The organism is Bradyrhizobium sp. (assembly GCF_030654605.1).
Taxonomy (GTDB): domain Bacteria; phylum Pseudomonadota; class Alphaproteobacteria; order Rhizobiales; family Xanthobacteraceae; genus Bradyrhizobium.
The window spans coordinates 1-56449 of the sequence record NZ_JAURXB010000133.1 but is presented as its reverse complement, the minus strand read 5'-3'; the positions used below and the strand labels follow the sequence as shown (position 1 = coordinate 56449).

Genomic DNA, 56449 nt, shown 5'->3' with positions numbered 1-56449 from the left:
GCGGCCGGCCGTGAAATTGCCCGGACTGGGGCGTGTCGGTTTCAGCGTTTGACGGATTCGGGCTGGCCTTGAAACCCGGATGCCGTAAAATCGTAGCTCGTTGGTGCACAGGATCATCCGGATAGTCTCAATGATATTGACAGGCGTCGTGGCCGCGCTGGCGATCCTGGCGCTGATCACGCAGGCTGGCGTCTTCCTGCTGGAGCGCACCTATCCCGCGCAGGGCAAGATCGTCGAAGTGGCGGGCGGCGCTCTCCACGTCGTCGATATCGGGCCGCGCGATGCCACAGGCCCCGCGATCGTGATGATCCACGGCGCCAGCTCCAATCTCGAAAGCATGCGGCAGCCGCTCGGCGGCAGGCTTGCCGAAAAGCACCGGGTGATCCTGATCGATCGGCCCGGCCACGGCTGGAGCGCGCGCGCGCGCAACGAGGATTCGACGCCCGATACCCAGGGGCGAATGATCGAGGAGGCGCTGGAGAAGCTCGGCATCGTCAGCGCCGTTTTCGTGGTCCACTCCTGGGCCGGCGCGCTCGGCGCGCGGATGGCGCTGGATTATCCGCAGCGCGTCGCCGGTCTGGTGATGCTGGCGCCGGTGGCCTATCCGTGGCCGGGCGGCGTCGGGCAATATAACAGGATCATCTCTACGCCGGTGATCGGTTGGCTGCTCGCCCACACGATCACGCTGCCGCTCGGCACCTTGCTGGCCGAGGCCGGCGCCCGCGGCGTTTTCCTGCCGCAAATGATGCCGGACGGATTTATCCAGCGATCGGCGACGCCATTGCTGCTGCGGCCGCACGAATTCATCGCCAATGCGCATGATCTGGTCGACCTGAAGGAAGCGGTCAGGGAGCAGGCGCCGCGCTACGCCGGGATCAGCGCGCCGGTCGTGGTGATCTCGGGAGACGGCGCGGACAAGACCGTATCGACCAGCATCCATTCCCGGCCGTTCGCCGCCATTGTGCCGAATGCGAAATTGATCGTGCTGCCGGATGTCGGACACATGGTGCAGCACGCCGCGCCCGAACTGGTGATCTCCGAGATCGAGGCGATGCTCGGCAGGATCGCGCCCGGCAGGGCCGCTGCGGCCGAACGATAACCGTCGCAAAAAAAAAGCAGCGCGGCGGTTACCCGTCGCGCTGCTCGTGGTTCCGATGCCGGCAGATGCCGGGCCGAGACAAAGCTCAGCTGTAGATTTCGAACAGGCCCGCGCCGCCCTGGCCGCCGCCGATGCACATGGTCACGACGCCCCACTTGGCCTTGCGTCGGCGTCCCTCCTGCAGCAGGTGGCCGGTACACCGCGCGCCGGTCATGCCGAACGGATGACCGATCGCGATCGAGCCGCCGTTTACGTTGTACTTCTCGGGATCGATGCCGAGCTTGTCGCGGGAATACAGGCACTGGCTGGCGAAGGCCTCGTTGAGCTCCCAGATGTCGATGTCCTCGATCTTGAGCCCGTGGCGCTTCAGCAGCCTCGGCACCGCGAACACGGGGCCGATGCCCATCTCGTCCGGCTCGCAGCCTGCCGCCGTCCAGGCGACGAAGCGGCCGAGCGGATTGAGGCCGCGCTTTTCCGCGTCCTTTGCTTCCATCAGCACGACGGCAGCGGCGCCGTCCGACAGCTGGCTGGCGTTGCCGGCGGTGATGTATTTGCCGGGACCCCTCACGGGCTCGAGCTTGGCGAGGCCTTCCATCGTGGTCTCGGGCCGGTTGCACTCGTCGCGGTCGACCGTGTAATCGACGATGCTTTCGGCCTTGGTCGCCTTGTCGACCACCTTCATTTTGGTCTTCATCGGGACGATTTCGTCCTTGAACTTGTTGGCCTGCTGCGCTGCCGCCATGCGGCGCTGCGATTCCAGCGAGTACTCATCCTGGTATTCGCGGCTCAGCTTGTAACGCTCCGCGACGATATCGGCGGTGTCGATCATCGCCATGAAGATGGCGGGCGCCACTTTGAGCAGGTCCGGATCGACCGCTTCCTTCGGCAACGGGCCGCCGGGGATCGAGATGCTTTCGACGCCGCCGGCCACGATGCAATCGGAGCCGTCCGAGCGGATCGAGTTGGCGGCCATCGCGATGGTCTGCAGTCCCGACGAGCAGAAACGGTTGACCGAGACGCCGGCGGTCGACTTCGGCAGGCCCGCGAGCAATGCGGCCTGGCGGCCGATATTGGGCGCGCCATGGGCGCAATTGCCGATATAGCTGTCCTCGACGTAATCCTTGTCGACGCCGGCGCGCTCCACGGCGTGCTTGATGGCGTGGGCCGCCATCGACATCGGCGGAGTGATGTTGAACCCGCCGCGGCCGGACTTCGCCAGCCCGGTTCGCGCATAAGAAACAATAACCGCTTCACGCATTTTCTTGATCTCCCTTTGAAGCGGCCATTATGCCCCGCAATAGATTGCAAGCGTAGGGAAATTTCGCTGGCGACAGTAAAATATCACCTGTCGCGGCCCTCGGATTCCCCGCACGTTCCGCTGTGCGGAAAGACTTCCGGATCAGCGCTCCCGGTCGATGGATTTCGCGCCGGGGAAGGGCTAGCTATCCGGCGTCAGGTTTAGGATGAAGTGACGCTTACCCATGGCGATGACCGCTGCCGAGATCCTGGCTCACCCCATGCTGGAGCCATGCGTTCGCGGCCAGGCGCAATCGCTGCTGCAGATCCAGGAAGCGAGCCCGCGGATCGCTTCGCTGTTTGCGACCCAGCAGCGCTGGTTGATGTCGCACGCCGCGCTGGCGCGCTTTTTCCGCAACGAAGCGAAGGACGCCGGCTCCGGGGTGCTGGCGGAGCGATTCCTGGAGCTTGTCACGCGGCACGGGCTTGCGAGCCGCAACACCGCGTCGGCGTTTCTCAAGGAATTGCTGAAATACGAGATGGTCCGGTTCGTCGCGGGCAGCGAGGGCAGGCGGCACCGCCCGATCGAGCCGGCGCCGGCGGTGCTGATGTCCCTGTTCCACTGGCTCGCGCTGCATCTGGCCACCCTCGATGGGTTCGATGGCGGCGCCCGGGCCGCGGGCCTCCACGCCCGGCCGGCCTTGCTAGGTGCGATCCAGCCTTTGATCGCGGATGGCCTGATCGGCTCGGGCGACGTTCGCAAACCCGAGCGGACGTTCTCGCTGTTCACCTGGGTCGACGAAGGCGGCATCGTGATGGACCGCCTGATCGTCGGATGCCAGCCAGGCGCCGACGGGCTTGCCCGCATTTCGACCGACGTGACCTCGATTTCCGGGCTGGCGCAGCGGCTCAATCTGTCGCGGACCCAGCTCGGCCGCAAATTTGCCGAGGCCGCGGCCATGGGAAGCCTGGGCTGGTCCGGGCCGCCGGGGAAATCTCCGCTGTGGGTGTCGGCGGATTTCCGGCGCGAATATCATGCCGCGCAGGCCGTGAAGCTCGCGATCATCGATGCGGCGTTCGAGGCGAGCGCCGTGCCGGGATAGGTCGCACTGCCGGGCACTTGATGATCTATCCAAAGTCTTCCAGACGTGCTTGATTCCCAATGATAATTCAATGAGCAGCAAATCGCCGGCACGGGAGACGTAACCGATGACCATCATGATGCCCGCTCCCGATCAGGCGGTGCTGGCGCGCCGCGACGAGATCGTGACGGCGCTGCGCGCGATCGTGCCGGGCGAGGGCGTGATCGACAGCGCGGCCGAGATGGTGCCTTACGAGTCCGACGGGCTGATGGCCTATCGTCAGCCGCCGATGGTGGTGGTGCTGCCTGACACCACCGAGCAGGTCTCGAACGTCCTGAAATACTGCTTCGAACAGGGCATCAAGGTGGTGCCGCGCGGTTCCGGCACCTCGCTGTCCGGCGGCGCGCTGCCGCTGGCCGATGGTGTCTTGCTGGGCCTTGGCAAGTTCAAGCGGATCCGCGAGATCGATTTCGACAACCGCGCCGTGGTGACCGAGCCGGGGGTCACAAACCTGGCCATCAGCCAGGCGGTCGCGCATGCCGGATTTTATTATGCGCCCGATCCGTCGTCGCAGATCGCCTGCTCGATCGGCGGCAATGTCGCGGAAAATTCCGGCGGCGTGCATTGCCTGAAATACGGCATGACCACCAACAATGTGCTGGGCTGCGAAATCGTGCTGATCACGGGCGAAATCCTGAAGGTAGGCGGCAAGTCCGCGGAAACCTCGGGCTATGACCTGATGGGCATCATCACGGGGTCGGAAGGCCTGCTCGGCGTCATCACCGAGGTCACGGTGCGGATCCTGCAGAAGCCGGAAACCGCCCGCGCCGTGATGGTCGGTTTCGCCGAGGTCGAGGCGGCCGGCGAATGCGTGGCGCGGATCATCGGCGCCGGCATCATTCCGGGCGGCATGGAAATGATGGACAGGCCGGCGATCCACGCCGCCGAAGCCTTTGTCCATGCCGGCTATCCGCTCGACGTCGAGGCGCTGCTGATCATCGAACTCGACGGCCCCGGCGTCGAGGTCGATGAACTGATCAGCCGGGTCGAGGCGATCGCGCAAGGCTGCGGTTCGACCACGCTGCAGATTTCCACCTCCGAGATGGAGCGCAATCTGTTCTGGGCCGGCCGCAAGGCGGCGTTTCCTGCGGTGGGGCGGATTTCGCCCGATTATCTCTGCATGGACGGCACCATTCCGCGCGGTGCGCTGCCCAAGGCGCTGGCGCGGATCCGCGATCTCTCCGAAAAATACGGCCTGCGCGTCGCCAACGTGTTCCATGCCGGCGACGGCAATCTGCATCCCCTGATCCTGTACGATGCCAACCAGCCCGGCGAGATGGACAAGGCCGAGGCGTTCGGCGCCGACATCCTGAGGGTCTGCGTCGAACTCGGCGGCGTGTTGACCGGCGAGCACGGCGTCGGCGTCGAGAAGCGCGACCTGATGCCGGAAATGTTCTCCGAGATCGATCTCAACCAGCAGCAGCGGCTGAAATGCGCGTTCGACGCGCAGGGCCTGCTCAATCCCGGCAAGGTGTTTCCGACTCTGCATCGCTGCGCCGAGCTCGGCCGCATGCACGTGCACGGCGGCAAGCTGGCGTTTCCCGATCTTCCCCGATTTTGAGCAGGCGCGCGTGGACACCTTGAACATACGTGACGCCAAGGACGTCGAGGAAGCGGTGCGCGCGGCGATCGCCAGCGGGCAGCCGCTGGAAATCATCGGCCATGGCTCCAAGCGGCTGATCGGCCAGCCGATGGCGACCAATGCGCTGCTCGATCTGTCGGCGCTGAACGCGGTCGTGGCCTACGAGCCGAACGAGCTGATCATCACCGTGCAGGCCGGCGCCCCGCTGGCCGACGTGCTCAGCCTGATCGATTCCAAGAATCAGCAATTTGCGTTCGAGCCGATCAATACTTCGGCGCTGCTGGGCACGCCCGATATCGGAACCGTCGGCGGCATGATCGGCGCCGGCCTCGCCGGTCCGCGCCGCATCCGGGCGGGCGGCGCGCGCGACCATCTGCTGGGAGCCCACGCGGTGTCGGGCTTCGGCGACAGTTTCAAGGCCGGCGGCAAGGTGGTGAAGAACGTTACCGGCTACGACCTCTGCAAATTGCTGGCGGGCTCATGGGGCACGCTCGCGGTCATGACGGAAGTGACCATGAAGGTGATGCCGCGGCCCGAAAGTGAACGCACGCTGGTGCTTTCGGGGCTTGATGACGTCACAGCGAACCGGGCGATGACGGCGGCGCTGGGCTCGCCGTTCGACGTGTCAGGGGCGGCGCATCTGCCGGCATCGGCGTTTCGGGCTGCCATCAGCGGGCTGGGCGACATGGGATCGCAGGCGATGACCTTGCTGCGGCTGGAGGGCATCACGGCCTCGGCGATGCATCGCGCCACTGCGTTGGCCGCGCTGCTGGCGCCGTTTGGCGCCGCGGAAATCCTGCAGGACGCGCCCTCGGCGGCAGTCTGGAGTTCGGTTCGCGACGTGAAGCCGTTTGCGGCTGCCGGCGCGCTGGGCGCGTGGCCGGTGTGGCGGATCGTCTGTCCCCCCGCCACAGGCGGGGCGCTAGGCCAGGCGCTGTCGCGCGACACCGGCGGCGACGTGGTCTACGACTGGGGCGGCGGCCTGATCTGGGCGGCCCTGCCGCCGAAACCGGATGCGCAGGCGGCGCTGGTGCGCGCGCGCGTCAACGCCGCCGGCGGCCATGCCACCTTGATACGGGCGCCCGAACAGGTCAGGCGCAATATCGACGTGTTCCACCCGCAGCAGGACGGCCTTGCGCGCTTGAGCGAACGCGTCCGCCACGGCTTCGATCCGAAGCACATCCTCAATCGCGGCCGGATGACACGAGGGGCTGCGACATGAAAACCGAATTCAGCCTGGCGCAGCTCGCCGACCCCGATATCGCGGAGGCCGACAAGATCCTGCGCGCGTGTGTGCACTGCGGCTTCTGCACTGCGACGTGCCCGACCTACGTGCTGCTCGGCGACGAACTCGATAGTCCGCGCGGGCGGATCTATCTCATCAAGGAGATGCTGGAAAAGAACCGGCCGCCGACCGCGGAGGTGGTCAAGCACATCGACCGCTGCCTCTCCTGTCTCGCCTGCATGACCACCTGTCCGTCGGGGGTGAACTACATGCATCTGGTCGATCAGGCGCGCGTGAGAATTCAGAAAGATTATACCCGGCCGCTGACCGAGCGGGCGCTGCGCGCGGTCCTCGCCTTCGTGCTGCCGCGGCCACAACTGTTTCGCTGGAGCATGATTCTGGCGCGGCTCGGCCGGCCGCTCGGCGCCTTGTTGCCGACCCCCAAAACGGCTGCGGCGTCGCCCGGTTTGTTACGGCGAATCAAGGCGATGCTGGCACTGGCGCCGGGTCGGCTGCCCGCCGCTGGACCCGGCGGGGGAACAGTGTTTCCGGCGGTCGGCGAGCGGCGCGGACGGGTCGCGCTGCTGCAGGGCTGCGCCCAGCAGGTGCTGGCGCCGCGCATCAATCAGGCCGCCATCAATTTGCTGACGCGGCACGGCGTCGAGGTGGTGCTGGTCAAGGACGAGCAATGCTGCGGCGCGCTGACCCATCATCTCGGACGCGATGGCGATGCGCTGGCGCGCGCCCGCGCCAACATCGGCGTCTGGCTCGGGGAGGCCGGACGGGACGGTCTCGATGCCATCCTGGTGACCGCATCGGGCTGCGGCACGGTCATCAAGGATTACGGCTTCATGCTGCGCGAGGACCGCGATTTCGCCGGCCCGGCCGCCACGGTTTCTGCGCTGACAAAGGATATCACCGAGTATGTCAGCGGCATCGAACTGCAGCCATCGCAGCAGCAGCGCGATATCACCATCGCCTATCACTCCGCTTGTTCGCTGCAGCACGGACAGAAAATCACGCAAGCTCCGAAAGAATTGCTTTCCAAGAACGGATTCGTGGTGAAAGATGTACCGGAGAGCCATTTGTGTTGCGGTTCGGCGGGGACTTACAACATTCTCCAGCCCGACATTGCCGGCAGATTGCGCGATCGAAAGGTCGCCAATATTGCGACAGTGAAGCCGGACATGATTGCTGCGGGCAATATTGGCTGCATGGTTCAGATTGCCGGCGGTACGTCAGTTCCTGTGGTGCACACGATTGAGCTTCTCGATTGGGCGACAGGCGGTCCCCGGCCAGGATCGACCTGAATCGTTTGGCTCCGTGCGGAAGCGGACGGCTTGAAACGCCGGATAGACATTTGATCGGCGGCAACAGGAGGTTCACGATGGCTAAAGGGAAGAAGAGCAAGAAGGGCAAGAAGGCTAAGAAAGCCAAGAAGGCCGTAGCGGCGAAGAAGAAGGCTGCCAGGAAAACTACCAAGAAAACCGCCAGGAAATCTTCGAAGAAGTCGGCGAAGAAGGCAAAGAAGTCCGCGAAGAAATCCGCCAAAAAAGCCGCCAAGAAAGCCGCGAAGAAATCGGCACCGAAGAAGTCTGCCAAGAAGTCGGCGAAGAAGAGCAGCGCCAAAAAGAGCCCGGCCAGGAAGGCGGCCGCCAAGTCTTCCGCTCCGATGCCCGCGGCTCCCAAACCCGCCCCGCGCAAGCGTACCGCGCCCAAGCCCAAGCCCGCCCCTGAGCCGATGGCTGCGCCAGCGCCCGAGTCTGCGGCTCCGAGCTGGGCGTCTCCGAGTCCGGCAGTCCCCAGCCCCGCGTCGTCATGGGGGCAGTCGGCCAGCGGAGAGGACGACACGCGTATCGAGTAAGGGTGCGCAAGCCGCGAATGACGCTCAAGGCCGCAGCATCCGCTGCGGCCTTTGGTTTTTATTGCCTGGAGCGGGATGGCTGCGGGGCGGTGCAGGTTCCTTGCGATTCGCCGGCGCTCCGATTGGCGACACGCCGTAGTTTTGCGGTGCCAATCGGTCTGCCAATGTGCCTCAGCCGACACTGGAAGCCGCCAAAAACCGTAAAAATTGTTGTCGGAATGCAACACCCAAAGACAACATTTCCTGAAACCGCGCCAACGCCTAAAAAGGCGGCAGATGCTTGACTTTTTTGCTTCACGTAACTGACACCGCGTTCCAGATTGCAATCACGTTACGGAATTGGTTGCAGTCGGTTACCGCACGTCCCTGGGGGCCCCGGAGCAGGACTGTTTTAACGGTGATGGGGATGTCATGAAGAAGATCGTTTTGTTAGCAACGGCGCTGGCAATGGTATCGGGTTCGGCTGTTGCGGCGGACATGCGTGTCAAGGCCTACAAAGCCCCGCCGCCGGTAGCGTTCGATCCCTGGGATATCGCCTTCGGCAGCTCGATCGCCAGCGACTACATCTTCCGCGGCATCACCCAGTCCAACCACAAGCCCTCGGTCTCGGCCTATTTCGAGCCGCGCTACAACGTCACCAAGGACTTGCAGCTCTACGTTGGCCTCGCCGGCGCCAGCATCTCCTTCCCGAACCGCGCCGCGGCTGAAATCGACGTTTACGGCGGTATCCGCCCGACCTTCGGCGCCTTCGCCTTCGACTTTGGTGTCTGGGGCTACCTGTATCCGGGCGGGACTTGCCATTACGGCGCTGCCGTCGACACGGCCCTCAATCCGCTCAGCAACGAATGCGCGACCAACGTCCTGTTCAACGGCAACGTCATCAAGAAGAACCTGAGCTTCTTCGAAGCCTACGCCAAGGTGAACTACACCGTGAACGACATGTTCACGATCGGCGCCACCGAATACTACACCCCGAGCTTCCTGGGTTCGGGCGCCTGGGGCAACTACGCGTCGATCACCGGCAAGTTCACGGCGCCCAGCAGCACGTTCGGCAGCAGCGGCCTCGGCATGTACATCTCCGGCGAGTTCGGCCGGCAGTGGCTTGGAACTTCTGACTCGTTCTACGGCACGGGCTTCACCAATCCCGGCTTTGCGGGACCGTTCCCGAACGGCATCAACTACGCCGACTACAATACCTGGAACATCGGTGTCGGCTTCACCTACAAGGTGTTCACGCTGGATGTTCGCTACTCCGACACCGACCTGTCGAAGGGTGATTGCAACGCCTTCACCAGCGATTTCGCAGCTCGCGGCAACATCACCGCAGGTTCCGGCACCTCGATCACGGCGATCAATCCAACCGGCGTTGGCTCCAGCTGGTGCGGCGCGGCCGGCATCGTCAAGCTCTCTGCTGACCTGACCGCGATGACCAACCTGAAGTAAGTTCTTCTCTTCAAGTTCTTGAGGGGCGGCAGAGCGATCTGCCGCCCCTTTCGTTTGGGCTGATGAAAGCGAGCAAGATCCAAGGGCGCTTTTCTTCTCCCCTCCACGCGCAAGAGCGCGTGGAGGGGAGAGAGATGGCCGTCGGCGCCGGCTTCTATGGGCCCAGCGCCGGTCTTTACGACGGCTTGGCGTTCCCGCCGCCATCCTGCAGCACAAATTCATCGTCGTCGCGGGCGAACACGACGTTGCGCTGGTGGAAGGCGTCGAGCGTCGAGCGATGGCCGATCGAAACCAGGGTGGTGGCCGGCAGTTTCTCCCGGAGCAGAGCGTACATCGCCGCCTCGGAAGGTTCGTCGAGCGAGGCGGTTGCTTCATCGAGGAACAGGTATTGCGGCGCATGCAACAGCGCGCGCACGAGCCCAAGGCGTTGTTGCTCGCCGAGCGACAGCGTTCGGTTCCAGTGACCGTGTTCGTCGAGTTGGGACGCCAGCCGGGGCAATCCCACCGCTTCGAGCGCCTGGCTGATCTGAGCGGCCGTGAACGAGCCTTCCTGACCGGGGTACTCGACCGCCCCGCGCAGCGACCCGGTGGGAAAATACGGGCGCTGCGGCAGCATCATCATGGTGGCCTTGGCCGGAATGGCGATGGAGCCCGCCCCGAACGGCCAGATGCCCGCGATCGCCCGGAACAGCGTCGACTTGCCCGAACCGGACGGGCCGGTGACCAGCGTGCGCTCGTCCTTGCGCAAGCTGAACCCGTCCGCGTTCACCAGCGGCCTTCCGTTCGGCAATTGCACGGACAGGCCCTCGAGATCGATGGCGCCGTCGCCGGCCGCCTGGACGAGGTGAATCCTGTCGTTGCGGGTGGCAAGTTGCCTTGCCGCTGATATCCCCGCCTCAAATCCGTCGAGCCGGTTCACCACCGCCTGCCACTCCGCCAACTGGCGATAGATGGAGATGAAGAACGACAGCGCGCCCTGAACGCTGGAGAAAGCCGATGCGGTCTGCATCATGCCGCCGAGCTGGATTTTTCCCGCGAAGTAGGCCGGCGCGACCAGGATGTAGGGGAAGATCACCGAGGCCTGCGAATAGCTGGCGGTGAACGCCGTCAGTTTCTTGGTGCGGGACATGATGGCGAGCCAGTTCTCGACCACGCGCCCGAAGCGTACCAGCAGGCGCTCGCGCTCGGCTTCGTCGCCGCGCAGCAGCGCGATCTGCTCGGAATTTTCCCGGACCCGCACCAGGTTGAAGCGAAAATCCGCCTCGTATTGCTGCTGCCGGAAATCGATCCCGACCAGCGGCCACCCGATCAGATGGGTCAGCACGGTGCCGAGCACCGCATAGATCAGCGCGCCCCAGACCAGGTAGCCGGGAATCGCAAAATCCCGTCCGAACAGGTGCAGCGGCGCGGCATTGGAAAGTCCCCACAGGATGACGACAAAGGAAGCCAGCGTGACGATCGAGCTCAGCAGGCCGACGCCGATGTTGAGCGTCCGTTCGACGAACAGCTTGACGTCGTCGGTCATTCGCTGGTCGGGGTTGTCGGCGGCGTCGCCCTGAAGCTGCATCCGGTAATGGTTGGCCTGATCCAGCCATTCGCCGAGATAGTGCTTGGTCATCCACTGCCGCCAGCGGATCTGCAGCCATTGATTGAGATAGAGCTGGTAGACCGCGATCACCGTGTAGATGGCGGCCAGTACGCAGAAATAGGTGATCTCGGTGACGAAGGTGTCCCAGTTTCGCTCCTGCAGCGCGTTGTAGAATCGGCTGTTCCACTGATTGAGCAGGACCGTGATGCCGACGATGGCAAGCTCGGCGACGATCACCGCCGCCAGCAGCGCGCGGCCGGCCCATTTGTCTTCGGAACGGAAATAGGGAGCGGCGATCCGCCACACGGTCGCGAGCGTTGAGCCGATATTTTTCAAGTTTAACGTCTCCGGGGAATGGCCCAAAGGGCCTGAGAAACGACAGGATTGCGTTTTGCTAGACTAAAGTCTCATGTTCCTGCCTGTCGCGGTCAACCCTAGCATGGGTGTCGCGGCGAGGGGGCGGACGGTGCCTGAACTTCGCGAGGTTGTGAGTGGTCTTTGCGTTGGGCATGAATGCGGCGATTGGCGGCCGATCTGGCCAATGTCGCGCGCATTCACTAGAACGACGCTGGTTTTGCGTGCGGCGACAATTCGAGAGGCCTTATGATTTCAGGATCCGGTTTTTGGACGCGTGTTGCCGCCGCATTGGCCCTGGCACTGGCCTCGGCGGCCTTCAATCCGGGGCCGGCTCGCGCCAATGACGGCTTTCCGTTCGGACTCGAGATGACCCTGGATGTGGCGCGTCAGCCCGGATCGAAGCGGATCCCGTCGCTGGAGATCGGCGATGCCGGCGAGGTGGTCCTTGAACTCTGGTGCAAGGGCGGCAAGGGTCAATTTTCGGTGGCGGGCAACACGGTGATTTTCGTCGCCGGGCCGCTGCAGGACCGCGCCTGTCCGCCGGCGCGGGCGCAGGCCGACGATGAACTGGTCGCCGCCCTGAGCGAGGCCGCGACCTGGAAGCGGCAGGGCGATTTTGTCTCGCTGGTCGGACCCAGGACGCTGCGCTTTCGCATCAACACCAACTGAGATTCTTTTTCTCCCCTCCCCACCACGCGGCGAAGAGCCGCGCGGGAGGAGGGGAGAAGAAAAGCGCTCTACGAGTCCTCGCGCAGGATCATATCCGCGCAGGCGCCGCCGGCCTGCACCACGCCGCTGTAGCCGCCGAAACCGGCATAGGCCGACGCCAGATAGAGACCCGGTACCGGCGTGCGCGGCGAACGGTCCACAGCCTGCCCGATCGATCGCGGCGGTGTCGGCGCAAAGCCATAGACCGCGCCGTCAGGCGCATTGAGATATTGCCTGACCGACAAGGCGGTGTTGAACGACGACGCCACCACGGCCTGGCTAAGGCCGGGATAAAGCGAATCCAGATAGCGCACGATCGCGTCCTGCCAGCGCCCGCGCTTTTCGCGATAGGCGTCCATGTCCGAACTGTCCCAGTTCGACAGCAAATCGGGTCCGTAGACCGACAGCACGTGAGGCGGCGAGGGGATCCCGGAATCGATCGCGGCGAAATCCACCAGCGACATCGGCGGCATTCGCTCCCCGGGTTCGCCGGCCATCAGCCTTGCGCCTTGCGGAAAGTCGGACAGAAGCCGCAGCTGGCGCGGCAGCAATTGCGTGGAATAGGCCGATACGCCGAATTCGCGCGGCGGCTTGTTAAGGCCGAGCGTCATGGCGAACAGCGAAATCGATGGCGCGTGGTTGGCGTAACTTGCCTGCAGCCGGTCGGCGGCCGCTGGTGGCATCAAGGCTACCAGCGCGCCGGGCGCGGCGTTGCCGACCACGCGGGCGCATTGCACGGTCTGGCTGTCGCTGCCGTCCTTGGCGGTGTGCGTAACGGCGCTGGCGCGACCGTCTGCGCCAAGCGCAATGCCGGTCGCGACGCGGCGCAGCAGCACCTCGCCGCCGGCGGCGCGGATGGCGCGGGCCAGCGCGCTCGACAGCCGCTGCGATCCGCCTTGCACGAAACGCCCGCCGCTCTGCAGATAGCTGCCCTGCGCCACCGCGAAATGCATCCACCACAGCGTCGCCGGGTCGTCGTGAAAATACGACAGGTTGGCGGCAAGCGCGCATTTGACGGCTTCGTCGTCGCCGAACACGGCATCGAGCTTTTGCGACAGCGACAGCGTCCAGTCCGGCGAATTCATCAAGGTTGAGCCGTCTCGGCCGTCCTGCGCGCGCGCGCCCGCGGCCGATGCGATGGCCGCCATCTCGTCGAGCAATTGATGGATTCCGGCGCGGGCCTGCGGAAAACGCTCCGACAGCGCGCGCTTGGCCGCATCAAAATTATCCGGCATCACGAACGGCGCCCCGAGCGGGCCGCCTCGCGCCTCGTACAGCGAGCCTGCCGCTATCCACTTGACCGCGTCGAGCACACCCGCCCGCGTCAGCGCGTCGTGCTTGGGATCGCGGGGGTGGCTGGGGTCGCTGGTTTCCTGCAGCGAGCCTTCGATGAACAGGTCGCCGGATTTGTAGCTCGACGCGGCGCCCCCGACCGAGTTGCTGCGCTCGATGACCAGCACCTTGTGCCCGGCGCGCGCCAGGATCGCACCGGCCGTCAAGCCTCCGAGGCCGGCGCCGATCACCACTACGTCCCAGCGCGCCATCAATTCCCTGAAGCTTCTCGTGCGGATATTTACCGTTCTTTGCCGCTGGGGGGCGGCATGTCAAATGCACGAATGCATGGACAGGGTGCGTTTGCGAAGCTCCCGGGAAGTCGCGAGAACCGTTCTATTTCCAGGCGTTCTTGTCGCCGTCCCAGCGCTGGGCCTTGAATTCCCTGGCCAGCGCCTCGACCGAGCCGTTGTCGTCCTTCAGCTCGCCTTCCTCGTCGAGGCTGGACTCCTCCGCCAGATTGAGCTTGGGACCGGAGGTTTCGTCCGCCGTCGAAATAGCGGGGCTGCCGATCCACAGCATCAGCCGGTCGGTCGCGCCGGGCTTGTCCGGCGCCACCATCGCGGTGACCTCGATGGTTTCGGTGAGGCCGAGCGCGGGGAATATCTGGCTCGGCCGCTTCAGCGTCACCTTGAGCTTTCCGGTATTGGCGTCCCATGCCAACGCCGATGGTTTCGCCGCCAGCGTCCTGGCCAGCACCCCGGAAATCGCTGCCGCCAGCCTGTCCCTGCTGAGCTTGTCGCCGTCGCGCCAGTCGGCGGCAGCGAACCGGATGGTGCGGTCCATTTCCACGAGGCCGCTGGTCCAGCCGGCGGCGACCACGCCGGGCGACGATTTGGCCTTCGCAACCAGCGCGGCTGACCGTTCCGGATCGATATTGATGTGGATGGTCTGATGGCCGGCGCGCATCGCGTCGCAGGAGACGCTGAGACTGCTCAGTAAAACCTCGAGATCCTGCCCCTTCAGGCTTTTCAGGAAATCCAGCGTCGCGTCCAGCTTGACCCGCACGCCAATCGATTCCGGCGACACTTCGGTGAAATCCTTCGGGCTTTCCGTGATGCCGTCGTCGCTGGTCTGGTTCTCCTGGAATTCCTTTTCGCTGAGATCGGAGTTATCTGTCGAAGTCACTTCCGTCACAGCCGTACCGACGCTGATCTGCCCGCGGAACTCAAAACTGTCGCCGGTCGGCTTGCGCACCAGCCGGACCGTGACCGGTTGCTTGTCGCCGAGGCTCTGGGTCGTGCCGGTCAGGGTCTGGCCGTTGACCGCGAGGGTGGCGACGAAGCGGTCCTTGCGGTCGCCTCCCTTCCCGGCGGGGTAGCAGACGTCGAGCACCGCCGCGGTGACGGTCTTGCCCTGGCGAGTTTCCTTGAGCACGACGTCGGCATTGCCGTCCATCAAACCGTCGATCGCCGTGAAATACCTGATCTCGCTGGCACCAGGTGCTGCCTTGGTCGGGGGCTTGGTTTGAGCCAAGGCGAAATCCGGCGCAGCTGTCATCAGACCAATCAGGCAGAATAGAAGCGCGCGCATTTGAACGTTCCCCGGGGACCCAGAATCGGGCGTTACCGTAGAGCTTTTTTGCCAAAAAAGAAGGCCGCCCGGAGGCGGCCTTCGTCGATCGATTGGTCGGTAGCAGGCAGGTTTAGAAACCCATGCCGCCCATTCCACCCATGCCGCCGCCACCGCCGCCCGGCATCGGCGGCGCCGGTTCCTTCGGCAGTTCGGCGACCATGGCTTCGGTCGTCACCAGCAGCGCCGCCACGGAGGAGGCGTCCTGCAGCGCGGTGCGCACCACCTTGGCCGGGTCGATGATGCCGGCGGCGACCATGTCGACATAGTCCTCGGTCTGGGCGTTGAAGCCGAACGTCTCCGACTTGTTTTCGAGGATCTTGCCGACCACGATCGAGCCTTCGACGCCGGCGTTTTCGGCGATCTGGCGGACCGGGGCTTCCAGCGCCTTCAGCACGATATTGATGCCGGCCTGGACGTCGGAATTGTCGTTGTGGATACGGCCGACGGCCTTCTTGGCGCGCAGCAGCGCCACGCCGCCGCCCGGCACGATGCCTTCCTGCACCGCCGCACGGGTCGCGTTGAGGGCGTCCTCGACGCGATCCTTCTTCTCCTTCACCTCGATCTCGGTGGCGCCGCCGACGCGGATTACCGCGACGCCGCCGGCGAGTTTTGCAAGACGCTCCTGCAGCTTCTCGCGGTCATAGTCCGAGGTGGTCTCCTCGATCTGCGCCTTGATCTGGCCGACGCGGGCCTCGATGTCCTTCTTCTTGCCGGCACCCTTGACGATCGTGGTGTTTTCCTTGTCGATCACGACCTTGCCCGCGCGTCCCAGCATGTTGACCGTGACGCTTTCGAGCTTCATGCCGAGCTCATCGGAGATCAGCTGACCGCCGGTCAGGATCGCGATGTCTTCCAGCATCGCCTTGCGGCGATCGCCGAAGCCCGGCGCCTTGACGGCGGCGACCTTCAGGCCGCCGCGCAGGCGGTTGACCACCAGGGTGGCCAGCGCCTCGCCTTCGACGTCCTCGGCGATGATCAGCAGCGGGCGGCCCGACTGCACCACGGCTTCCAGCACCGGCAGCATCGACTGCAGGCCGGACAGCTTCTTCTCGTGCAGCAGGACGTAGACGTCCTCGAGCTCGGCGGTCATTTTCTCGGCGTTGGTGACGAAATAGGGGCTGAGATAGCCGCGGTCGAATTTCATGCCCTCGACGATGTCGACTTCGGTGTCGAGCGACTTGTTCTCTTCGACGGTGATGACGCCTTCGTTGCCGACCTTCTGCATCGCCTGCGCGATCATCTTGCCGATCGCGGTATCGCCGTTGGAGGAGATGGTGCCGACCTGGGCCACTTCGGACGACGATGCGACCGGCTTGGCGCGCTTCTCGAGGTCCTTGACCACGGCGTGCACGGCAATCTCGATGCCGCGCTTCAGGTCCATCGGGTTCATGCCGGCGGCGACCGATTTGGCGCCTTCCCGCACGATCGCCTGCGCCAGCACGGTCGCCGTGGTGGTGCCGTCGCCCGCGGTGTCGTTGGTCTTGGAGGCGACCTCACGCAGCATCTGCGCGCCCATGTTCTCGAACTTGTCCTCGAGCTCGATTTCCTTGGCGACGGTGACGCCGTCCTTGGTGATGCGCGGTGCGCCAAAACTCTTCTCGATGACGACGTTACGGCCCTTGGGGCCGAGCGTCACCTTGACCGCATTGGCGAGGATATCGACGCCGCGCAGCATGCGATCGCGCGCGTCTCCGGAAAATTTGACGTCCTTGGCAGCCATTTGAACTTACTCCTGGAATGAATTGGAAACGTTCGTCGCCGGGCTCTGTTTCCCTCTCCCCTTGTGGGAGAGGGTGGCACGGACGCGCGAAGCGCGTTCGTGACGGGTGAGGGGTCGGTCTCCGCGGATAGAGACCCCTCATCCGGCGCGGACTTTGTCCGCGCCACCTTCTCCCACAAGGGGAGAAGGAAGAAAGCAGCGCACCGCCCGGACGAGCGGTGGATGTGTGGCTAAGCCCTCAGCTCAGCACGCCCATGATGTCGCTCTCCTTCATGATCAGGAGCTCCTCGCCGTCGAGCTTGACCTCGGTGCCGGACCATTTGCCGAACAGCACGCGGTCGCCGACCTTGAGGTCGATCGGGATCAGCTTGCCGGCCTCGTCGCGGCCGCCGGGGCCGACGGCGGTGATTTCGCCCTGCGAGGGCTTTTCCTTGGCGCTGTCCGGAATGATGATGCCGCCCTTGGTCTTTTCTTCGGCGTCGATGCGCTTGACCACGACACGGTCATGCAGTGGACGAAATTTTGATTTAGCCATGACGGTTCCTTTTGGAGGCTCGGTTTTCAGGTCTGGTTCGCCATCGAAAGTGGCTCTGAAGGCAGGGGCACGGCAGCTCGTACCCTTAGCAATCGGGGTCTTTGAGTGCTAATTGTGGGTGCGGGAATATGGCTTGACGCCGATCCTGTCAAGCAAGGGGGTTAAGCCCTTGGTGAGGCTGATATAGGATGATCCGGAAACCATATCGGGCCTGTGGCGTAGTTAATGGGACGTCATTGCTCCGACAGGAGTTTTAAGATTGGCTGCGGGACGGGTGCGGCCACGAATTTGTTCGGGGGAAACCATGGTCAGGTCATATAGCGTGCGGACGGTCGCCAATCTGGGGATCGCCTCGGCGCTGACGATATTCTTGGGGGCGTGCGGCGGCGGCATGAGCCTGCCGTCCTTCTCATCGGGGCCTTCGGCACCGCCGGAGCCCGCGGTGGCGCCGGATATGCCCGCCAGCATTCGCTCCGACGAGATCGTCGGCCGCTGGGGCCTCGCGTCGTACCAGAACCCCAATGACCGCGCGCGCACCGAAGCCGCCGCCCGCGCGCAATGCAAACAGCCTTACGTGATCACCGCCGGCACTACGGGCGGCGTCGTCATGCATCTGGCCGACCAGGCGACCCCGCAGGAACTGCGCCTCAAGGGCAGCCCGAGCGGCAAGAATTATATCGGTCCGGCCGGACCGACGCCCGGTGAACAGGATCGCGAGATTGTTTCCTTCGACGGCCGCGTGCTGGTCACCCGTTTCGTCGACAAGGATGCCGCGGTCCGCTACGGCAACATGGTCTACATCCGCTGCGCGCCGCGCGCCTGATCGCCGAGTACAGCGTAGGGTGGGCAAAGCGGACGGGTCGCGTGAATGCGCGCGCCGTCGGCGTGCCCACCATTTCAAACATCGGACGCTCGGGAAGATGGTGGGCACGGCGCGAAGAGGCGCCTTTGCCCACCCTACGCTTCTCGCAAAATAAAAACGCCGGCTCCAGGGGGCCGGCGTTTTTGTTGATGGGGTGAAAAACCGGGCTCAGTCGAACAGGGCGTCGATGTCGTTCTGCGAGGCATGGCCGGCGTCGCCGTCCAGCTTCGGCCCGTTCAAGAGCTTGGCGTCGCCTTCACGATCGTCCACGATCGGGGGCGCGTGGGCCCGGATGGCGTCGACGCCACCCCAGATGTCCATCATGACGGTGATGTGGTTCTCGATGAACTTCATCGTGCTCATCACCTTGCTGATGCGCTGACCGGTCAGATCCTGGAAATTGCAGGCCTCGAAGATGGAGACGACGCGCTCGCTGATTTCCTCGCTCAGGATCTTCTGCTGGTCCGGCGAATTCACCTTGCTCAATGCGCTGGCGGCCTGATCGATCGCCTCGGCGGCTTCCAGAATCTGCTGGGTCGCTTCCTCGGTGCCGCCGACCACGGCGCCGAGCTCGCCGGTGACCTTGGACATTTCATTGCCGTCGAAGCTCTTGCCGTGCAGCACCGCGATTTCGCGCTTGGTGCGGTTGATGGCGTCGTAAATCAGATCGAGCTCGACCTTGAGCTTTTCGCACTGTTCGATCTGGGCGCGGTAGGTCTCGAGCAGGGCCTGCGACTCGGCAATCTGCTGCGCTGCCGGATCCACCGCGCTCGCCGCCGCGCCGTGGCCGGGCGCGGCCATCTGGGCGCGGATCGAACGAAGTTCGTTCATGATCTCGCGATGCATCGGGCCGGCCTCGCCGTCCGCCGCTGCGGGCATCGGCATGTCGCCGACGAAAGCCTGTTCGATACGAAAACGTCTGCGATTGACCGGCATTGGATTTTCCCTGACTGCACTCGTAACGTTTTAGGCAGATGCGATTTAACGTCAGGTTCACGCCGGAACTTATCTGTGGGGCGTATTGCTCGCGCTGCACACCAACGATTAACCATGCGACGCCAGCGTTCATCGAAAATAAACGCTACCGCTCAAAACCACGTGGAATTGGCGACGTGGTGAATCGAAACGGCGCTTCCGTTTACCAAACCGAGGCGGTTTTGATTTTAATTGGTGAGGTGCAAAGGCGCTGATCCCTGGCGTTCCCCCAAGAACGCCGGGCGCTCCAAAAACTTAACAGTGACGAAACAGTACAGAGTACGTCGATGTTGAAAAATATGTCTCTCGCGCTGCTTGCCGGCGCGTCCTTTCTGGCTGGCATCCATCCGGCCGCGGCGATCGAGGCCGGAGCGCCGACCGGGCTCACCGCGATCTATGCCGAGCAGCCCGAGCAGCGGCCGGTCCCGGTGCGAATGGCTTCCGCCGAGCGCTCCAACATGGGCGGCGGCTTCATCGAATTCCTGTTCAGTGACGGCCCCTCGCAGGGCGGTCGCTATCAGCAGCAGCCGTCCTACGAACCCCGGCGAACGCTGTTGCCGCCGCTGGGCGCCGAGCAGGCGATGCGCCGGCAGGAAGATGTCAGCGAACCCGCGCGTCCCGCGTTCGATCCGAAATACGAAAAGCAGCTGGTCGACTATCACGGCAAGGAAAGCGCCGGCACGATCATCGTCGACACGCCCAACAAGTTCCTGTTCCTGGTTCAGGGCGACGGCAAGGCATTGCGCTACGGCATCGGCGTCGGCCGCCCCGGCTTCACCTGGTCGGGCGTCAAGCAGGTTTCCGCGAAGAAGGAATGGCCGGCGTGGACGCCGCCGCCGGAAATGCTGGCGCGCCGTCCTGATCTGCCGCGGCACATGGAAGGCGGGCCGCAAAATCCGCTCGGCGCCCGCGCGATGTATCTGGGATCGTCGCTCTACCGCATCCACGGTTCGAACGAGCCATGGACGATCGGCACCAATGTCTCGTCCGGCTGCTTCCGGATGCGCAACGAGGACGTCATCGACCTCTATGGCCGCGTCAATGTCGGCGCCAGGGTCGTCGTGATCTGATTTCTACTCCCCTCCCACCACGCGCGCTTGCGCGTGGTGGGAGGGGAGAAAAATACATTGTCACGCGATGCGAAAATGAAACTTCGAAATTCCACCAAACGAGAACGGCCGCCCGGTGGGCGGCCGTTCTGCCTGGATACTGGCAGAAAGCGATCAGATCTCGTCGCTGTCGCCGCCGAAGTCGTCGGAATCCATATCCATATCGTCGTGATCGTCGTCGTCGTTTGACGCGCTATCGAACAATCCCGAGCGCGACGAGCTGTCATCATAACTGGCGTGGCGTCCGGACGAGCCGATGTCGTTGATCCCGGCTTCCTTCGCCAGGTCGCCGCCGGACTGATCGGCCCACGGCCTGCGGTCCTCGACGCTGCCGCGATGGCCGGCGCCGTCGCTTCCGCCCGCGCTCGCGCTGTCACCAAAACTCTGCTGGTGGCCGCCGCCGCCCATCATCGAGCGGATGCTGCCGAGCAGCAGCGAGCCGCCGACCACGCCGGCGGCTGCCGCGGCCGCGGTGCCGAGGAATGAGCCGCCGCCTCCGCCCATCGGCGCCTGTTGGCCGCCATAAGGCTGCTGGCCATACGGTACCTGGTTATATTGCCCCGGACCTTGCGCCTGCTGCATGACCTGGCCGCTGTTCCATGTCGGGCGGCCGGGAAGCTCGGGCGGCCGCACGTTCGGCACCGAGCCACGCGGCGGTGTCTGCCCGAAAATCGTTTCGCGCATCGAATCGAGGAAGCCGGCCTGGGGTTGTTCGTCCTTGCCTTCCAGTTCCTGGATGCGGCTGTGGGCGCGCTTCAGCGCTTCGTCCTGCAGCAGGACGGTCTGCACCAGCGCGTAGACGGCATTGGGCGCCGTGCGCAGGCCCTGTGCGATGGCGCCCGCCGCGTCCGGATCGCGCGGCGCGCCCTCCACCTTCGAGAGGCGGTCGAAAAGATCGTCAACCAGTTGGCGTTCTTGCGGTGTCATGTCGTCTCTCCCTGGCGCCGGGGGCGCGGGGGAGATGTAGGGGTGGTTTGTGTCGCAAGTAATCCCCCGGCGCATTAAATTTCCGTATGCGACAAAGCGTCCGGCTGGATTCCCTGACGGAGTTCAACCCAACGTAACTTTATTCGCCGCCAAAAGGTGCGGGAAATCCTCGCCGCCGAGAAACGCGTGCTCGTGTTCGCGCTGCACGGTCAAGGGATCGAGGCTGACGAGGACGTCATCGACGAAGCCGGGGTGACACATGATGAGGCCATCCTCCGGCAGCGCATCGAGGAATTGCCGCATCAGCGCGCCGAAATCCGGCTGCGTCGAAAAATCATAGGCGCCGGCGAATCCGGGATTGAAGGCGATGCCGGCGCGCGCGGCGCGGCGGCGAAACTGCGCGCTCAGGGTATCGAGAACCAGCGCCTTGGGCGCGCCGAGCCGCCGGGCGAAAGGCAGATTGCGGCCGCCCTGGCGAACCCAGGCGCCGGGCGCCGATTGGTTCACCGCGGCCAGAAAGGCGTCGCGCACCCCCGGAAACAGCTGCGCGTGCTGATGTCCGTCGACGAAGTCGGGTGTGCGGCCGAACAACTCGCCGAAGGTCGCGAGCTGCACCATCACTTCGGCATGGACCATCTCGGGATCGAGCCGCCGCAGCAGGCCGGCGCGCAGCAGTTTCGGGAACGGCAGGAACATGCCGCCGTGGACGGGGCGAAAGTGCATCGTCAGCGGCGCGAACGGCGCCGTCAGCGTGACGTGCAGGCCGATGGCGCAACGCGGGCTGCCGGCGGCGGCGGCCTGCAGCGCGAGGATTTCGTCGCGGCCGATCGCGGACCCGACCATCATCACCGAGGTGGCGTTGAGGCGGCCGCGCTCGATCAGGTCGCGGATCGCGCGGTTGACGCCGGGGCTGATGCCGTAATCGTCGGCGCACAGCCAGATTCGGCGCGGCGGCGCGGTATCGTTCATTCCGCGGCGGTCCGTTCGCCGATGCTGGCGCCGGCCTCTTGCTCGCCGCGTTTCACGCTGTGCTCGGCCACGAAATAGATCGGGCGCGCCTTCAGCTCGGAAAGAATCTTGCCGATGTATTCGCCGACGATGCCGATCATGATGAGCTGCACGCCGCCGATGGTCATCAGGCCGACCACCAGCGAGGGATAACCGGGGACGGATTTTCCGCTCATCCAGGTTTCCCACAGGATGGAAAGACCGAACAGGAAGGCGACGGTCGCGAGCACGACGCCGAGCAGGCTGGCCAGACGCAGCGGCGCCACCGAGAAGGAGGTCAGGCCTTCGATCGAAAGCCCGATCAGCTGGCCGGGGCTGAAGGAGGTGACGCCATGGGCGCGGGCCGCCGGTTCGTAATCGACGCGGATCTGGCGAAAGCCGATCCAGCTCGCCAGCCCCTTGAAAAAGCGATTGCGCTCGGGAAGCTGCCGCAACGCGACCGCGGCCCGCGGCGACAGCAGGCGGAAATCGCCGGCATCGGCCGGGATTTTCTGCCGCGCGCCCCAGTTGATCAGCGCGTAGAAGCCATGCACGGCGATGCGCCGCATCCGCGATTCATTATCGCGATGCGCCTTGGCGGTATAGACGACGTCGAAGCCGCCCTCGATCCAGTGGCTGACGAGTTGCTCTACCAGCGCGGGCGGATGCTGGCCGTCGCCGTCCATGAACAGCACCGCGCCGAGCCGGGCATAGTCGAGCCCCGCCATCAGGGCGGCTTCCTTGCCGAAATTGCGCGACAGCGACACCACCTGAACGTCGAGCCCCTCGGCGCCGAGCCCCCGCGCAATGTCGAGCGTTTTGTCGGCGCTGCCGTCATCGACATAGACGACCTCGCAGGCGAGTCCGTAGCGCTGCCGCAGCGTCTTCGCCAGCGCGCCGAGACGCTGGTGCAGAAAGGGCAGCCCGGCTGCCTCATTGTAGAGGGGGACGACGATCGACAGCCCCTGCGCCGCGGCGTTGGCCGCGGTGGTCGACAGATCAGAAACGTCCGTACCCAGCATCATCGATCAGGTCCAAAGCTATCACGCAACATCATATGGTACTCGCTGCCAGCTGTCGCTAAGATGAACAGAAGGCGCGTAAGCACTCGTCAAGCACACCGGGCTCTTCTTCTCCCCTCCCTCCGCTGTGCCCGCCAAAGCCACTTGGCGAAGGCGGGCGCAGCGGTGGGGAGGGGTCGGGGGTGGGGTGGTCTATCGTCATGTTCCGCTGGCAGCAAATGCGCTGAGACGCCCCCCACCCCCGACCCCTAAGAGCGAGCTTCGCTCGTCTCGACCCCGCCACGCGCAAGGGCGCGTGGAGGGAGGGGAGTGAAAACTCTAACTCCGCAAAAACGCCTCGAGCCTGGCGAACAGCGGATTGTCGCGGTCGAGCACATAGTCGAGCGAGGCCACCGACACCGTTTCGGCGCCGCGGTCGCGCAGAAAGCTGCCGAGCGCGTAAAGCTGCGCCGGCGGGCAGTGCAGCGTGACCATCCCCGAAGACGTCGGGCCGCCGAATGGCGAGACCACGCCGAAGCGATGATGGGCTTCCGCCAGCAGCGCGGCGTCGCAGCCGGCAAAGCGGGTGCGGACTTCGCGGTATTTGCTGGCCCGCGCCCGGGCCGCGATGTGATCCAGGATGACGCGCGCGGTTTCGCGGGCATCGTCCGACCAGTCGGCGTCCTTTGACGCCACGAGGTTGGCCTGGCTGCGCAGGATCACGCCGTCATCGAGCACCTTGAGGCCGTTGGCGACCAGCGTCGCGCCGGTAGTGGTGATGTCGACGATCATTTCGGCGGTGCCGACGGCGGGCGCGCCTTCGGTAGCACCAGCGCTCTCGACGATGCGGTAATCGACCACGCCATGCGCGGCGAAGAAGCTCCGCGTCAGGTTGATGTATTTGGTCGCCACCCGCATCCGCCGATTGTGCTGGGCGCGAAAACCCGTCGTGACGTCGTCGAGGTCGGCCATGGTGCGGACATCGATCCAGGCCTGCGGCACCGCCACCACGACGTTGGCGCTGCCGAAGCCGAGATTGTCGATCAGCATGACGCGCTTGTCGGCGTCGGCAATGCTCTCGCGCACCAGGTCTTCGCCTGTCACGCCGAGATGCACCATGCCGCGCGCCAGCTGCGAGGCGATTTCGCTGGCCGAGAGATAGGCGATCTCGACATTGTCGAGTCCGGCGATGGTGCCGCGATAGTCGCGGGCGCCGCGCGGCTTGGCCAGCGACAATCCGGCGCGGGTAAAGAACGCCTCGGCCTGCTCCTGCAGGCGGCCCTTCGAGGGAACGGCGAGAACGAATGGCGCGGTCATGATGCACTCCCGCTCGTGGCGGGCTTGCTCCCGCTCGCGGCGGGTTGGCGGCCCGCCTGCGTCAAGGCTTCGACCCAGATCGAAAATCCGACGGCCGGGATCGGCGCAGCCGAGCCGAGCTGGGTCATCAGTCCGTCGTAGCGTCCGCCCGCCACCAGCGGCTCGGTGCCGTTGCCCTTGCCGTGCAGTTCGAACTCGAAGCCGGTGTAGTAGTCGAGGCCGCGTCCGAACGAGGTGGAAAACCGGGTCCTGGCGGTATCGATGCCGCGCGCGGCCATGAAGCCGACCCGGCTTTCGAACTGGTCGATCGCGGCGGTGAGATCGAGCCTGGCGTCGGCGGCAAGCGCGCGCAATTGTGCGACCGCCTCATTCGGATCGCCCGCGATCGCCAGAAAGCGCTTGATGGTGCCGAGCGCGTCGCGCGGCAGTGCGCCGCCCTTCAGGGTCGATTGCTCGAGAAAACGGTCGGCGATTTCGGCGACGGTTCGGCCGCCGACATTGGTGGTGCCGGCGATCGACATCAGGTCGGTCACCAGCGCCAGCGCCGCCTTGCGGTCGGAGCCGGCCAGCGCTGCCAGCACGCCTTCATATTCGTTGCGGCCGGGCGCCGTCTCGAGCGTCAGCCGCTCGATATCTTCGGTCAGGCTGACCTTGCGGTTGAAATCCTTGATCAGCCGCCGCCGCCAGACCGGATAGAGATCGAGGGCCTCGATCAGCGCGTTGAACAGCGCCACGTCGCCGGTGCGGATCTCGACCTCGGTCAGCCCGAACGCGGTTACAGCCTCCAGCGCCAGCGCCAGCATTTCGGCATCCGCCGCGGCGCGGTCGGCCCGTCCGAAGGATTCGATGCCGGCCTGCAGGAATTCGCTCGGCCGGCCGCCGCGATAGCGAAACACCGGCCCGAGATAGCAGAAGCCCATGGGCTGGCCGGCGCCGGGGGAGGCGAGATAGTCCCGCGCCACGGGAATGGTGAGGTCGGGGCGGAGGCACAGTTCCTCGCCGCCGGGGTCGGTGGTCAAATAAAGACTCTTGCGGATGTCCTCGCCCGACAGATCCAGAAACGGCTCGGCCGGCTGCAGGATATCCGGTTCGGCCTTGATGTAGCCGGCCTGCGCGAACGACAATAGCAGGGCGTCCGCCCATGCGGCGGATCCGGTCGCACGAGGGGCGGCGGTCATGGTCATCGCGAAGTCCAAACTTTGGCTGGAAACCGGGTTCCAGAGGTCAGGGCGCAGCCCTTAGCATGGCCCGGCGGGGGTTTCGACCCGGAATAGCCAAGTGGCTTAACGACCGGCCAAAAAAGTGCTGTCGTCAGAAGGGCATCCTTACTGTGCATGGGGTTGTTTTCGAGATTATTGTAGGGACCCCGGCAGCAGGCGCGGCTTTCTAGCCGGCCGGGCCGGTTCCGCCCCAGTCGCCCAGCGCCGCCTGCACCAGCGCCAGCGCCGCGACGCCAGCGGTATCCGCCCGCAGGATCCGCGGCCCCAGCGAAAGCCTTAAGGTTCGCGGTTGCCGGAGCAGATTGGCGCGCTCTTCCTCTTCAAATCCGCCTTCGGGGCCGATCAGGATATCGATGCCGTGGGATCCCGCCGGCTCGCTTCGCAGCGCCCGCAGCGGATCTTGGGCATCCGCGGTCTCGTCGCAGAACACCAGCAGGCGCTCGGCGTCGCGCTGGCTCAAATAGCGATCGAGCGGCATCGGCTCGGCGACTTCGGCCAGACTCAGGATGCCGCATTGTTCGGCGGCCTCGATGACATTGGCGCGCATCCGCTCGCTGTTGACCCGTGAGACCTGGGTGAAGCGGGTCAACACCGGCCGCAGCGCCGAGGCCCCCATCTCGACCGCCTTCTGCACAATATAGTCGAGCCGGGCATGTTTCAGGGGCGCAAAGACGTAGGCGATGTCGGGCAGCCGATCCTGCGGCCGGGTCTGGTCCGCGATGGTCAGACTGTCCGGCCGTTTGCGGCCGGCGATGGCAGCCCGCCATTCGCCGTCCCGCCCGTTGAACGCCAGGATGGTGTCGCCGGCGGCCAGTCGCAGCACATTACCGAGGTAATTGCTCTGGTTGCGATCCAGCGCGACCGTTTCGCCCGATGCCAGTGCGGCATCGACAAACAGCCGGGGGCTGCGAAAATCGTGTTGAGGCATGGTCAAGTTTCCGATTCCTGCGGCCTTTTAACGCAAAGAGAGCGATTTAACGCAATTATCGGGTCCAAAGCCGCTCTACGCCGCGCTGTTGCCAAATTCGGCAGGTTGTTAAGAGCCGGCAGGAATCGTAATAAGTCCTTATTCGAGTTCGCTCTTCTATTGGGAAGGCGTTAGGGACCGTTCGACCGTGCCGGAGGAACAGCTTTGATCATCCGCCGCTTGATTGTGCCGCTCACCGTGGCTCTCGTGACCTGCCATGCCGGACAGGGTTTTGCCCAGGGCGCCTTCCCGGCGCCGCTGCCCGGCCAGGCCGCGCCCAGCAATGCTTCGCCGTTTCCGCCGGTCAATGGCGCGGCTCCCGCGGCTTCCGTCGGGGGTCCCAGTCCGTTTCCGGCGACGGGGGCGGCGCCGATCACAGGCTCCGCGTTCGAGCGCGGGCCGGCGCCTCCCTCGCAGGCAGGCGGTCCGCCGGACGACTGCATGAAGAAGTTCCTGCCGTTGCGCGAAGAGGCGGAGAAGCGCGGCAAGCTGATCAAGGCCGCCGGCGAACGCAAGGCGGCCCCGGACGAAGCCTGCAAGCTGATCGGAAATTTCGGCCAGGCCGAAATCAAGATGATCAAATTCGTCGAAAGCAACGCCGCCCGGTGCGGAATTCCGCCGTCGGTCGCCGAGCAGATGAAAAACGGTCACAAGAATACCGAGGGCATGCGGGCGAAAGTCTGCGCGGCGGCGCAGCAGGTGCAGCAGCGAGGTCCGGCCGGCCCGAGCCTGAGCGAAGTGCTGGGCTCTTCGGCCGCGGCACCGGAAGCCAACGTCGTGCGAAAAGGCGGCAGCACCTTCGACACCCTGAACGGCAACGTCCTCACGCGATGACCACTTTCCGATGAGCGACGTCACGGCCCGGGTTGCCGATGCCACCGGCAACTGGGTCGATACGCACGCGCCGTCGTGGTCGCGGCCCTATTTGCGTCTCTCCCGTTTCGACCGGCCGATCGGCTCCTGGCTGTTGCTGATGCCGTGCTGGTGGTCGGCCGCGCTCGCCGCCGGCATCGCGCGCGACGCCAGCCAATTGCTGCTCGTGATCGTGCTGTTCCTCATCGGCGCCTTCGTCATGCGGGGCGCCGGCTGCACCTGGAACGACATTACCGACCGCGATCTCGACGCCCAGGTCGAACGGACGCGGTCGCGGCCGATCCCGGCGGGACAGGTCAGCGTGCCGCAGGCGGCGGTCTTTCTGGTCGCCCAGGCGCTGATCGGATTGCTGGTGCTGCTGCAGTTCAACCGCTTCGCGATCATGACCGGCATCGCCTCGCTGATTATCGTCGCGGTCTATCCGTTCATGAAGCGGATTACCTGGTGGCCGCAGGTCGTGCTCGGCCTCGCCTTCTCCTGGGGCGCGCTGATGGGATTTGCGGTCATCCTCGGACGAATCGATGCGACGGCGCTGCTGCTCTATGCCGGCTCGATCGCCTGGGTGATCGGCTACGACACCATCTATGCCCATCAGGACGCCGAGGACGACGCGCTGATCGGCGTGAAATCCACCGCGCGCCTGTTCGGCGCGCGCACCCATTTGGCGCTGGTGGTGTTTTATGGTCTGGCGGTGCTGTTGATAGGCGTGGCGCTGGCATTAGCCGGCGCGCGGTGGCCGGCCTGGATCGGGCTCGCCGCGTTCGCCGCGCATCTGGTCTGGCAGATCCGGCGTCTGGAGATTTCCGATCCGGCGCTGTGCCTGCGGATCTTCAAATCCAACCGCGATGCGGGGCTGTTGCTGTTCGCGGGATTGCTGGTGGATGCGGTGCTGCGGGCAAACTAGCAATTCGTCATCCTGAGCTTCAGCAAACACCGACCTCATCCTGAGGAGCTTGCGAAGCACTTGCGTAGCAAGCGTCTCGAAGGATGGCAGCAGGCACCATGCCAGATGGTTCGAGACGCGTGCCGGGCGGAGCAAGCGCCGCCCGGCACGCTCCTCACCATGAGGGAGCGGTAGAGAAGTTAGCTCAATCCCTTGCGATGATCTCGCGCTCGCCCTGATGAATGTTGGCCGGATTGATTAGGCCGCCGGCGCGCCGCCGCACCAGGAATTTCGGACGGCGGGCCCGGATCGCGTTGTGACGCCGGCGCCGCGGCGCGGGCTGGCGCGTCTTGTCTTCCTTTATCTGTGGAAGCGCGAAGATGTCGCTCCACATCTGCCCGGCCACCGCGATTTCCTCGCGGTCGGAGCTGACGCACAACGGAATCGTCAATGACGGATCGCGATGCGCCAGCACCAGCATCTGCGCATCGTCGATGCCGCGCAGGGCGACGCCGAGAAAATCGCTGACACGGACGTTGATCGCCATCTGCATGCCGCCGATGGCACGGCGCAGCACGACGCGTTCGCGGTGAAGTTCGATATTCCGCACGCCGCCGTCGGCGCGGGTATCATGCGCTTCGAAGCGGACGGGCAGGGAAAGAGGGTCGAGCCGCAATGCGCGGCTCGACCCGGCGGGATTGATCCCGCTTGTTGCTGTTTGACGCCTCACGGCTTTGATCTCCCCGCCGGGATTATGTTCCCGGTCGATGTGTGAGACCGTAGCCGAGCCCGATCCGGAATCGCTTAAAAAGGCTGGTTAATCCCGCGTCACCCGGCGGCATGATTGACAAGACCTTGGCCGACATGATTGACGAGACCTTGCAGGGAAGCTGAAAATCATTCGTTTTCCGGCGCAACAAACGCTTGAAATCGCTGTGAATCAGGCACATCTGAAGGGTCTGCTGATTTGCTTTGAGGGCTCGCCCGACGCCCTCTGAATGCCCCTCAATCCCAAGGGATTTTATTCGTGATCTCTTCACCATCCGCCGCATCGGCGCTTTCCTCGAAAGCAGCCTCTTCCGATCTGTTCGATCAGTCGGCGCTGAGCACGCTGGCGCAGCGCCTCGTCGAGGCGGCCAAACGCGCCGGCGCCGATGCCGCCGACGCGGTGGCGGTGCGCGGCATCTCGCAAGGCGTCGAGGTGCGCGACGGGCGCGTCGAGGAATCCGAACGCTCCGAAGGCGACGATGTCGGACTGCGCGTGCTGGTCGGACAGCGCCAGGCGGTGGTCTCCACCAATGACATCAGCGGCGATGGCGTCGCGAAACTTGCCGAGCGCGCCGTCGCGATGGCGCGCGTGGCGCCCGACGACAAATATGTCGGGCTCGCCGATCCGTCCCTGCTGGCGCGCGACTTCCCCAATCTCGATCTGCTCGACGCAAAAGTTCCCTCGACCTCCGAGCTCGAACGCCGCGCCTGCGAAGCCGAAGCCGCGGCACTCGCGGTCAAGGGCGTCACCAAATCCGGCGGCGCGTCGGCCTCCACCGGCATCGGCGGCATGGTGCTGGTGACCTCGACCGGCTTTCACGGCTCTTATTTGCGCTCCAGCCAGGGCATCTCGATGACCGCGATATCAGGTGACGGCACCGGTATGGAACGCGACTACGACTACACCTCGGCGCCGCACGCTTCCGATCTCGCCTCGCCCGAAAGCGTCGGCCGCAAGGCCGGCGAGCGCACCGTGGCGCGCGCCAATCCGCGCAAGGTCGAGACCTGCAAGGTGCCTGTGGTTTTCGACCCCCGGGTTTCCGGATCGCTGGTCGGCCATCTCGTCGGTGCGGTGAACGGCGCCTCGATCGCGCGCAAGACCTCGTTCCTGAAGGATCGCCTCGGTCAGCAATTATTCGCCAAAAACATCCGCATCATCGACGATCCCTTGCGGGTGCGCGGCTTGCGCTCGCAGACGTTTGACGCCGAGGGCGTCAGGGTGAAGAAGCTCGCCATCATCGATGAAGGCGTGCTGACTTCCTGGTTATTGGATTGCGCGACCGCGCGCGAGCTCGGGCTGGTCACCACCGGCCATGCCCACCGCGGCGTGTCGTCGTCGCCGTCGCCGGGATCGTACAATCTGCATCTGGAGGCCGGCGAGGCCACGCCGGCCGAACTGATCTCCGACATCAAGCAGGGTTTTTACGTCACCGACCTGATCGGGTCGGGCGTCAACGGCGTGACCGGCGACTACAGCCGCGGCGCCTCCGGTTTCTGGATCGAGAATGGCGAGATCACCTATGCGGTGAGCGAGGTCACGATCGCCGGACATCTGCTTGAAATATTCAAGTCGATGATTCCGGCCAACGATCTGGAATTCCGTTACGGCGTCAATGCGCCGACGGTTCGCATCGAGGGATTGACGCTTGGCGGACGTTAGCGCCGAGCGCGTGCACGACGTGATTTCGACGCGCGAGATGCTGGCGCGCGACGCAGCGCTGCTGACATCTGCCGTGCGCGAGGCCGGCGCGCTGGCGCTGTCGCTGTTCCGCACCGAGCTGAAAAACTGGACCAAGGGCGCGTCGTCGCCGGTCTCCGAGGCCGATATCAGGACCAACGACCTGCTCGAAAGCCGGCTGCGCTCGGCGACGCCGGACTATGGCTGGCTGTCGGAAGAAAGCGTCGACGACGACAAGCGGCTCGGCAAGCGGCTGACCTGGATCGTCGACCCGATCGACGGCACCCGCGGTTATCTCGCCGGCCGCGAGGACTGGTGCGTGAGCGTGGCGCTGGTGGAAGATGCGACGCCGGTGCTGGCGGCGGTGTTCGTGCCGGTCAGCGATGAATTCTTCTTTGCGGTGCGCGGGCAGGGCGCGACGCTGAACGGCGTGTCGGTTGCCGCGGCAACCGGCGCCGAGCTGGATTTTCCCCGCGTCGCCGGTCCGAAGCCGCTGGTCGAACGGCTCAACGCCTCCACGGGCGACACCGTGCTTCACCCCCGAATCGGGTCGCTGGCGCTTCGGCTGTGCCGGGTCGCGCACGGCAGCCTGGATGCGGCTTTTGCCGGCGGCCAAAGCCGCGATTGGGACCTTGCGGCGGCCAATTTGATCGTGCAGGAAGCGAATGGTAACATGACCGCACTCTCGGGGGATACGATCCTCTATAATCGCCGGGAGGTGACGCACGGGGTGCTGGTGGCAGCGGGACGCGATCGTCATGCGCGCATCGTCGAGCATTTTCGCAACCACCCGTTGCCCTGAGCGTCCTCGATACGCGTCACGTCTCGATACGTGTTAAGGCTGCTGCTGCTTTGCCGGGCACCGCATTAGGAAAAAAGAAACATGCCAGATAGTGCCCAGCAGCAATTGCTGCACCTCGTCATCGGGGGCGAACTGACCGACCTCGAACACACCACGTTCAAGGATCTCGATGCCGTCGAGATCGTCGGCGTATTCCCCAATTACGCGTCAGCGCATGCCGCCTGGAAAGCCAAGGCGCAGCAGACCGTGGACAACGCCCACATGCGCTACTTCGTCGTGCACCTCCACCGGCTGCTCGATCCAGGTCAAGACACGAAGCCTGCCCATTGAAAAAGCTCGTTCGCAATGTGCTGCGCAGCAGCTGGGTCCAGCGCGCGGTGGGTGTCCTCGCGGCCGAATATCTGCGGCTGGTCTGGCTGACCAACCGCTTCAGTTTCGATCCGCCCAACATCTATGAAATGGCGGAGCCGCATCAGCCGCTGATCTTCGCGTTCTGGCACGGCCAGCATTTCCTGACGCCCTTCATCAAGACCAAGGCAACCCATCGTGCCAAGGTGCTGATCTCGCGCCATCGCGATGGCGAGTTCAACGCCATCGCCGCCGAACGGCTGGGCATCGAGACCATCCGTGGCTCCGGCGATCACGGCGGCGCCTTCAACCGCAAGGGTGGCGTCGGCGCGTTCCGGCAGATGGTGCAGGCGCTCGATGAGGGTTATAATGTCGCCTCGACCGCCGACGTGCCGAAGCGCTCGCGGGTGGCCGGGCTTGGAATCATCATGCTGGCGCGGGAATCCGGCCGGCCGATCGTGCCCTTCGCGATGGTGACCAGCCGTTTCATACGGTTGAACAATTGGGACCGCACCACCATCAATTTGCCATTCGGCCGCGGCGCAGTGACGGGTGTGGACGCGGTGATCGTACCGCAGGATGCCGATGCCGAGACCATGGAAAAGTGCCGCCTCCAGCTCGAGACTTACCTGAACGAGGCGGCCCGCCGTGCCTATGCGATGGTCGGCCGCCCGGAGGCAGGCATTGACTAACCCCCTGCCGATGACGCTGCGGGTTTACCGGAAGCTGTCCTCCGCGATGCTTCCGCTGGCGCCGGCGCTGATCAAGCGGCGGCTGAAGCAGGGCAAGGAGGATCCGGCCAGGGTCGGCGAGCGGCGCGGCATGAGCGCGGATACCCGGCCTCACGGGCCGCTGGTGTGGATTCACGGCGCCAGCGTCGGCGAAGTGCTGGCCGCCGCCGCCCTGATCGAAAGATTGCGTGCGCTTAATCTGCGGATCCTGCTGACGTCCGGCACCGTGACCTCGGCGAATATCGTCGCCAAGCGGTTCCCCGCCGACATCATCCATCAGTATGTGCCTTACGATTCGCCGCGCTATGTCGGCCGCTTTCTCGATCACTGGCGGCCTTCGCTGGCGCTGTTCATCGAATCCGACCTGTGGCCCAATCTGATCCTGTCGAGCGCGGCGCGGCGGCTGCCGATGGTGCTGATCAACGGCCGGATGTCGCAGCGCTCGTTTCCGCGCTGGAGCCGGATGAGCGGCACGATCTCGGCCTTGCTCGGCAAGTTCGAGGTCTGCCTCGCCCAGTCGAACCTCGACGGGGAGCGCTTTGCGGCGCTCGGCAGCCGCAACGTCGTCACCACGGGAAACCTCAAACTGGACGTGCCGGCGCCGCCCGCCGATCCCGCCAAACTGGAGCGGCTGATGGCGGTGACGCGCGGCCGCCCGATCATCGTCGCGGCGTCGACCCATCCCGGCGAAGAGGAAATCCTGATCGAGGCGCATCGGACGCTGGCGGGATTCTTTCCCAAGCTGCTGACCGTGATCGTGCCGCGGCATGTCGACCGCGGCGAGGCGATCGCCCGCACGATTGCTGCCTCCGGCCTGCACGCCGGCTTGCGCTCGCGCGAGGAATTGCCGACGGCGACCACCGATATCTATGTCGCGGATACCATGGGCGAGCTTGGATTGTTCTATCGGCTGGCGCCGATCGTCTTCATGGGCGGCTCGCTGGTTCCGCATGGCGGGCAGAATCCGATCGAGGCGATCAAGCTCGGCGCGTCGGTCGTACATGGTCCGCACGTGTTCAATTTCACCGACGTCTACGAGGCGCTCGATCGCGCCGGCGGCGCCCGGCAGGTGGACACGCTGGAAGCGCTGGTCAAGCAACTCGGCCAGCTGCTGGCCGATCCGGCGGCGCGCGACGTGTCGCTGGCGGCCTCGACCCGCGTGGTCGAACAGCTCGGCGGCGCGCTCGAGCGCACGCTCACCGCGCTCGAACCCTATCTTTTGCAGTTGCGGATCGAGATGGGAGCGGCCAATGCGTGAGCCGGCCTTCTGGCACCGGCCCGCGTCCTTCTATTCGCGTTTGCTGTTGCCGCTTGGCGCGCTCTATGGCGCGGTGGCGGGCCGGCGCATGCAGCGTCCGGGGCTCGATGCCGGCATCCCCGTCCTGTGCGTCGGCAATTATCACACCGGCGGCGCCGGCAAGACCCCGACCGTACTCGCCCTCACACGATTGCTGCGCGATCTCGGCGAGACGCCGGTCGTGCTCAGCCGCGGCTATGGCGGCCGGTTGCGCGGCCCGGTCATGGTCGACCTTGCGCGGCACGCCGCCGCCGATGTCGGCGACGAACCCCTGATGCTGGCGCGGACGGTGCCGGTGGCGGTCGCGCGCGATCGTCCCGGCGGCGTCGCGCTGGCGCGCTCACAGGGCGCCAGCGTGATCCTGATGGACGACGGTTTTCAGAATCCCGCTGTCGCCAAGGATGCCTCGCTGATCGTGATCGATGCCAACCGCGGCCTCGGCAATGGCTGCCTGTTTCCCGCTGGACCCCTGCGCGCGCCGCTGGATCTGCAACTCGCCCGCACCGATGCGCTGATCGTGATCGGCGATGGCACGGCGGCCAGATCGGTCGCCGCCGGAATCGCCGCGCGGGGGAAGCCGGTGCTGTCAGCCCATCTGAAGCCGACCGACGCCTCGGTATCTGCGCTCGCGGCCAGGCGCGTGCTCGCCTTCGCCGGGATCGGCGATCCCGACCGCTTCTTCAGGACGCTACGCGCCGCTGATATCGACGTGGTCCGGGAGCGCGCCTTCGCCGATCACCATCCGTATTCGCCAGGCGAGATCGAGGCCTTGATCGCGGAAGCCGCGCGCGACAGGCTGACGCTGGTGACGACGGAAAAGGACCTGGCGCGGCTGGGGTCCCGGGCAAACGACATCGTGCCGTTCGCGGTGACGCTGGAATTCGATGACGCCGCGGCGTTGCGGAAGTTCGTGAGCGACCGGCTGTTCAAGGCGAGAGAGAAGAGTTTTCAACGTCGTCCCGGCGAACGCCGGGACCCATAATCCCGGTCATCTGTTGTTGCAGAAGGTGTCTGAGATACTGCCGTAACGAGACGGCACGGCGTATGGGTCCCGGCGTTCGCCGGGACGACGAAATACCTCTACCCCTTCACCTGCGCCGAATAATGCCGCTGCAATACCGCGTTCGGAATCGCGTAGGCCTCCTGCAGGTCGACGCTCCAGTATTTCAGCTCGTCGAGCGGGATCCGGGCGTCGGTCACCGCGCAGCGCACATAGGTTCCCGGCGAGATCACGCGGAAATCGCCATCCAGATATTGCACCTGGGCTTCGCCATGGCCCGAGGGGCCGAATTTATTCAGCACGGTTGAATTTCTCCGACCAATTTTGAGGCTAACTGTTTTTCCAGCCTGCGATCTATCATAAATAGGTCGTGGTGTCCGCCTGTGAAACCCACCGATTTGTGATGATTTTCAGCTTTTGACGCATGCTAGCCTTCGATCATCTGGTCCTCGCGGCGGGAATACGATGCGCCTATTTTCAGCAGCTGCATTCCTGGCGCTCTCTGCGGTGGCCTTTGCCGCTGACGCGGCGACGTTGCCGTCGCCACGTCAGGTCGAGATCCCCTTCGGCGGCGGCATGCTGCACGCGCAGCTTTACAAGCCCGACGGCGCCGGCCCGTTTCCGGTGGTGATCGCGTTGCACGGCTGCGGCGGTCTCGGCGGTCAATCCGAGCCGGTGCAGCGGCGCTACCGCGACTGGGCGGAGCCCTTGCTGAAGGGCGGCACGGCGCTGTTGTTGCCGGACAGCTACGGTTCGCGTGAACTCGGGCCGCAATGTCGCGTCAGGGAGCGCCGCGTCCTCGCCCGCCGCGAACGGGTGGCCGATATCATGGCGTCGCGGCAATGGCTGCAGCAGCAACCCTGGGCGGCGCGCGACCGCATCAGCCTGATGGGATGGGCGGAGGGCGCCAGCGCCTTGCTGTGGGCGGTGCGCCCGCAATCGCCGACGCGCAAGGTAGCGCCGGATTTCCGCTCGGCGGTCGCGTTTTATCCGAACTGCCGCATCTCGTCCGGCCTCGGATGGAGCGCGCGGGTTCCGACGCTGCTCTTGATCGGCGCCAGGGACGACATCTCTTCGCCGCCGGCCTGCCGCCAGATGGTCGACGGCGCGCGCGGGCGCAGCGCGCTGGCGCGGATCGTGGTCTATCCCGGCGCCCTGCACGAATTCGATCGCACCAATCTTCCGCTGCAGACGATCGGCGGCGCGGCCGATCCCGCACTGCCCGAACGCGGCCATCTCGGCGCCGATCCGGCAGCGCGCGCGGACTCGCAGAAGCGGGTTACAGAGTGGTTGGCGCGGTGAGCTCCCCTCCCTCCACGCGCCCTTGCGGGTGGCGGGGTGGGGTCGGGGGTGGGGGTAGCGCGGCATTTACCCATGCAGCGGTTCCTGCCGATAGACCCCCCACCCCCGACCCCTCCCCGCCGCTTCGCGGGAGGAGGGGAGAAGATAAGCGCAATCTCTAAAACAAACTTCCCTGACCAGCCGGTTTTGCAACGCGCTTCGGCGTCGCGCCCTTCGGCTCGCCGGCCACCGGCTTCACGGGTCGCGTCGCCGCCGGCCGGTCGGCATCCGCCGTCGCGCCGACGCGGCCGTCGGCGAATTCGATGTTGAGAACCGCGCCCGGGCCGATTTCGGCGGCGGCATGAACGGGCTGGCCCTGCTCGTCGCGCACCAGCGCAAAGCCGCGCGCCAGCACGCCGCGGTAGGACAGCGCCGACAGCAGCTGGCCGCTATGGGCGACCCGCGCGTCGAGCCGCTGCATCACGGTGGCGACCGCGCGCCGCGCGCGCTCGGCCAGCCGCAGCGTGCGTTCGCGCTGCCGCGCGATGGCCTGGCGCTGCGCCTCGGCATTGGAAAGCTTTGACGCCTTGAGCCTGATCTCGAGGCCGGCAAAACGATCGCGGCGGCGGCGCACCAGCGATCGCGCGCTAAGGCTCAAGCGCTCGCTGTTGATGGTGAGCCGCTGCGCGGCGTGGCTGACCTGCGCGTGCAGCACCCGCAACGTCAGTTTCGCGCTGCTCGCCGCAAAGCGGCGGAAATGCGCATGGGTATTGGCTTTCAAGCCGCGGGGCAGGGCGCTGGTCGCGCCGTCGAGCCGCTGCCGCGGGATCGCCAGCAACTCGCCGGCGGCGGGCAGCGCCCGCGCTGCTGCGCGCAGCTCGTTGCGGCGGCTTTCCTGGGCGCGCTGCCAGCACAGCATGGTGCGCCGCGCCAGCGCGGACACCTCGACGAACAGCTCGGCGCGCACCGGCACCGCCATTTCGGCGGCCGCCGTCGGCGTCGGCGCGCGCTTGTCGGCGGCGAAGTCGATCAGGGTGATGTCGGTCTCGTGACCGATCGCCGAGATCAGCGGGATCATGCTTTCGGCTGCGGCGCGGACCACGATTTCCTCGTTGAACGACCACAAATCCTCCAGCGAGCCGCCGCCGCGCGCGACGATCAGAAGATCCGGCCGCGGAATCCTGCCGCCTTCCGGCAACGCATTGAAGCCGCGGATCGCGGCCGCGACCTGTTCGGCCGAACCCTCGCCCTGCACCTTGACCGGCCACACCAGCACGCGGCGCGGAAAACGGTCCTGCAGCCGGTGCAGGATGTCGCGGATCACCGCGCCGGTCGGCGACGTCACGACGCCGATCACTTCCGGCAGCCACGGCAGCAATTGCTTGCGCGCCTCGTCGAACAGCCCTTCGGCGGCGAGCTTCTTCTTGCGCTCTTCCATCAGCGCCATCAGCGCGCCGATGCCGGCGGGCTCGATCGCCTCGATCACGATCTGGTATTTCGACGAGCCCGGGTAGGTGGTGAGCTTGCCGGTGGCGATGACCTCGAGGCCCTCCTGCGGCTTGAACCGCATCCGGCCATGCACGCCCTTCCAGATCACCGCCTCGATCTTGGCACTCTCGTCCTTCAGCGCGAAATAACAGTGTCCGGAGGAATGCGGCCCGCGGAACCCGGAGATTTCGCCGCGCACCCGGACGTGCCCATAGGCGTCCTCCACCGTCCGCTTCAGCGCGGAGGAAAGTTCGGACACCGTGAATTCCGGCGCGTTGAGCAGGGGTTCGGCTGCGGGCATCAGGACAATCGATTCGGGGTTTGCGATTCGGGTTTTGAAGGCTGGCCAGCAAGTTAGGGATTTTCCGCCAATACCGCCAATCCGGCCTTGCAAACTCATATACTCTGTATTACAGAGTTCTCTGTAATAGATTGATAGTCGAGGAATCCCATGTCGAAATTGCTGATGAGAGCGCCCCTGATCGCCGCAAGATGGACCCTGTGCGCCGCGGGCGCCGCCGCGCTCCTGATCACGGCGCTTGTCGCCACGCCGCTGTCGCGTCCGCCCGAGCTTGCCTCGATCTCCGCGGCCCGCGGCACGGTCGATTTCAGCGCCTTGCCCGCCGTCGAGCGGTTTCAGGCACGGGACGGCACCTGGCTGGGTTTCCGCCACTACGCCGCCGCCAGCCCCGCCGGCGGGCGCGCGGCCATCGTGATTCACGGCTCGTCGGGTTCCAGCGGCGGCACCATCCACGCGCTGTCCGGTGCGTTGGCGGCGCGCGGCGTCGAAACCTGGGCGATCGACATCCGCGGCCACGGCGCATCGGGAACCCGTGGCGATATCGGCTATGTCGGCCAGCTCGAGCACGACCTCGCCGACCTCGTCGCCGTCATTCGCAACACCGCGCCCTCGGCGCCGCTCACGCTGGTCGGCCACTCCTCCGGCGGCGGTTTTGCGTTGCGGGTCGCCGGCTCGCCGATCCAGGACCTGTTCGAGCGCACCGTGCTGCTCGCCCCCTATCTCGGCTACAATTCGCCGACCACAAGGGCGAATTCCGGCGGCTGGGCCCGCGCCGACATTCCGCGCATCGTCGGATTGGCGGTGCTGCGCGCCGCAGGCATCACCTGCTGCGAGGCGCTGCCGGTGCTGGCGTTGGCGGTGCCGCCGAACTCCGAGAAAAATCTGGTGGCCACCTACAGCGACCGGCTGATGCGCAATTTCGCGGTCCATGACGGCAATTTTCATCGCGACCTCGCCGCGGCCCGCAAGCCGGTGACGCTCATCTGCGGCGCCGATGACGAGTTGATGCTGGTGGACAAATATGCGCCGGCCGTGCACGCGGTGGCGCCTGCGGTTGACGTCAAGGTGATCGACGGTGTCAATCACATGGGCATCGTCAGCGCGCCCAGGGCCATCTCCATCATCGCGAACGAGGTGGCGAAAGCGGGGAGCGGATCGTCATGAGCATCGAAAGCCGGGAAGCTGCCGCCGCGCTGAGCGATATCGAGGATATCGTTCGCCGGGTCCGGCAGTCCCGGATCTACCAGCTCGCCAGCCTGCTGCTGATCATGTGGGGCGCGCTGACCTTTACCGGCTACCTCGTGACCTGGTTCAGCCCGCGCCATGCCGTGTATGCGTGGCCCGCAGTCTATGTCGTGGGGATCGCGGGATCGGCGGCCATCAGCGTCTCGAACCGGATGCGTTCCGGGATTCGCACCTTCGATATCAGGATGTTCGCGGCGTTACTGCTCTTCATCGCCTTCGGCATTTTTTGTTGCTGGCTCGGCCATTTTGGACCGCGACAGCTCTCAACCTTCTGGCCGATTTACTTCATGCTGATCTACACCATCGCCGGACTGTGGGTCGGGCACGCCTTTGTGGCGATCGGCCTTTCCATCATCGTGCTGACGCTGGCCGGCTATTTCTTCATTGGCGATGCCTTCGATCTGTGGATGGCTTTTGTCAATGGCGGCGGGCTGATGCTGGGCGGTCTCTGGATGCGCCGGAGCTGACGATGGCCGAACTCGACGACATCATCCACCAGCCGCTGCGGCTGCGGATCATGGCGGCGCTCACGGCGCTGCCGGATGCGCAGGGGCTCGAATTTTCCCGGCTGAAGAAACTCACCGGTGCCACCGACGGCAATCTCGGCGCTCATATCGAGACGCTGGCGAAGGCCGGTTATGTCGCGGTCGACAAGGCCTTTGTCGGCAAGAAGCCGCAAACCACGGTCACCGCCACCGCGGCGGGCCGCGGCGCCTTCGCCCGCCACGTCGCTACCCTGCAGGAAATCATCGCGGGCGCGGCGCGGAAGTCCTAAGCCTCATCGTCATTCCGGATGGCAATCCCCCCTTGCAGCGACAGGGGGACTCGTGCGACCGACACGGTTCCGCACACCTTCATCCGGCTGCATTCATGAACATCCTCCTGCTCGGTTCCGGCGGCCGCGAACACGCCCTGGCGTGGAAAATCGCGGCTTCCCCGCTGGTGACAAAACTCTGGTGCGCGCCGGGCAATGCCGGCATCGCGCGGGACGCCGAATGCGTGGCGCTTGATATTGCCGACCATGCCGCGGTGATCGATTTCTGCCGGGCCAACGAGGTCGACTTCGTCGTGGTCGGACCGGATGCGCCGATCGCGGCCGGGATCGTCGACGATCTCAATGCCGCCGGCTTCAAGGCGTTCGGCCCAACCAGGGCGGCCGGCCAGCTCGAGAGTTCAAAGAGCTTTACCAAGGCGCTGTGCCGCGCCAACAACATTCCGACCGCCGCCTGGGAACATTTCGCCGACGCGGAGAAGGCAAAAGCCTACATCCGCAAACAGGGCGCGCCGATCGTGGTCAAGGCCGATGGCCTCGCCGCCGGCAAGGGCGTGGTGGTGGCGATGACGGAAGCCGAAGCGCTCGCCGCGGTCGACATGATGTTCGGTGGCGGTTTTGGCGAGGCCGGCGCCGAGGTGGTGGTCGAGGAGTTCATGGTGGGCGAGGAGGCCTCGTTCTTCGCGCTGTGCGACGGCGAGCACGCGCTGCCGCTCGCCACCGCGCAGGACCACAAGCGTGCCTTCGACGGCGACCAGGGTCCGAACACCGGCGGCATGGGCGCCTATTCGCCCGCGCCGGTCCTGACCGACGCGATCTGCGCGCAGGTGATGGAAGAGATGATCACACCGACGCTGCGCGCGCTCGCCGCCATGGGCTCGCCCTACAAGGGCGTGCTCTACGCCGGAATCATGATCACTGGGGATGGTCCCAAGCTCGTCGAATACAATGCCCGGTTCGGCGACCCTGAATGCCAGGTGCTGATGCTGCGGATGATGTCCGACATCGTCCCCGCGCTGATCGCCTGCGCCGACGGCCAGCTGAAGAATTTCAGCCTGCGCTGGTATGACTATGTAGCGTTGACGGTGATCATGGCGACAAAGGGCTATCCCGGCGACTACGGCAAGGGTTTTGTCATTGCAGGCCTCGACGAGGCGGCCAAAATCGAGGGCGTCGAAATCTTTCATGCCGGCACCAAGGCCGACGGCGACAGGATTCTATCCAATGGCGGGCGCGTGCTGAACGTCTGTGCCACCGGCAAGACCGTGACCGAGACGCAACAGCGCGCCTATGCCGCGATCGACAAGATCAACTGGCCGGAAGGATTCTGCCGCCGCGACATCGGCTGGCAGGCGGTGGCGAGGGAGAAGGCGTAGAGGAAACGTATTCGAACTCGGGCCTCACAGCGTCATTGCGAGGAGCGCTTGCGACGAAGCAATCCATCGTGCGGCGTAAAGAAAGAATGGATTGCTTCGCTTCGCTCGCAATGACGACGTCTCGTAGGGTGGGCAAAGGCGCGCACTTCGCGCCGTGCCCACCATCCATCGGCATCGCATTTGAATGGTGTGCACGGCGCAAGCGCGCCTTTGCCCACCCTACGCATCACGTCAGAGCAAATCCCCGCCCGCCGCACTCGCGGTGGTGCCGTGCTCCTTGAACGCCTTGATGACGTTCTTGCCGATCTTCCACTTGTGCACTTCGTCGGGGCCGTCGACCAGCCGCTGCGAACGCACCTGGGTGTACCATTTCGCCAGCGGCGTATCCTGGGAAAATCCGAGCGCGCCGTGCAGCTGGATCGCGGTGTCGATCACCTTGTGCACCATGTGGGCGTGGAAGATCTTGGCGATCGAGTTTTCCTGCCGGATGTCCTGGCCCTTTTCCGCCTTGTAGGCGATGTGCAGCAGCATCAGCCGGCCGATATAGAGTTCGCTGGCGCAATCGGCCAGCATGAACTGCACGCCCTGGCGGTCCGACAGCAGCGAGCCGAACGTCGAGCGCGTCGTGATATGGGCGACCGCCATGTCGAGCGCGCGCTGCGCTTTCGCGACATTATGCATGCCGTGACGCAGCCGGCCATAGGCGAGGCGATGCTGGCCCATATTGAAACCGTTGCCTTCGCCGCCGAGCAGATTGTCGGCCGGCACCTTCAGATCCCTGATTTCGATCTCGGAGTGACCGCCATGCAGGATGTCGTCATGCGGGCCCTCGATCGCCATGTTGGCGACGTTGCGCTTGATGATGTAGCCGGGGTTCGGCAGTTCGACGATGAAGGTCGAATGTTGCTTGTGGCGCGGCGCGTTCGGGTCGGTTCTCGCCACCACCAGCGCCATGTCGGCGACGCTGGCGGAGGACGAGAACCATTTCTCGCCGTTGAGGATGTAGTTCTCGTTGCCGTCCTTCACCGCCGTGGTCTGCATGCCCGTGGCGTCGGCGCCGGCCGCCTTCTCGGTCATCGAGAAGCAGATGCGCTTGTCGCCGTTGAGCAGCGGCTTCAGGAACTTCTCCTTCTGATACTCCGTGCCGTGGGCGAGGATCGTCATCATCGAGGCGTCGTCGGGCCCCTGCGTGTTCATCGAGAGCGCGCCGAGCATGCTCTCGCCGAGCTCCATCTGCACCAGCGCGTTGGCGAGCGGGCCGAGGCCCATGCCGCCATATTCCTTCGGCACCCACGGACACCACAGGCCCTGCGCGCGGGCCTTCTTGCGCAGCGGGCCCAGCACCTCGGCGAGCGGCTTGGTGTCGAGTTCCTTTTCCGCGGGAATGCACTCGTCGTGCACCCATTTGCGGACCTTCTCGCGGATCGCCTTGGCTTCGGCCGGAATCTCGAAATCGATCGACATGGCGTTTCCTCGGTTGTTCTTGCTGAGTGAGCTTGGCGAATGGCATAAACCCGCCACGCGCCAGCGGCAACGGCAAACAAAGTTTGAAGCAAGGCCGCCGCCGTGCATGGAGTGCTTACATGCCCGATCTCGCCGACTTGTTTCCCGGTTATTCCGCCGAATGGATCAACACGCGAGCGGGCCGCATCTTCGCCCGCGTCGGCGGCAAGGGCCCGCCGCTGTTGTTGCTGCACGGCTTTTCGCAGACCCATGTGCAGTGGCACCGCGTCGCGTCGCAACTGGCGGACAGGTTCACGCTGATCATCGCGGACCTGCCCGGCTATGGCTGGTCGGATATGCCGGAGAGCGACAAGGACCACACGCCCTACACCAAGCGCGCGATGGCCAACACCCTGATCGAGGCGATGGAGCAGCTCGGCCATGTGCATTTCGGGCTCGCCGGCCACGACCGCGGCGGCCGCGTCGCCTATCGACTCGCGCTCGATCATCCCGGCCGTCTTTCGAAACTGGCGGTGCTGGATATCCTGCCGACCCTCGACTACTGGGAGCGGATGAACCGGCTCTATGCGCTGAAAATCTATCACTGGACTTTTTTGGCGCAGCCGTTCCCGCTGCCGGAAACCCTGATCGGAAGCAACCCGGATTTCTTCCTCAAGCAGAAGATGGCGAGCCAGACCAAATCGAAAAATCTCGACGACATCGATCCGCGCGCGCTGGAGCATTACCTCGCCCCGTTTCGCGATCCGTCGCGGCTGCACGCGATGTGCGAGGACTATCGCGCCGGCGCTTATGCGGATTTCGAGATCGACAAGGCCGATCGTGACGCCGGCAAGAAAATCACCATCCCGATGCTGGCGCTGTGGGGCGACGCCGGCATCGCAAGTGCCGCGGCGACGCCGCTCGATACCTGGAAGAACTGGGCCACCAATGTGCGCGGCGCGCCGGTCGATAGCGGCCATTTTCTGACGGAAGAGAATCCGGACGCGACGGCGAGGATGTTGAAGGAATTTTTTGCGGAGTCGTGAACGACACTATTCGACACGTCATCGGTGCGCCCCCTCTCCCGCACTTGCGGGGGAGGGTTGGGGTGGGGGCGCCTCAGCGGGCGCCGGCGTAAGTCGAGAGAGCCCCCACCCGCCGCGCTTCGCGCGTCGGCCTCCCCCGCAAGCGGGAGAGGCGAAGGACCATCACCTCCGCACCTTGAAAAAATCCTTCAACAGCGTCGCCGCCTCGGTCTCGCCCACCGCCGAATAAACCTCCGGCACGTGATGGCAGGTCGGCGACGCAAAAAACCGCACGCCTGATTCCACCGCGCCGCCCTTGGCGTCGGACGCGCCGTAATACAGCCGCCGGATCCGCGCCAGCGAGATCGCGCCGGCGCACATCGTGCACGGCTCCAGCGTGACGTAGAGGTCGCAATCGACCAGCCGCTCGGTGCCGATGGCATCGGCGGCCTGCCGCAGCGCCAGGATTTCGGCGTGCGCGGTCGGATCGCGGTCGGTCAGGGTCCGGTTGGCCGCGGTGGCGATCACCTCGTACCCCCGGACAATCACGCATCCGATCGGGACTTCGCCGGCTTTTCCGGCGTTTTTGGCCGTTTTCAGCGCCAAATCCATGAAAGAAGGGACGGTCATGCCTCGTATCATCGGAAGAAACCTGCTATGAGAGCCGCATTCAGCAAAAGTGGATGCCGGTTTTGCGTGACAATGCGCCTTGAGCCAAGCGCGCGCGCGTACTCGCTATGACAGCCCGTCCACATCCGTCTGACCGCATTTCATTGAATACGAGAGACATTCATGCCCCGCGACAACGACAAAAACAACGATTCCCGCGGCCGGCGCGATCGCCCTACCGGCGGCAAGGGCCGCTCCGGCGCCGCCCGGGGTCCCGAGAAGAAATTCGCCAAGCGCGGCTTTGCCGGCAAGAGCGATGCTCCCAAGCCCGAGGGCGAGCGGCGCCCTTATGCGGGAAAACCCGACGGCGCCAAATCCTACGGCAAGAAACCCTATTCCGGCCCGGGCAAGCCCTATGCCGGCAAGCGCGAAGGCCCGCCGCCGCGCCGCAATGGTGACGCGCCGCGCCCGCGTTTCAATCGCGATGATCGCGCCGGTGGGGGCGAGAAGCGTCCCTACACCCCGCGCGGCGATCGTGGCGATGCCCGCCCGGCGGCGCGTTTTTCCGATCGCAAGTTCGGCGACAAGAAGCCGTATACGCCGCGAGAGGGTGGGGCTGAGAAGCGGCCCTATACGCCGCGTGGCGACCGTCCGCAGGGCGATCGTCCCTATAGCGCGCGGCCGTCGCGCGATGGTGACCGTCCGCGCGGTGACCGTCCCGAGCGAAAGTTCGGCGGCGACAAGAAGTTTTCGCGCGGCGCGCCGGATCGCAAGGGCGACCGTGGGGATCGGGGTCCGCGCAAGGATTTCGGCAGCCGCCCCGACCGTGGTTCGGATCGAGGCGAGTCGAAGCCGTGGCAGAAGCGCGATGCGTCTTCGCCCGACCATGCCGGCCGCAATTCCCGTCCGTCCCGCGACGGCGCGCGCAATTTCGACAAGCCGCGCTTCGACAAGCCGCGCGAAGGCGGCGCGGAACGTCCGCGCTTTTCCCGCCCGCGCGAGGACCGTCCGCAGGGTGATCGTCCCCGTGGCGATCGGGCTTTTGCCGATCGTCCACAGCGCGAGCGTCCGAAATTCGATCGTCCCCGCGAGGGCGGCAGCTCCTGGCAGGAGCATCCGCGCAGCGAGTCACCCGGTGAGCGTCCGCGCCGCGATAACGAAGACGACAGCAAGGTTTTTGCCAAACGTCCGGCCTTCGGCGGCCGCGGCGAATACCGAGAGCGCAAGCCGGAGTTCGAAAAGCGCGCCGCGCGTCCGCCGCGCGAAAAGAAATCCGGCGAGCGCATCGCCAAGGTGCTGTCGCGCGCCGGCCTCGCCTCGCGCCGCGACGCCGAGGAATGGGTCGTGCAGGGCCGCGTCAGCGTCAACGGCCGCGTCATCAATTCGCCGGCGCTCGACGTCACCGAGAACGACGCCATCACCATCGACGGCAAGCCGTTGCCGCCGCGCGAGCGCACGCGGCTGTTCATGTACCACAAGCCGCGCGGCCTGATGACCACCCATGCCGATCCGGAAGGACGGCCGACGGTGTTCGACAATCTGCCGGAAGGCCTGCCGCGGCTGATTTCGATCGGCCGTCTCGATTTCAACACCGAGGGCCTGTTGCTGCTGACCAATGATGGCGGCCTCGCGCGCGCGCTGGAACTGCCGGACACCGGCTGGCTGCGGCGTTATCGCGTCCGCGCCCATGGCGAGGTGACGCAGGGCCAGCTCGATGCGCTGAAAAAGGGCGTCGAGATCGACGGCGTCAAATACGGTCCGATCGATGCGACGCTGGAGCGCGACCAGGGCGCCAATGTCTGGCTGGTGTTCGCGATCCGCGAAGGCAAGAACCGCGAAGTCCGCAACGTGATGGCGCATCTCGGGCTCGAGGTGAACCGCCTGATCCGGATCTCCTACGGTCCGTTCCAGCTCGGCGAATTGCCCGAAGGCGAGGTCGAGGAGGTCAAGACCCGCGTGCTGCGCGAACAGCTCGGCGAGAAGATCGCCGAACTCGCCGGCGCGGATTTCAACCGGCCGATGCCGGGCGATGCCGGCGGCAAATCCGACGCCAAGTCTGACGATGACGACGCGCCGCGCGGCAAGAAGCCGTTCAAGCCGGCCGGCAAGAGCGGCCTGATCGCCGACCGCAAGGGCCGCCGCGTGCTGGTGCAGCGCACCGGCAGCGAAGAAGCCCGCGCCCGCAACGAAGCCGAAGCCGGTGGCTACGGCCCGCCGCGCCGTCCGCAGCGCGGCTACCACGGCAAGCGCGATCTGAAGCCGCGGGACGAGTAGAGTTCGATGGCTGAGCCGATTGCGATAACCAACAGGCCGTCATGGCCGGGCATAGCCGTCCAAAGGACGGCGTCGCTTCCGCTCGCCTGTGCCCGGCCATCCACGTCTTCCTTGTGCCGGCAGCTTCAAGGCGTGGATGCCCGGGACAAGCCCGGGCATGACGAGAACTCGTAATGCGCGTCGTTGGCGGACGGCTGAAGGGCCGCAATCTCGCGTCACCGTCGTCGAACGACATCCGGCCGACGGCGGATCGCCTGCGCGAGTCGCTGTTCAACATCCTGATCCATGCCTATGACGACCCGATCGAGGACGCGCGTGTGCTCGACCTGTTCGCCGGTACCGGCGCGCTCGGCATCGAGGCGGTGTCGCGCGGTGCGGCGTTCACGCTGTTCGTCGACAACGGCGCCGAGGCGCGGGCGCTGCTGCGCAACAACGTCGAGGCGCTGGGCCTCGGCGGCGTCACGAAAGTGTATCGCCGCGACGCCACCAATCCCGGCCCGGCGCATCCGATGGAGCCGTTCTCGCTGGTGTTCCTCGATCCGCCCTACCGCATGAAGCTGGCCGAAAAATCACTGGCCGCGCTGCGCGACGGCGGCTGGCTGACGCCGGGCGCGCTGCTGGTGGTGGAGGAGCACAAGGCGGCGGGCTTCGCCGCGCCGGAGGGTTTCGAGGAGCTGGAGCGGCGGGCGTATGACGATACGGAGTTTACGTTTTTGCGATTTGGCGAAGTGCCCGCCCAACCCTAACTCGTCGTCCCCGCGGATGCGGGGATCCAGTACGCCGCGGCTTTTCGGTTGAATCGCTGACGTCTCTGGATACTGGGTCGCCCGATCAAGTCGGGCGATGACAGTTGAGGTGGGGAAGCAGCGCCAGAAGGCGAAGAGCTGGATTGAAAGAGGTGTTATGATACCTTGTTTGCGTTTTTTACGATTTGGCTAAGTACCTGTTCGGCCTTGATGTTCTTACTGTGCATGGGGTTGTTTTCGCACTTTTTGGTCGGCCCCCCGCTCACCTTCGCCCGAACAGCTTCTCGATATCGCTCAGCTTCAATTCGACATAGGTCGGACGGCCGTGGTTGCACTGGCCTGAATTCGGCGTGTCTTCCATCTCGCGCAGCAGCGCGTTCATCTCTTCCGGCTTGAGGATGCGTCCCGCGCGGACCGAGCCGTGGCAGGCCATGGTGGCCGCGACATGCATCAGGCGGCGTTCCAGCGGCAGCGCTTCATCCCATTCCGCCATGTGCTCGGCGAGGTCGCGCAGCAGCGAGCCCGCATTGGCCTTGCCGAGCAGCGACGGCGTCTCGCGCACGGCGACAGCACCAGGGCCGAAGGAATCGATCGCCAGCCCGAACGTCGCCAGCTCGACCGCGCGATCGAGCAGTTGCTCGACGGTTGCCTCGTCGAGTTCGACGATCTCCGGGATCAGCAGGATCTGCCGCTGCACGCCGTTGCGCGCCAGCGAGGCCTTGAGCTTCTCATAGACGATGCGCTCATGCGCGGCGTGCTGGTCCACCACCACGAGGCCGTCGCGGGTCTGCGACACGATATAGGTTTCGTGAATCTGCGTTCGCGCAGCACCCAGCGGGCGGTCGAGCAGATCGGCGGATGGCGCTTCCTGAAACCGCACGTCCGCCGTCGGCGTGCCGACATCGAAGGCGGCCTGTCCGGGCTCGGCGAACGTGGTCGCCGCCGATCCCTCGAAGCCTGGCATGGGTCCCGTTGGATAGGCCGGCGAGCGCCGCCAGTCCCAATTGCCCGGACGCAGCGCGAATGACGGGCGGAACGAAGCCAGGGCGGCGCCGTCGCTGTTGGCGGCGGTGCGCTTGCCCTCGCGGGCGAGGCCTTCCTTCAGCGCGTGCACGATCAGCGCGCGAACGAGACCGGCATTGCGGAACCGGACCTCGGTCTTGGCCGGATGCACATTGGCGTCGACTTCCTGGGTATCGAGCGTCACGAACAGCGCCACCACGGGATGGCGGTCGCGCGGCAGATAGTCGGAATAGGCGGCGCGCACAGCACCAATGATCAGCTTGTCGCGCACCGGCCGGCCGTTGACGAACAGATATTGCCCGAGCGCGTTGGCGCGGGTCAGCGAGGGCGCGGCGGCAAAGCCTTCGACCGCCACGCCGTCGCGCTCGGAGCGGACCTCGATGGCGCTGGCGCGAAAATCGCTGCCCAGGATATCTCCGAGCCGCGTCAGCCTGCCGGCGGCGCCGGGCAAAGCGGCGGCCCAGGTCACCGGCGCGCGTTCCTCGCCTGCCAGCGTGAAGGCGATATCGGGCCGCGCCATCGCCAGACGCCGCACCACTTCGCGGATCGCTTCCGCCTCGGTGCGGTCGGTCTTGAGGAATTTCAGCCGCGCCGGCGTCGCATAGAAGAGATCGCTGACCTCGACGCGGGTGCCCTGGCTCAGGGCGGCCGGCATGATCGCGGATTTCGCGCCGCCTTCCACCGCCAGCGACCAGGCATGCGGTTCGCCGAGGTGGCGGGTGGTGATGCCGAGTCTCGAGACTGCGCCGATCGAGGGCAGCGCCTCGCCGCGAAACCCCAGCGTGCGGATCCGCAACAGATCCTCGTCATCGAGCTTGGAGGTGGCGTGGCGATCGACCGCCAGCGCCAGATCGGCATAGGTCATGCCGCTGCCGTCGTCGGTGATGCCGATCCGCCGCCGCCCGCCGCCATCGGTGAAGATATCGATCCGGCTGGCGCCGGCGTCGATGGCGTTCTCCACCAGTTCCTTGACCACGCTCGCCGGACGCTCGACCACTTCGCCGGCGGCGATGCGGTTGACGATCTGTTCGGGGAGCTGGCGGACGGGCATGGGCGACTCGTTGGATGAGGCCGTAATTTACGGGTTTTTGAAAGGTGAGGGGAGGCCGCAGAGGCGAAACTCCAAAACTCTCCCCGCTGTTATCGGACCCTCAGTCGTCGAATCCGCCGGAACCGCGCTTGGACTTGACGTCGCTGCGGCGCTTCTTGCCTTCGAGCCGGCGCTGCTTCGATCCGAAGGTCGGCTTGGTGGCGCGGCGCGGCACCGGCCGCACCATCGCCTCGCGCAACAGTTCGAGCAGCCGGTCGGTGGCGTCGGCGCGGTTGCGCTCCTGGGTGCGGAAGCGCTGCGCGTGAATCACGATCACGCCGTCCTTGGTCATACGCTGGCCGGCGATCCGGTTCAGCCGCAACGCGGCATCTTCCGGCAGCGTGATCCGGCGGGTGTCGAAGCGCAATTGAGCGGCGGTCGAGAGCTTGTTGACGTTCTGCCCGCCCGGGCCGGAGGCGCGGACGAAGGTGATCTCGATGTCGTTCTCGTCGATCGAAAGGTCGCGGGAAATCCGCAGCATGGCGTCACCGGAGCCGGATATTCCCCCAGCGGGAATCGGACGCGGACAGGATAGCGGGTTTGTATGTGGCGCTGAAGGACGACGGAAGCGTTCCCCGGATGCTGCGCAGCGCGTAGCGATGCGCTGCTGATCCGGGGTCCATGCCTGGAACGAAGACATGGGTCCCGGCTCTGCGGCGCACCGCCAAAGAGGCGCTGCACCGCGTCCGGGACACGGATGCGTGGAAATGCGGCTCAGTTCGCCTTGGGCGCCGTCACCGATGCCGGCTGGGCGGCGGCCTGCGGGGCGCGGCCGACGATCACGGTGAGCAGGCCTTGCCCCCACAATCGGCTGGCGGCCTTCTTGGCGTCATCCAGCGTCACGGCGTCGACGATGGCGTTGCGCTTCTCGATGTAGTCGATCGGCAGCTTGTCGAGCTGATACTGCAGCAGCGCCGAGGCCAGCTTCGAGGAGCTGTCGAGCGCCAGCATCTGCGAGCCCTTGAGATAGGACTTGGCCTCGTCCAGTTCCTGCTGGGTCGGGCCTTCCTCGGCGATGCGACGGATTTCCTTCTCGACGGCGTCGACGGTTTCGCCGGCGCGGTCGGCGCGGGTTCCGGTGGTGCCGATGAAGATGGCGGAGCGATTCATCCACAACAGCGATTCATTGACGGAATAGGCCAGGCCGCGCTTCTCGCGGACCTCGCGGTAGAGCCGCGACGACAGCCCGCCGCCGCCGAGAATGTGGTTGACGACATAACCGGCCATGAAATTCGGATCGTTGCGCTTGATGCCGGGGCCGCCGAACGTCACCACGGTCTGCGGCACGTCGAGCGGAATGAAGGCGCGCTGCGGCGGTTTGGCGGCTTCGACCTCGGCGACCGGCGTCAGGCTGGCCCTGGCCGGCAATCCGCCGAAGGTCTTGTCGAGCAGCTGGCCGAGCGTGGCCGGGTCGACATCGCCGACCACGGCAATTCGCAGCGTATCCTTCGCCAGCACGCGGCGGACGTAATCCCTCATGTCGGCGGTATCGATCCTCGGCACGCTTTCCAGCGTGCCGTTGGCCTGGCGGCCATAGGGATGGTCGCCGAAGGCGAGTTGCAGGAACTTGCGGCTGGCCAGCGAAGAGGGATTGGAGGTCTCGCGCCGCAGGCCCGAGTTGATCTGGGCGCGGATACGTTCGACATCGGCGCTCTCGAAGCGCGGCGAGGTCACCGCCTTGCGCAGCAGGTCGAAAGCCTCGTCCTTGCTATCCTTGAGCATGCGCAGGCTGCCACGGAAATAATCCCGCGTCGAAGAGAAGCTGAGCTCGATGGCGCGGCGTTCGAGCCGCTCGTGGAAGGTCTTGGAATCGAGATCTTCCGAACCTTCGTCGAGCAGGCTGGCGACCATGTTGCCGACGCCGGGCTTGTCGGCCGGGTCCTGCGTCGCGCCGCCGCCGAAGGCATATTCCATCGCGATCAGCGGTACGGTGGCATCCTGCACGAACCAGGCTTCGATGCCTCCCGGCGAAATCAGATGCTGGATTTTGGCCGCGGCCTGCGAAGGCATCGGCGCCAGCGCCAGGCAGGCAGCCGCCGCGAAGGCAACACGCCGGGTGGACCCGAACGAAGTCACGAAAATGTTCACGAACGCTTCTCCTCGCGTTTCGGCGTGGCATCCTTGATCAGGTAGCCTGTCACCGATCGCTTTTTATCGAGCCATTTTTGCGCGGCGTCGCGGACCTGTTCGGCGGTGACGGCGCGAATGCGGTCCGGCCAGCTTCGGATATCGTCGATGCTGAGGCCGGAGGTCAGCGCGCCGCCGTACCAGCGTGCCAGCGTCGCCTGGTTGTCCTGGGCGTAGATCGCTTCGGCGATCAGCTGGGTCTTGACGCGCTCGAGATCCTCCGACCGTGCCGGGTTCTGCCCGACATCCGCGATCACGCCGTCGATCACCTGCTCGATTTGCGAAAACTCCACGCCCGGCTTCGGCGACACCGAGATCACGAACTGCGTCGCATCGAGCGAGGTGCCCTGGTAGCCGGCGCCGGCGCTGACCGCGAGCTGCCTGTCGATCACCAGCGCGCGATAGAGATAGGAGTTGGAGCCGCTGCCCATCAATTGCGCGAGCACGTCGAGCGCGGCGCTTTCGCCCGCCGCGGCGGTGTTGGCGGAGGGCACCAGATAATAGCGCCGCACGCTGGTTTGTTCGACTCTGGGATCGGACAGCGTCACGGTGCGCGGGGCTGCCGGCACCGGCTCCTGGGGCCGGACGCGATGGGCGGATATGGCGGGCTGTGCCGGGATGTCGCCATAGGTCCGCTCCACCATCGCGCGGATTTCCCTGGGTTCGACGTCGCCGGCAATCACCAGGATAGCGTTGTTCGGCGCATAGAAGCGCTTGTAGAACGCCAGCGCGTCCTCGCGGTCGAGCTTCTCGATTTCCTGGCGCCAGCCGATCACGGGGCGGCCGTAGGGATGGTTGAGATACAGCGCCGCCATGATCTGCTCGGTCAGCCGCGCATCCGGGTTGTTGGCAACCCGCATGTTGAATTCCTCGAGCACGACGTCGCGCTCCGGCAGCACGTTTTCGTCCCTCAGGATCAGGCCGGTCATGCGGTCGGCCTCGAATTCCATCATCCTGGCCAGCTGCTCGCGCGGTACGCGCTGGAAATAGCCGGTGTAGTCGGTCGAGGTGAAGGCGTTCTCGTTGCCGCCGACCCGAAGCACGGTCTTGGAAAATTCACCGGCCGGATACCTGGAAGTGCCCTTGAACATCAGGTGTTCGAGGAAGTGGGCGAGGCCGGACTTGCCGGGCGTCTCGTCGGCGGAGCCGACCTTGTACCAGATCATGTGAGTGACCACCGGCGTGCGGCGATCCGGGATCACCACGACCTGCAGGCCGTTGGGAAGCGTGAACGTGGCGGGGCGCTCCGACGTCACCGTGGTCTGGGCACGAACGCTGGTTGCGGAAAATGCCAGTGCAAGGAACAGCGCGGCGGCGAGCGAAACGGCAAAGCGGGGTGCGGGCATCATGACCTGTCTGGCGCGTATTCCGCAAAGTGAGTACCGGTTTTGCGGTCGAATACGTGCAAATGAGAAGCTTGCAGCGCGAACGGAAATGTTCGGGATAACGCCGCGGCACCGTACACCGGGACAATACCGGCGAGCGTCACGAAGCCGAGAGGTTACAATAGATTAAGCCAGCGCCTATTCGCCGTATTTGCCGGCGGCCGGGTTGTATTCCTTGTTCATCGTTTCCTTCGGCCCGGTGCCGTAGGCGAAGTTCGGCGACGGCGTCTGGTATCCGCTCGGCGGCTGCGTCAGCGTTTCGCGGGTCGGCTCACCCTTGAACGGCGCGGTCTCGGTCTTGCTGCCGCCGAACAGGCCGCTGAAGCCGCCCTTGTAGCCGAGCTCCGACGGGCTCAGGAGCACATTGGAGTTGGTCGCGCCGGGCTGGATCGGGTCGCTGCTGCCGTTGCGGGCGGGAGCGGCGGTCTTGCCGGCGGCCAGTTCCGCCGGGGTCAGGATGCGGGAGGCTTCCCGGGGATCCTTGTTGTCTTTCTTGCGGTTGGCGGCCGCGGCCTTGCGCCGCTGCGCGTCGGGGTCCTTCGGCCAGTTCGGCGCGGGAGCCTCGGCCGCCGCGGAAGCCGGCGGCGGCAAATTGAGCTTGGGGGGCACCACCAGCGGCGACCGCTCGCGGTACTCGATGCCGCGGTTTTCCATGTTGGTGCCGCCGATACCGGCCATGATGCCTTCGATGATCTTCTCTTCGAAGGTCTTGTCGTCCTCGTCGTCGTCAGCGGCGCGGGCCGCACCTGCCGAAATCACGAGGCCAATGCCCAGCATGGCGACGGCGAGCTTCAGGCCCCGCCAAGAGATCGGCCAGGAGACCGGCCAACGGGTTCCCGATGGGTTCTGCACAATCCGGAAGCTGGCTTCGGTGTCGCGCATCACGCTGTTCCTGTTCAAAATTCTTCCGCCGGGGGCGCCGATTTGAGGCGCGCAAATCCGCTCCGGCCCGCAGGGCTCGTATCAGCCGGGATCAGGGCGCTTTTGCGGCGGGTACTCCCAGGAAGGAATCATACAACAGGCCTGTTACCCCGGCAACAATCGCCACGTCGGCAAGGTTAAACACGTACCAATTCCAGGTTTTTCCGCCGATATCGAGGTGGAACAGGGCGAAATCGAGCACCGCGCCATAGGCAAAGCGATCGATGCCATTGCCGATGGCGCCGCCGATGATCAGGCCGAGGGCGAGCGTCGCCAGCAGGGTCTGCGACCGCGCCATCCAGATCGCCAGAACCAGCACCGCCACCGCCTTGATCAGCATCAGCAAGACCTGGACCCACTGGCTGTCGCTCTGGAACCAGCCGAAGCTGATCCCGACATTCCAGGCCAGCACGAGGTCGAAGAACGGCGTAACCCTCACCGCGCCGCGATGGGCGATGTCGAACACGAACAGCAGCCAGAGTTTTGAGGCCTGATCGAGCACCAGCGCGGCGACCGCGGCGATGATCCCGGTGCGGAGGTGGGGGGTCATGCGCCGCCCGTCGCCACAAAACACGCTGTCGTCCCCGCGAACGCGGGGACCCATACTCCGTGCCATTGCTGGGCTGGAAGGTCGCCGATCATCGTCTCTTATTCACCTCGGGCGCCCGGGACTATGGGTCCCTGCTTTCGCAGGGACGACGATACAGTATTTCGCTAACAGGAGACTACACACTCACCCCCAGCGCCTTCCATTCCCGCAGCGCCCTGGCGTCGCGGGGCGAGACGTCGGGATATTCGGCGTCCGCGCCGACATCGGTGGAGATCTTCCACGACCGCGCGCATTTGGTGCCGACGGCCTTCTCGACCACCACGGCGACGCCGGGCACCTCGTTCAGCCGGAATGCACCGGCCGGCGCGTCGTCATTGGTCGCCATCGCATTCGAGGTGATGAAGACTTCGGCGAGATCGATGTCGAACAGCGTGTTGAAGATGTTCTGATCGGAGACGTAGACCAGCGGCGAGGCCTCCAGCGACGAGCCGATGGTCTTGGCGGCGCGCTCGAGCTCCAGCGCGCCGGTGACGACGCGGCGGACGTCGCGGATGGTCTCCCATTTCGCCGCCAGCGCGTCATCGCGGAATGCCGCGAACTCCCCGGGGAACAGCGTCAGATGCACTGACGGCTCGGCGTCGGGCCGGTACATCCGCCACGCTTCTTCGGTGGTGAAGCTCAGCACCGGCGCCAGCCATTTCAGGATCGAGTCGCAGATGATGTCGATCGTGGTCAGCGCCGCCTTGCGCGCCATCGACGACGGCGGGTCGCAATACAGCGTGTCCTTGCGGATGTCGAAATAGAACGCCGACAGCTCGGTGTTCATGAACGCCGACAGGCTCGCGACCACGGTCTTGTAGTCGAATTCGGCGTAGGCCTTGCGCACGATGGCGGCCTGGCCGGCGAGCTGATGCAGCATCAGCCGCTCCAGTTCGGGCATTTCGGCGTGCGCGACGCGGTCGCCGGGCGCGAAGTGCGCCAACGTGCCGAGCATCCAGCGGATCGAGTTGCGCAACTTGCGATAAGTCTCGATGGTGTTCTTCAGGATTTCCGGGCCGATGCGCTGGTCGTCGACATAGTCGGTGGCGCAGACCCACAGCCGCAGGATATCGGCGCCGGAATCCTTCATCACCTTCTGCGGCTCGACGGTATTGCCGAGCGACTTCGACATCTTGCGGCCGTTCTCGTCGAGCGTGAAGCCGTGCGTCAGCACCACGTCGTAGGGCGCGCGGCCGCGGGTGCCGCAGCTTTCCAGCAGCGACGACTGGAACCAGCCGCGATGCTGGTCGCTGCCCTCCAGATACATCACGGTATCCGTGCCGCCATCGACCTTGCGGACGATGTCGCCGAGTTGCGGAAAATGCCGGCGGTCTTCCAGCACGAAGGCGTGGGTCGAGCCGGAATCGAACCAGACGTCGCAGATATCGTCGACCTTCTTCCAGTCCTCAGCCGCGCGGGGGCCGAGAAAGCGTTCCCGCGCGCCGTCCATGTACCAGGCGTCGGCGCCTTCTTCCATGAAGGCTTCGGCGATGCGCTGATTGACGATTTCGTCCTGCAGGATTTCGGCTGTCCCGTCGCCCTTCTCGCGCACGAACACCGCGATCGGCACGCCCCAGGCGCGCTGGCGCGAGATCACCCAGTC

At 65.3% G+C, this 56449-nt stretch carries 53 protein-coding genes (1 of these 53 cut by a window edge); 28 read left to right on the top strand and 25 right to left on the bottom strand.

Features of this window, described 5'->3' with window-relative positions; translation table 11 throughout:
* Both Q7U29_RS13340 and Q7U29_RS13335 read left to right on the top strand, forming a co-directional pair.
* Positions 1-52, top strand: the 3' end of a protein-coding gene (locus tag Q7U29_RS13340; RefSeq protein WP_304742103.1) for a DUF3750 domain-containing protein. It extends 713 nt beyond the left edge of the window; only the last 52 of its 765 coding nucleotides appear in the window; its start codon lies off the left edge, out of view; it ends in the stop codon at positions 50-52.
* A gap of 78 nt (positions 53-130) precedes the next feature.
* The gene (locus Q7U29_RS13335) at positions 131-1099 is read left to right on the top strand and encodes an alpha/beta fold hydrolase (protein ID WP_304742101.1); all 969 of its coding nucleotides are present in this window, start codon (positions 131-133) and stop codon (positions 1097-1099) included.
* An 85-nt stretch (positions 1100-1184) separates the two neighbouring features.
* Here the strand turns inward: Q7U29_RS13335 and Q7U29_RS13330 are convergent, their stop codons facing one another.
* Positions 1185-2357, bottom strand: coding sequence for an acetyl-CoA C-acyltransferase (locus Q7U29_RS13330; RefSeq protein ID WP_304742099.1), 1173 nt, complete (start codon positions 2355-2357; stop codon positions 1185-1187).
* A gap of 223 nt (positions 2358-2580) precedes the next feature.
* On the opposite strand from Q7U29_RS13330, the gene Q7U29_RS13325 reads away from it, so the two are divergent.
* The 7 genes from Q7U29_RS13325 (at position 2581) to Q7U29_RS13295 (ending at position 9591) form a co-directional block, all read left to right on the top strand.
* Entirely contained in the window at positions 2581-3438 is an 858-nt protein-coding gene (locus tag Q7U29_RS13325; RefSeq protein WP_304742096.1) for a hypothetical protein, read from the top strand.
* A 106-nt stretch (positions 3439-3544) separates the two neighbouring features.
* A complete protein-coding gene (locus Q7U29_RS13320) occupies positions 3545-5038 on the top strand; it encodes an FAD-linked oxidase C-terminal domain-containing protein (RefSeq protein WP_304742094.1) in 1494 nt (497 codons plus the stop codon).
* 10 nt (positions 5039-5048) lie between these two features.
* Positions 5049-6281, top strand: coding sequence for an FAD-binding protein (locus tag Q7U29_RS13315; RefSeq protein WP_304742093.1), 1233 nt, complete (start codon positions 5049-5051; stop codon positions 6279-6281).
* Complete coding sequence (gene glcF, locus Q7U29_RS13310) at positions 6278-7594, top strand: glycolate oxidase subunit GlcF (RefSeq protein WP_304742090.1); 1317 nt, start codon at positions 6278-6280, stop codon at positions 7592-7594. Before Q7U29_RS13315 ends, glcF begins: the two co-directional genes overlap by 4 nt.
* Positions 7595-7644: 50 nt before the next feature.
* Positions 7645-8148 carry a histone gene (locus Q7U29_RS13305; protein ID WP_370691754.1) on the top strand — a complete coding sequence of 168 codons (504 nt, stop codon included), beginning with the start codon at positions 7645-7647 and terminating at the stop codon, positions 8146-8148.
* A 17-nt stretch (positions 8149-8165) separates the two neighbouring features.
* Positions 8166-8432 carry a hypothetical protein gene (locus tag Q7U29_RS13300; protein ID WP_304742088.1) on the top strand — a complete coding sequence of 89 codons (267 nt, stop codon included), beginning with the start codon at positions 8166-8168 and terminating at the stop codon, positions 8430-8432.
* Positions 8433-8559: 127 nt separating this feature from the next.
* Positions 8560-9591: a TorF family putative porin gene (locus Q7U29_RS13295; RefSeq protein ID WP_304742086.1), complete on the top strand. Its 1032-nt coding sequence runs from the start codon at positions 8560-8562 to the stop codon at positions 9589-9591.
* 175 nt (positions 9592-9766) lie between these two features.
* Here the strand turns inward: Q7U29_RS13295 and Q7U29_RS13290 are convergent, their stop codons facing one another.
* Positions 9767-11515: an ABC transporter ATP-binding protein/permease gene (locus Q7U29_RS13290; protein ID WP_304742083.1), complete on the bottom strand. Its 1749-nt coding sequence runs from the start codon at positions 11513-11515 to the stop codon at positions 9767-9769.
* A 267-nt stretch (positions 11516-11782) separates the two neighbouring features.
* Between Q7U29_RS13290 and Q7U29_RS13285 the strand changes: the two genes are divergently transcribed.
* Positions 11783-12205: an META domain-containing protein gene (locus Q7U29_RS13285; protein ID WP_304742081.1), complete on the top strand. Its 423-nt coding sequence runs from the start codon at positions 11783-11785 to the stop codon at positions 12203-12205.
* 68 nt (positions 12206-12273) lie between these two features.
* Here the strand turns inward: Q7U29_RS13285 and Q7U29_RS13280 are convergent, their stop codons facing one another.
* The 4 genes from Q7U29_RS13280 to groES all read right to left on the bottom strand — a co-directional run bounded on the left by Q7U29_RS13280 (position 12274) and on the right by groES (position 17406).
* Positions 12274-13788, bottom strand: a complete 1515-nt coding sequence (locus tag Q7U29_RS13280; protein WP_304742079.1) for an NAD(P)/FAD-dependent oxidoreductase — start codon at positions 13786-13788, stop codon at positions 12274-12276.
* 124 nt (positions 13789-13912) lie between these two features.
* Positions 13913-15109 (bottom strand): hypothetical protein, encoded by a 1197-nt coding sequence (locus Q7U29_RS13275; protein WP_304742076.1) that lies wholly within the window; start codon positions 15107-15109, stop codon positions 13913-13915.
* Between the two features lie 112 nt (positions 15110-15221).
* Entirely contained in the window at positions 15222-16871 is a 1650-nt protein-coding gene (gene groL / locus Q7U29_RS13270) for a chaperonin GroEL (RefSeq protein WP_304742075.1), read from the bottom strand.
* 238 nt (positions 16872-17109) lie between these two features.
* A complete protein-coding gene (gene groES, locus Q7U29_RS13265) occupies positions 17110-17406 on the bottom strand; it encodes a co-chaperone GroES (protein WP_247517682.1) in 297 nt (98 codons plus the stop codon).
* 304 nt (positions 17407-17710) lie between these two features.
* Between groES and Q7U29_RS13260 the strand changes: the two genes are divergently transcribed.
* Positions 17711-18229, top strand: coding sequence for a hypothetical protein (locus Q7U29_RS13260; RefSeq protein ID WP_304742073.1), 519 nt, complete (start codon positions 17711-17713; stop codon positions 18227-18229).
* A gap of 207 nt (positions 18230-18436) precedes the next feature.
* Here the strand turns inward: Q7U29_RS13260 and Q7U29_RS13255 are convergent, their stop codons facing one another.
* Complete coding sequence (locus tag Q7U29_RS13255) at positions 18437-19204, bottom strand: protein phosphatase CheZ (protein ID WP_304742070.1); 768 nt, start codon at positions 19202-19204, stop codon at positions 18437-18439.
* Positions 19205-19530: 326 nt separating this feature from the next.
* On the opposite strand from Q7U29_RS13255, the gene Q7U29_RS13250 reads away from it, so the two are divergent.
* Entirely contained in the window at positions 19531-20313 is a 783-nt protein-coding gene (locus Q7U29_RS13250) for a L,D-transpeptidase (protein WP_304742067.1), read from the top strand.
* 153 nt (positions 20314-20466) lie between these two features.
* On the opposite strand, the gene Q7U29_RS13245 is transcribed toward Q7U29_RS13250, so the two are convergent.
* The 6 genes from Q7U29_RS13245 to Q7U29_RS13220 form a co-directional block, all read right to left on the bottom strand.
* Positions 20467-21279 (bottom strand): DUF2076 domain-containing protein, encoded by an 813-nt coding sequence (locus Q7U29_RS13245; RefSeq protein WP_304742065.1) that lies wholly within the window; start codon positions 21277-21279, stop codon positions 20467-20469.
* A 123-nt stretch (positions 21280-21402) separates the two neighbouring features.
* Positions 21403-22248 carry a ChbG/HpnK family deacetylase gene (locus tag Q7U29_RS13240; protein ID WP_304742063.1) on the bottom strand — a complete coding sequence of 282 codons (846 nt, stop codon included), beginning with the start codon at positions 22246-22248 and terminating at the stop codon, positions 21403-21405.
* Positions 22245-23291: a glycosyltransferase family 2 protein gene (locus Q7U29_RS13235; protein ID WP_304742061.1), complete on the bottom strand. Its 1047-nt coding sequence runs from the start codon at positions 23289-23291 to the stop codon at positions 22245-22247. Before Q7U29_RS13235 ends, Q7U29_RS13240 begins: the two co-directional genes overlap by 4 nt.
* Before the next feature lie 315 nt (positions 23292-23606).
* Positions 23607-24584, bottom strand: coding sequence for an ATP phosphoribosyltransferase (gene hisG, locus Q7U29_RS13230; protein WP_304742060.1), 978 nt, complete (start codon positions 24582-24584; stop codon positions 23607-23609).
* The gene (locus tag Q7U29_RS13225; RefSeq protein WP_304742059.1) at positions 24581-25768 is read right to left on the bottom strand and encodes an ATP phosphoribosyltransferase regulatory subunit; all 1188 of its coding nucleotides are present in this window, start codon (positions 25766-25768) and stop codon (positions 24581-24583) included. Before Q7U29_RS13225 ends, hisG begins: the two co-directional genes overlap by 4 nt.
* Before the next feature lie 202 nt (positions 25769-25970).
* A complete protein-coding gene (locus Q7U29_RS13220; RefSeq protein WP_304742149.1) occupies positions 25971-26732 on the bottom strand; it encodes a 16S rRNA (uracil(1498)-N(3))-methyltransferase in 762 nt (253 codons plus the stop codon).
* A 207-nt stretch (positions 26733-26939) separates the two neighbouring features.
* Between Q7U29_RS13220 and Q7U29_RS13215 the strand changes: the two genes are divergently transcribed.
* Positions 26940-27605, top strand: coding sequence for a hypothetical protein (locus tag Q7U29_RS13215; RefSeq protein WP_304742146.1), 666 nt, complete (start codon positions 26940-26942; stop codon positions 27603-27605).
* Between the two features lie 10 nt (positions 27606-27615).
* Positions 27616-28548: a 4-hydroxybenzoate octaprenyltransferase gene (ubiA, locus tag Q7U29_RS13210; RefSeq protein ID WP_304742056.1), complete on the top strand. Its 933-nt coding sequence runs from the start codon at positions 27616-27618 to the stop codon at positions 28546-28548.
* Positions 28549-28732: 184 nt separating this feature from the next.
* Here ubiA and Q7U29_RS13205 read toward each other — a convergent pair whose 3' ends face one another.
* Positions 28733-29257: a DUF6101 family protein gene (locus tag Q7U29_RS13205; RefSeq protein ID WP_304742054.1), complete on the bottom strand. Its 525-nt coding sequence runs from the start codon at positions 29255-29257 to the stop codon at positions 28733-28735.
* A gap of 297 nt (positions 29258-29554) precedes the next feature.
* Here Q7U29_RS13205 and Q7U29_RS13200 point away from each other — a divergent pair, with 297 nt between their 5' ends.
* The 6 genes from Q7U29_RS13200 (at position 29555) to lpxK (ending at position 35133) form a co-directional block, all read left to right on the top strand.
* The gene (locus Q7U29_RS13200) at positions 29555-30955 is read left to right on the top strand and encodes a TldD/PmbA family protein (protein WP_304742052.1); all 1401 of its coding nucleotides are present in this window, start codon (positions 29555-29557) and stop codon (positions 30953-30955) included.
* Positions 30942-31775, top strand: a complete 834-nt coding sequence (locus Q7U29_RS13195) for a 3'(2'),5'-bisphosphate nucleotidase CysQ (RefSeq protein WP_370691753.1) — start codon at positions 30942-30944, stop codon at positions 31773-31775. Before Q7U29_RS13200 ends, Q7U29_RS13195 begins: the two co-directional genes overlap by 14 nt.
* 81 nt (positions 31776-31856) lie before the next feature.
* Positions 31857-32105 (top strand): DUF4170 domain-containing protein, encoded by a 249-nt coding sequence (locus Q7U29_RS13190; RefSeq protein ID WP_304742049.1) that lies wholly within the window; start codon positions 31857-31859, stop codon positions 32103-32105.
* Positions 32102-32815 (top strand): lysophospholipid acyltransferase family protein, encoded by a 714-nt coding sequence (locus Q7U29_RS13185; RefSeq protein ID WP_304742048.1) that lies wholly within the window; start codon positions 32102-32104, stop codon positions 32813-32815. Before Q7U29_RS13190 ends, Q7U29_RS13185 begins: the two co-directional genes overlap by 4 nt.
* Positions 32778-34112, top strand: a complete 1335-nt coding sequence (locus tag Q7U29_RS13180) for a 3-deoxy-D-manno-octulosonic acid transferase (RefSeq protein WP_304742142.1) — start codon at positions 32778-32780, stop codon at positions 34110-34112. The genes Q7U29_RS13185 and Q7U29_RS13180 overlap by 38 nt, the downstream gene beginning before the upstream one ends.
* Positions 34105-35133 carry a tetraacyldisaccharide 4'-kinase gene (gene lpxK, locus Q7U29_RS13175; RefSeq protein ID WP_304742046.1) on the top strand — a complete coding sequence of 343 codons (1029 nt, stop codon included), beginning with the start codon at positions 34105-34107 and terminating at the stop codon, positions 35131-35133. Before Q7U29_RS13180 ends, lpxK begins: the two co-directional genes overlap by 8 nt.
* A gap of 98 nt (positions 35134-35231) precedes the next feature.
* On the opposite strand, the gene Q7U29_RS13170 is transcribed toward lpxK, so the two are convergent.
* On the bottom strand, positions 35232-35453 hold the full coding sequence (locus Q7U29_RS13170) for a DUF2093 domain-containing protein (protein WP_304742044.1): 222 nt from the start codon (positions 35451-35453) through the stop codon (positions 35232-35234).
* Between the two features lie 163 nt (positions 35454-35616).
* On the opposite strand from Q7U29_RS13170, the gene Q7U29_RS13165 reads away from it, so the two are divergent.
* Positions 35617-36453, top strand: a complete 837-nt coding sequence (locus tag Q7U29_RS13165; protein WP_304742042.1) for a dienelactone hydrolase family protein — start codon at positions 35617-35619, stop codon at positions 36451-36453.
* A 157-nt stretch (positions 36454-36610) separates the two neighbouring features.
* Here Q7U29_RS13165 and xseA read toward each other — a convergent pair whose 3' ends face one another.
* Positions 36611-38221 (bottom strand): exodeoxyribonuclease VII large subunit, encoded by a 1611-nt coding sequence (gene xseA, locus Q7U29_RS13160; RefSeq protein WP_304742040.1) that lies wholly within the window; start codon positions 38219-38221, stop codon positions 36611-36613.
* A gap of 150 nt (positions 38222-38371) precedes the next feature.
* Here xseA and Q7U29_RS13155 point away from each other — a divergent pair, with 150 nt between their 5' ends.
* The 4 genes from Q7U29_RS13155 (at position 38372) to purD (ending at position 41614) form a co-directional block, all read left to right on the top strand.
* Positions 38372-39385 carry an alpha/beta fold hydrolase gene (locus Q7U29_RS13155; RefSeq protein ID WP_304742039.1) on the top strand — a complete coding sequence of 338 codons (1014 nt, stop codon included), beginning with the start codon at positions 38372-38374 and terminating at the stop codon, positions 39383-39385.
* On the top strand, positions 39382-39933 hold the full coding sequence (locus tag Q7U29_RS13150; RefSeq protein WP_304742037.1) for a hypothetical protein: 552 nt from the start codon (positions 39382-39384) through the stop codon (positions 39931-39933). The genes Q7U29_RS13155 and Q7U29_RS13150 overlap by 4 nt, the downstream gene beginning before the upstream one ends.
* A 2-nt stretch (positions 39934-39935) precedes the next feature.
* Positions 39936-40241 carry a transcriptional regulator gene (locus tag Q7U29_RS13145; protein WP_304742035.1) on the top strand — a complete coding sequence of 102 codons (306 nt, stop codon included), beginning with the start codon at positions 39936-39938 and terminating at the stop codon, positions 40239-40241.
* A 95-nt stretch (positions 40242-40336) separates the two neighbouring features.
* Entirely contained in the window at positions 40337-41614 is a 1278-nt protein-coding gene (gene purD / locus Q7U29_RS13140; protein ID WP_304742032.1) for a phosphoribosylamine--glycine ligase, read from the top strand.
* A 231-nt stretch (positions 41615-41845) separates the two neighbouring features.
* Here the strand turns inward: purD and Q7U29_RS13135 are convergent, their stop codons facing one another.
* Positions 41846-43078, bottom strand: a complete 1233-nt coding sequence (locus Q7U29_RS13135) for an acyl-CoA dehydrogenase family protein (RefSeq protein WP_304742030.1) — start codon at positions 43076-43078, stop codon at positions 41846-41848.
* 119 nt (positions 43079-43197) lie between these two features.
* On the opposite strand from Q7U29_RS13135, the gene Q7U29_RS13130 reads away from it, so the two are divergent.
* Positions 43198-44103 (top strand): alpha/beta fold hydrolase, encoded by a 906-nt coding sequence (locus Q7U29_RS13130; protein WP_304742028.1) that lies wholly within the window; start codon positions 43198-43200, stop codon positions 44101-44103.
* 162 nt (positions 44104-44265) lie between these two features.
* On the opposite strand, the gene Q7U29_RS13125 is transcribed toward Q7U29_RS13130, so the two are convergent.
* Entirely contained in the window at positions 44266-44724 is a 459-nt protein-coding gene (locus Q7U29_RS13125; protein ID WP_304742026.1) for a nucleoside deaminase, read from the bottom strand.
* A gap of 150 nt (positions 44725-44874) precedes the next feature.
* Between Q7U29_RS13125 and Q7U29_RS13120 the strand changes: the two genes are divergently transcribed.
* Positions 44875-46965: a pseudouridine synthase gene (locus Q7U29_RS13120; protein WP_304742024.1), complete on the top strand. Its 2091-nt coding sequence runs from the start codon at positions 44875-44877 to the stop codon at positions 46963-46965.
* A gap of 173 nt (positions 46966-47138) precedes the next feature.
* The gene (gene rsmD, locus Q7U29_RS13115) at positions 47139-47711 is read left to right on the top strand and encodes a 16S rRNA (guanine(966)-N(2))-methyltransferase RsmD (RefSeq protein WP_304742022.1); all 573 of its coding nucleotides are present in this window, start codon (positions 47139-47141) and stop codon (positions 47709-47711) included.
* A 262-nt stretch (positions 47712-47973) separates the two neighbouring features.
* On the opposite strand, the gene mutL is transcribed toward rsmD, so the two are convergent.
* From mutL to Q7U29_RS13080, 7 genes are all read right to left on the bottom strand, one after another.
* The gene (gene mutL / locus Q7U29_RS13110) at positions 47974-49785 is read right to left on the bottom strand and encodes a DNA mismatch repair endonuclease MutL (protein ID WP_304742021.1); all 1812 of its coding nucleotides are present in this window, start codon (positions 49783-49785) and stop codon (positions 47974-47976) included.
* Between the two features lie 100 nt (positions 49786-49885).
* Positions 49886-50305 carry an alternative ribosome rescue aminoacyl-tRNA hydrolase ArfB gene (gene arfB, locus Q7U29_RS13105; protein WP_304742019.1) on the bottom strand — a complete coding sequence of 140 codons (420 nt, stop codon included), beginning with the start codon at positions 50303-50305 and terminating at the stop codon, positions 49886-49888.
* Between the two features lie 233 nt (positions 50306-50538).
* Positions 50539-51906 carry a pitrilysin family protein gene (locus Q7U29_RS13100; RefSeq protein ID WP_304742141.1) on the bottom strand — a complete coding sequence of 456 codons (1368 nt, stop codon included), beginning with the start codon at positions 51904-51906 and terminating at the stop codon, positions 50539-50541.
* Positions 51907-51908: 2 nt separating this feature from the next.
* Positions 51909-53300, bottom strand: coding sequence for a pitrilysin family protein (locus tag Q7U29_RS13095; protein WP_304742017.1), 1392 nt, complete (start codon positions 53298-53300; stop codon positions 51909-51911).
* Between the two features lie 174 nt (positions 53301-53474).
* The gene (locus Q7U29_RS13090) at positions 53475-54218 is read right to left on the bottom strand and encodes a hypothetical protein (protein WP_304742015.1); all 744 of its coding nucleotides are present in this window, start codon (positions 54216-54218) and stop codon (positions 53475-53477) included.
* A 91-nt stretch (positions 54219-54309) separates the two neighbouring features.
* Positions 54310-54807, bottom strand: a complete 498-nt coding sequence (lspA, locus tag Q7U29_RS13085; RefSeq protein ID WP_304742013.1) for a signal peptidase II — start codon at positions 54805-54807, stop codon at positions 54310-54312.
* A gap of 175 nt (positions 54808-54982) precedes the next feature.
* On the bottom strand, positions 54983-56449 hold a 1467-nt coding region (locus Q7U29_RS13080), incomplete at its 5' end, for a class I tRNA ligase family protein (protein ID WP_304742011.1).

Coding starts and splice junctions, on each gene's coding strand:
- Q7U29_RS13335 (WP_304742101.1), top strand. CDS start 131: ATGATATTGACAGGCGTCGTGGCCGCGCTGGCGATCCTGGCGCTGATC.
- Q7U29_RS13330 (WP_304742099.1), bottom strand. CDS start 2,357: ATGCGTGAAGCGGTTATTGTTTCTTATGCGCGAACCGGGCTGGCGAAG.
- Q7U29_RS13325 (WP_304742096.1), top strand. CDS start 2,581: ATGGCGATGACCGCTGCCGAGATCCTGGCTCACCCCATGCTGGAGCCA.
- Q7U29_RS13320 (WP_304742094.1), top strand. CDS start 3,545: ATGACCATCATGATGCCCGCTCCCGATCAGGCGGTGCTGGCGCGCCGC.
- glcF (WP_304742090.1), top strand. CDS start 6,278: ATGAAAACCGAATTCAGCCTGGCGCAGCTCGCCGACCCCGATATCGCG.
- Q7U29_RS13300 (WP_304742088.1), top strand. CDS start 8,166: ATGACGCTCAAGGCCGCAGCATCCGCTGCGGCCTTTGGTTTTTATTGC.
- Q7U29_RS13295 (WP_304742086.1), top strand. CDS start 8,560: ATGAAGAAGATCGTTTTGTTAGCAACGGCGCTGGCAATGGTATCGGGT.
- Q7U29_RS13285 (WP_304742081.1), top strand. CDS start 11,783: ATGATTTCAGGATCCGGTTTTTGGACGCGTGTTGCCGCCGCATTGGCC.
- Q7U29_RS13280 (WP_304742079.1), bottom strand. CDS start 13,788: ATGGCGCGCTGGGACGTAGTGGTGATCGGCGCCGGCCTCGGAGGCTTG.
- Q7U29_RS13275 (WP_304742076.1), bottom strand. CDS start 15,109: ATGCGCGCGCTTCTATTCTGCCTGATTGGTCTGATGACAGCTGCGCCG.
- groL (WP_304742075.1), bottom strand. CDS start 16,871: ATGGCTGCCAAGGACGTCAAATTTTCCGGAGACGCGCGCGATCGCATG.
- groES (WP_247517682.1), bottom strand. CDS start 17,406: ATGGCTAAATCAAAATTTCGTCCACTGCATGACCGTGTCGTGGTCAAG.
- Q7U29_RS13260 (WP_304742073.1), top strand. CDS start 17,711: ATGGTCAGGTCATATAGCGTGCGGACGGTCGCCAATCTGGGGATCGCC.
- Q7U29_RS13255 (WP_304742070.1), bottom strand. CDS start 19,204: ATGCCGGTCAATCGCAGACGTTTTCGTATCGAACAGGCTTTCGTCGGC.
- Q7U29_RS13250 (WP_304742067.1), top strand. CDS start 19,531: ATGTTGAAAAATATGTCTCTCGCGCTGCTTGCCGGCGCGTCCTTTCTG.
- Q7U29_RS13245 (WP_304742065.1), bottom strand. CDS start 21,279: ATGACACCGCAAGAACGCCAACTGGTTGACGATCTTTTCGACCGCCTC.
- Q7U29_RS13240 (WP_304742063.1), bottom strand. CDS start 22,248: ATGAACGATACCGCGCCGCCGCGCCGAATCTGGCTGTGCGCCGACGAT.
- Q7U29_RS13235 (WP_304742061.1), bottom strand. CDS start 23,291: ATGATGCTGGGTACGGACGTTTCTGATCTGTCGACCACCGCGGCCAAC.
- hisG (WP_304742060.1), bottom strand. CDS start 24,584: ATGACCGCGCCATTCGTTCTCGCCGTTCCCTCGAAGGGCCGCCTGCAG.
- Q7U29_RS13225 (WP_304742059.1), bottom strand. CDS start 25,768: ATGACCATGACCGCCGCCCCTCGTGCGACCGGATCCGCCGCATGGGCG.
- Q7U29_RS13220 (WP_304742149.1), bottom strand. CDS start 26,732: ATGCCTCAACACGATTTTCGCAGCCCCCGGCTGTTTGTCGATGCCGCA.
- ubiA (WP_304742056.1), top strand. CDS start 27,616: ATGAGCGACGTCACGGCCCGGGTTGCCGATGCCACCGGCAACTGGGTC.
- Q7U29_RS13190 (WP_304742049.1), top strand. CDS start 31,857: ATGCCAGATAGTGCCCAGCAGCAATTGCTGCACCTCGTCATCGGGGGC.
- Q7U29_RS13180 (WP_304742142.1), top strand. CDS start 32,778: ATGCGATGGTCGGCCGCCCGGAGGCAGGCATTGACTAACCCCCTGCCG.
- lpxK (WP_304742046.1), top strand. CDS start 34,105: ATGCGTGAGCCGGCCTTCTGGCACCGGCCCGCGTCCTTCTATTCGCGT.
- Q7U29_RS13165 (WP_304742042.1), top strand. CDS start 35,617: ATGCGCCTATTTTCAGCAGCTGCATTCCTGGCGCTCTCTGCGGTGGCC.
- xseA (WP_304742040.1), bottom strand. CDS start 38,221: ATGCCCGCAGCCGAACCCCTGCTCAACGCGCCGGAATTCACGGTGTCC.
- Q7U29_RS13155 (WP_304742039.1), top strand. CDS start 38,372: ATGTCGAAATTGCTGATGAGAGCGCCCCTGATCGCCGCAAGATGGACC.
- Q7U29_RS13150 (WP_304742037.1), top strand. CDS start 39,382: ATGAGCATCGAAAGCCGGGAAGCTGCCGCCGCGCTGAGCGATATCGAG.
- Q7U29_RS13145 (WP_304742035.1), top strand. CDS start 39,936: ATGGCCGAACTCGACGACATCATCCACCAGCCGCTGCGGCTGCGGATC.
- purD (WP_304742032.1), top strand. CDS start 40,337: ATGAACATCCTCCTGCTCGGTTCCGGCGGCCGCGAACACGCCCTGGCG.
- Q7U29_RS13135 (WP_304742030.1), bottom strand. CDS start 43,078: ATGTCGATCGATTTCGAGATTCCGGCCGAAGCCAAGGCGATCCGCGAG.
- Q7U29_RS13130 (WP_304742028.1), top strand. CDS start 43,198: ATGCCCGATCTCGCCGACTTGTTTCCCGGTTATTCCGCCGAATGGATC.
- Q7U29_RS13125 (WP_304742026.1), bottom strand. CDS start 44,724: ATGATACGAGGCATGACCGTCCCTTCTTTCATGGATTTGGCGCTGAAA.
- Q7U29_RS13120 (WP_304742024.1), top strand. CDS start 44,875: ATGCCCCGCGACAACGACAAAAACAACGATTCCCGCGGCCGGCGCGAT.
- rsmD (WP_304742022.1), top strand. CDS start 47,139: ATGCGCGTCGTTGGCGGACGGCTGAAGGGCCGCAATCTCGCGTCACCG.
- mutL (WP_304742021.1), bottom strand. CDS start 49,785: ATGCCCGTCCGCCAGCTCCCCGAACAGATCGTCAACCGCATCGCCGCC.
- arfB (WP_304742019.1), bottom strand. CDS start 50,305: ATGCTGCGGATTTCCCGCGACCTTTCGATCGACGAGAACGACATCGAG.
- Q7U29_RS13095 (WP_304742017.1), bottom strand. CDS start 53,300: ATGATGCCCGCACCCCGCTTTGCCGTTTCGCTCGCCGCCGCGCTGTTC.
- Q7U29_RS13090 (WP_304742015.1), bottom strand. CDS start 54,218: ATGCGCGACACCGAAGCCAGCTTCCGGATTGTGCAGAACCCATCGGGA.
- lspA (WP_304742013.1), bottom strand. CDS start 54,807: ATGACCCCCCACCTCCGCACCGGGATCATCGCCGCGGTCGCCGCGCTG.